The organism is Kineosporia sp. A_224 (genome assembly GCF_002198655.1).
GTDB lineage: Bacteria > Actinomycetota > Actinomycetes > Actinomycetales > Kineosporiaceae > R-H-3.
Genome location: NZ_MWLN01000099.1, coordinates 1 through 54,978 on the forward strand (window position 1 = coordinate 1; position 54,978 = coordinate 54,978).

54 protein-coding genes and 1 pseudogene (1 of these 55 only partly in view) are annotated in these 54,978 nt (G+C 74.7%); 23 read left to right on the plus strand and 32 right to left on the minus strand.

Annotated elements, in window-relative coordinates; genetic code table 11:
* Positions 1-341, minus strand: a 341-nt coding sequence (locus EDJALFJO_RS07875) for an endo-1,4-beta-xylanase (protein ID WP_143448372.1), incomplete at its 3' end; no start/stop codon positions are given.
* A 288-nt stretch (positions 342-629) separates the two neighbouring features.
* On the opposite strand from EDJALFJO_RS07875, the gene EDJALFJO_RS07880 reads away from it, so the two are divergent.
* From EDJALFJO_RS07880 to EDJALFJO_RS07890, 3 genes are all read left to right on the plus strand, one after another.
* On the plus strand, positions 630-1,733 hold the full coding sequence (locus EDJALFJO_RS07880; RefSeq protein WP_198950107.1) for a MerR family transcriptional regulator: 1,104 nt from the start codon (positions 630-632) through the stop codon (positions 1,731-1,733).
* Positions 1,734-1,796: 63 nt separating this feature from the next.
* Positions 1,797-2,093 (plus strand): DUF1905 domain-containing protein, encoded by a 297-nt coding sequence (locus tag EDJALFJO_RS07885; protein ID WP_088283916.1) that lies wholly within the window; start codon positions 1,797-1,799, stop codon positions 2,091-2,093.
* A gap of 44 nt (positions 2,094-2,137) precedes the next feature.
* Positions 2,138-2,788, plus strand: a complete 651-nt coding sequence (locus EDJALFJO_RS07890; protein ID WP_088283918.1) for a hypothetical protein — start codon at positions 2,138-2,140, stop codon at positions 2,786-2,788.
* Between the two features lie 101 nt (positions 2,789-2,889).
* Here the strand turns inward: EDJALFJO_RS07890 and EDJALFJO_RS07895 are convergent, their stop codons facing one another.
* The 3 genes from EDJALFJO_RS07895 to EDJALFJO_RS07905 are packed head-to-tail and all read right to left on the minus strand — an operon-like array spanning position 2,890 to position 7,487.
* Entirely contained in the window at positions 2,890-4,224 is a 1,335-nt protein-coding gene (locus EDJALFJO_RS07895) for a sensor histidine kinase (RefSeq protein WP_088283920.1), read from the minus strand.
* A complete protein-coding gene (locus EDJALFJO_RS07900; protein ID WP_088283922.1) occupies positions 4,221-5,744 on the minus strand; it encodes a HAMP domain-containing sensor histidine kinase in 1,524 nt (507 codons plus the stop codon). Before EDJALFJO_RS07900 ends, EDJALFJO_RS07895 begins: the two co-directional genes overlap by 4 nt.
* Positions 5,745-7,487, minus strand: a complete 1,743-nt coding sequence (locus EDJALFJO_RS07905) for a S8 family peptidase (RefSeq protein ID WP_158220335.1) — start codon at positions 7,485-7,487, stop codon at positions 5,745-5,747. It lies immediately after the preceding gene.
* Positions 7,488-7,645: 158 nt separating this feature from the next.
* Between EDJALFJO_RS07905 and EDJALFJO_RS07910 the strand changes: the two genes are divergently transcribed.
* Complete coding sequence (locus tag EDJALFJO_RS07910) at positions 7,646-8,284, plus strand: response regulator transcription factor (RefSeq protein ID WP_088283926.1); 639 nt, start codon at positions 7,646-7,648, stop codon at positions 8,282-8,284.
* A gap of 6 nt (positions 8,285-8,290) precedes the next feature.
* Here EDJALFJO_RS07910 and EDJALFJO_RS07915 read toward each other — a convergent pair whose 3' ends face one another.
* Together EDJALFJO_RS07915 and EDJALFJO_RS07920 are read right to left on the minus strand one after the other, a co-directional pair.
* Positions 8,291-8,944, minus strand: coding sequence for a GNAT family N-acetyltransferase (locus EDJALFJO_RS07915; protein WP_088283928.1), 654 nt, complete (start codon positions 8,942-8,944; stop codon positions 8,291-8,293).
* Entirely contained in the window at positions 8,941-9,516 is a 576-nt protein-coding gene (locus EDJALFJO_RS07920; protein ID WP_233149748.1) for a DUF664 domain-containing protein, read from the minus strand. Before EDJALFJO_RS07920 ends, EDJALFJO_RS07915 begins: the two co-directional genes overlap by 4 nt.
* A 55-nt stretch (positions 9,517-9,571) precedes the next feature.
* On the opposite strand from EDJALFJO_RS07920, the gene EDJALFJO_RS07925 reads away from it, so the two are divergent.
* Positions 9,572-10,534, plus strand: a complete 963-nt coding sequence (locus EDJALFJO_RS07925) for a YafY family protein (protein ID WP_088283930.1) — start codon at positions 9,572-9,574, stop codon at positions 10,532-10,534.
* Positions 10,535-10,600: 66 nt separating this feature from the next.
* On the opposite strand, the gene EDJALFJO_RS07930 is transcribed toward EDJALFJO_RS07925, so the two are convergent.
* Positions 10,601-11,065, minus strand: coding sequence for a hypothetical protein (locus EDJALFJO_RS07930; RefSeq protein WP_088283932.1), 465 nt, complete (start codon positions 11,063-11,065; stop codon positions 10,601-10,603).
* A 142-nt stretch (positions 11,066-11,207) separates the two neighbouring features.
* A complete protein-coding gene (locus EDJALFJO_RS07935; protein WP_143448373.1) occupies positions 11,208-11,462 on the minus strand; it encodes a hypothetical protein in 255 nt (84 codons plus the stop codon).
* A gap of 248 nt (positions 11,463-11,710) precedes the next feature.
* On the opposite strand from EDJALFJO_RS07935, the gene EDJALFJO_RS07940 reads away from it, so the two are divergent.
* From EDJALFJO_RS07940 to EDJALFJO_RS07950, 3 genes are read left to right on the plus strand one after another with little or no spacing between them, the layout of a single operon-like run.
* A complete protein-coding gene (locus EDJALFJO_RS07940; RefSeq protein ID WP_088283936.1) occupies positions 11,711-12,535 on the plus strand; it encodes an alpha/beta fold hydrolase in 825 nt (274 codons plus the stop codon).
* A gap of 32 nt (positions 12,536-12,567) precedes the next feature.
* On the plus strand, positions 12,568-13,227 hold the full coding sequence (locus tag EDJALFJO_RS07945; RefSeq protein ID WP_088283938.1) for a hypothetical protein: 660 nt from the start codon (positions 12,568-12,570) through the stop codon (positions 13,225-13,227).
* Between the two features lie 39 nt (positions 13,228-13,266).
* Complete coding sequence (locus EDJALFJO_RS07950; RefSeq protein ID WP_088284014.1) at positions 13,267-14,136, plus strand: class I SAM-dependent methyltransferase; 870 nt, start codon at positions 13,267-13,269, stop codon at positions 14,134-14,136.
* On the opposite strand, the gene EDJALFJO_RS07955 is transcribed toward EDJALFJO_RS07950, so the two are convergent.
* Positions 14,103-14,774 carry a TetR/AcrR family transcriptional regulator gene (locus EDJALFJO_RS07955; RefSeq protein WP_088283940.1) on the minus strand — a complete coding sequence of 224 codons (672 nt, stop codon included), beginning with the start codon at positions 14,772-14,774 and terminating at the stop codon, positions 14,103-14,105. The genes EDJALFJO_RS07950 and EDJALFJO_RS07955 overlap by 34 nt on opposite strands.
* 130 nt (positions 14,775-14,904) lie before the next feature.
* Here EDJALFJO_RS07955 and EDJALFJO_RS07960 point away from each other — a divergent pair, with 130 nt between their 5' ends.
* The 7 genes from EDJALFJO_RS07960 to EDJALFJO_RS07990 all read left to right on the plus strand — a co-directional run bounded on the left by EDJALFJO_RS07960 (position 14,905) and on the right by EDJALFJO_RS07990 (position 21,203).
* Positions 14,905-15,699, plus strand: a complete 795-nt coding sequence (locus EDJALFJO_RS07960) for an SDR family NAD(P)-dependent oxidoreductase (RefSeq protein WP_088283942.1) — start codon at positions 14,905-14,907, stop codon at positions 15,697-15,699.
* A gap of 53 nt (positions 15,700-15,752) precedes the next feature.
* Entirely contained in the window at positions 15,753-17,306 is a 1,554-nt protein-coding gene (locus EDJALFJO_RS07965) for a long-chain fatty acid--CoA ligase (RefSeq protein WP_088283944.1), read from the plus strand.
* Between the two features lie 213 nt (positions 17,307-17,519).
* Positions 17,520-17,705, plus strand: coding sequence for a hypothetical protein (locus tag EDJALFJO_RS07970; RefSeq protein ID WP_143448375.1), 186 nt, complete (start codon positions 17,520-17,522; stop codon positions 17,703-17,705).
* A 43-nt stretch (positions 17,706-17,748) separates the two neighbouring features.
* Positions 17,749-18,528 (plus strand): class I SAM-dependent methyltransferase, encoded by a 780-nt coding sequence (locus EDJALFJO_RS07975; protein WP_088283948.1) that lies wholly within the window; start codon positions 17,749-17,751, stop codon positions 18,526-18,528.
* 63 nt (positions 18,529-18,591) lie between these two features.
* Entirely contained in the window at positions 18,592-19,266 is a 675-nt protein-coding gene (locus EDJALFJO_RS07980) for a Type 1 glutamine amidotransferase-like domain-containing protein (RefSeq protein ID WP_088283950.1), read from the plus strand.
* A gap of 9 nt (positions 19,267-19,275) precedes the next feature.
* The gene (locus EDJALFJO_RS07985; RefSeq protein WP_088283952.1) at positions 19,276-19,791 is read left to right on the plus strand and encodes a GNAT family N-acetyltransferase; all 516 of its coding nucleotides are present in this window, start codon (positions 19,276-19,278) and stop codon (positions 19,789-19,791) included.
* A gap of 182 nt (positions 19,792-19,973) precedes the next feature.
* On the plus strand, positions 19,974-21,203 hold the full coding sequence (locus EDJALFJO_RS07990; RefSeq protein WP_088283954.1) for an NAD(P)/FAD-dependent oxidoreductase: 1,230 nt from the start codon (positions 19,974-19,976) through the stop codon (positions 21,201-21,203).
* A gap of 36 nt (positions 21,204-21,239) precedes the next feature.
* On the opposite strand, the gene EDJALFJO_RS07995 is transcribed toward EDJALFJO_RS07990, so the two are convergent.
* The 7 genes from EDJALFJO_RS07995 to EDJALFJO_RS08025 all read right to left on the minus strand — a co-directional run bounded on the left by EDJALFJO_RS07995 (position 21,240) and on the right by EDJALFJO_RS08025 (position 27,955).
* On the minus strand, positions 21,240-21,740 hold the full coding sequence (locus tag EDJALFJO_RS07995; RefSeq protein ID WP_198950109.1) for a hypothetical protein: 501 nt from the start codon (positions 21,738-21,740) through the stop codon (positions 21,240-21,242).
* A 37-nt stretch (positions 21,741-21,777) separates the two neighbouring features.
* Entirely contained in the window at positions 21,778-23,271 is a 1,494-nt protein-coding gene (locus tag EDJALFJO_RS08000; protein WP_198950110.1) for a hypothetical protein, read from the minus strand.
* Positions 23,268-24,317: a glycosyltransferase gene (locus EDJALFJO_RS08005; protein WP_088284020.1), complete on the minus strand. Its 1,050-nt coding sequence runs from the start codon at positions 24,315-24,317 to the stop codon at positions 23,268-23,270. The genes EDJALFJO_RS08000 and EDJALFJO_RS08005 overlap by 4 nt, the downstream gene beginning before the upstream one ends.
* A complete protein-coding gene (locus tag EDJALFJO_RS08010; RefSeq protein WP_198950111.1) occupies positions 24,314-25,579 on the minus strand; it encodes a glycosyltransferase in 1,266 nt (421 codons plus the stop codon). Before EDJALFJO_RS08010 ends, EDJALFJO_RS08005 begins: the two co-directional genes overlap by 4 nt.
* A 195-nt stretch (positions 25,580-25,774) precedes the next feature.
* Positions 25,775-26,860 carry a glycosyltransferase family 4 protein gene (locus EDJALFJO_RS08015; protein ID WP_088283956.1) on the minus strand — a complete coding sequence of 362 codons (1,086 nt, stop codon included), beginning with the start codon at positions 26,858-26,860 and terminating at the stop codon, positions 25,775-25,777.
* Complete coding sequence (locus EDJALFJO_RS08020; RefSeq protein ID WP_088283958.1) at positions 26,857-27,078, minus strand: hypothetical protein; 222 nt, start codon at positions 27,076-27,078, stop codon at positions 26,857-26,859. The genes EDJALFJO_RS08015 and EDJALFJO_RS08020 overlap by 4 nt, the downstream gene beginning before the upstream one ends.
* A gap of 1 nt (position 27,079) precedes the next feature.
* Entirely contained in the window at positions 27,080-27,955 is an 876-nt protein-coding gene (locus tag EDJALFJO_RS08025; RefSeq protein WP_088283960.1) for a slipin family protein, read from the minus strand.
* A 205-nt stretch (positions 27,956-28,160) separates the two neighbouring features.
* Here EDJALFJO_RS08025 and EDJALFJO_RS08030 point away from each other — a divergent pair, with 205 nt between their 5' ends.
* On the plus strand, positions 28,161-29,093 hold the full coding sequence (locus EDJALFJO_RS08030; protein WP_143448376.1) for an IS1595 family transposase: 933 nt from the start codon (positions 28,161-28,163) through the stop codon (positions 29,091-29,093).
* Here EDJALFJO_RS08030 and EDJALFJO_RS08035 read toward each other — a convergent pair.
* Positions 29,080-29,463, minus strand: a complete 384-nt coding sequence (locus EDJALFJO_RS08035) for a VOC family protein (RefSeq protein WP_088283964.1) — start codon at positions 29,461-29,463, stop codon at positions 29,080-29,082. The two genes, EDJALFJO_RS08030 and EDJALFJO_RS08035, sit on opposite strands and share 14 nt — an antisense overlap.
* A gap of 91 nt (positions 29,464-29,554) precedes the next feature.
* On the opposite strand from EDJALFJO_RS08035, the gene EDJALFJO_RS08040 reads away from it, so the two are divergent.
* The 3 genes from EDJALFJO_RS08040 (at position 29,555) to EDJALFJO_RS08050 (ending at position 33,626) form a co-directional block, all read left to right on the plus strand.
* Entirely contained in the window at positions 29,555-31,495 is a 1,941-nt protein-coding gene (locus tag EDJALFJO_RS08040) for an HNH endonuclease signature motif containing protein (protein ID WP_088283966.1), read from the plus strand.
* Between the two features lie 231 nt (positions 31,496-31,726).
* Positions 31,727-32,350, plus strand: coding sequence for a dihydrofolate reductase family protein (locus tag EDJALFJO_RS08045; RefSeq protein ID WP_088283968.1), 624 nt, complete (start codon positions 31,727-31,729; stop codon positions 32,348-32,350).
* A gap of 196 nt (positions 32,351-32,546) precedes the next feature.
* Entirely contained in the window at positions 32,547-33,626 is a 1,080-nt protein-coding gene (locus EDJALFJO_RS08050) for an IS110 family transposase (RefSeq protein WP_088283970.1), read from the plus strand.
* Between the two features lie 316 nt (positions 33,627-33,942).
* Here EDJALFJO_RS08050 and EDJALFJO_RS08055 read toward each other — a convergent pair whose 3' ends face one another.
* The 5 genes and pseudogenes from EDJALFJO_RS08055 to EDJALFJO_RS08075 form a co-directional block, all read right to left on the minus strand.
* On the minus strand, positions 33,943-35,424 hold the full coding sequence (locus EDJALFJO_RS08055; RefSeq protein ID WP_088283972.1) for an aldehyde dehydrogenase: 1,482 nt from the start codon (positions 35,422-35,424) through the stop codon (positions 33,943-33,945).
* A gap of 106 nt (positions 35,425-35,530) precedes the next feature.
* Positions 35,531-37,879, minus strand: coding sequence for a pyruvate dehydrogenase (locus EDJALFJO_RS08060; RefSeq protein ID WP_088283974.1), 2,349 nt, complete (start codon positions 37,877-37,879; stop codon positions 35,531-35,533).
* 342 nt (positions 37,880-38,221) lie between these two features.
* Entirely contained in the window at positions 38,222-38,710 is a 489-nt protein-coding gene (locus EDJALFJO_RS36315; protein WP_088283976.1) for an FtsX-like permease family protein, read from the minus strand.
* Positions 38,711-38,779: 69 nt separating this feature from the next.
* Positions 38,780-40,706 (minus strand): annotated as a pseudogene (locus EDJALFJO_RS36320) (ABC transporter permease); the annotation flags it as partial.
* An 11-nt stretch (positions 40,707-40,717) separates the two neighbouring features.
* Positions 40,718-41,416 carry an ABC transporter ATP-binding protein gene (locus EDJALFJO_RS08075; protein WP_088283980.1) on the minus strand — a complete coding sequence of 233 codons (699 nt, stop codon included), beginning with the start codon at positions 41,414-41,416 and terminating at the stop codon, positions 40,718-40,720.
* Between the two features lie 168 nt (positions 41,417-41,584).
* Between EDJALFJO_RS08075 and EDJALFJO_RS08080 the strand changes: the two genes are divergently transcribed.
* Positions 41,585-42,157: a TetR/AcrR family transcriptional regulator gene (locus EDJALFJO_RS08080; RefSeq protein WP_088283982.1), complete on the plus strand. Its 573-nt coding sequence runs from the start codon at positions 41,585-41,587 to the stop codon at positions 42,155-42,157.
* A gap of 58 nt (positions 42,158-42,215) precedes the next feature.
* On the opposite strand, the gene EDJALFJO_RS08085 is transcribed toward EDJALFJO_RS08080, so the two are convergent.
* The 3 genes from EDJALFJO_RS08085 to EDJALFJO_RS08095 form a co-directional block, all read right to left on the minus strand.
* On the minus strand, positions 42,216-42,941 hold the full coding sequence (locus EDJALFJO_RS08085; protein WP_088283984.1) for a GAF and ANTAR domain-containing protein: 726 nt from the start codon (positions 42,939-42,941) through the stop codon (positions 42,216-42,218).
* 52 nt (positions 42,942-42,993) lie between these two features.
* Positions 42,994-43,731, minus strand: coding sequence for a GAF and ANTAR domain-containing protein (locus EDJALFJO_RS08090; protein ID WP_143448377.1), 738 nt, complete (start codon positions 43,729-43,731; stop codon positions 42,994-42,996).
* A 117-nt stretch (positions 43,732-43,848) separates the two neighbouring features.
* Positions 43,849-44,922: an acyl-CoA desaturase gene (locus EDJALFJO_RS08095; protein ID WP_088283987.1), complete on the minus strand. Its 1,074-nt coding sequence runs from the start codon at positions 44,920-44,922 to the stop codon at positions 43,849-43,851.
* A 281-nt stretch (positions 44,923-45,203) separates the two neighbouring features.
* Between EDJALFJO_RS08095 and EDJALFJO_RS08100 the strand changes: the two genes are divergently transcribed.
* Positions 45,204-46,922 (plus strand): long-chain-fatty-acid--CoA ligase, encoded by a 1,719-nt coding sequence (locus EDJALFJO_RS08100; protein WP_088283989.1) that lies wholly within the window; start codon positions 45,204-45,206, stop codon positions 46,920-46,922.
* A 21-nt stretch (positions 46,923-46,943) separates the two neighbouring features.
* Here the strand turns inward: EDJALFJO_RS08100 and EDJALFJO_RS08105 are convergent, their stop codons facing one another.
* The 5 genes from EDJALFJO_RS08105 to EDJALFJO_RS08125 all read right to left on the minus strand — a co-directional run bounded on the left by EDJALFJO_RS08105 (position 46,944) and on the right by EDJALFJO_RS08125 (position 51,259).
* The gene (locus EDJALFJO_RS08105; protein ID WP_088283991.1) at positions 46,944-47,648 is read right to left on the minus strand and encodes a VIT family protein; all 705 of its coding nucleotides are present in this window, start codon (positions 47,646-47,648) and stop codon (positions 46,944-46,946) included.
* A 1-nt stretch (position 47,649) separates the two neighbouring features.
* On the minus strand, positions 47,650-48,702 hold the full coding sequence (locus EDJALFJO_RS08110; RefSeq protein WP_088283993.1) for an ornithine carbamoyltransferase subunit F: 1,053 nt from the start codon (positions 48,700-48,702) through the stop codon (positions 47,650-47,652).
* Positions 48,699-49,058: an STAS domain-containing protein gene (locus tag EDJALFJO_RS08115; protein WP_158220336.1), complete on the minus strand. Its 360-nt coding sequence runs from the start codon at positions 49,056-49,058 to the stop codon at positions 48,699-48,701. Before EDJALFJO_RS08115 ends, EDJALFJO_RS08110 begins: the two co-directional genes overlap by 4 nt.
* A gap of 205 nt (positions 49,059-49,263) precedes the next feature.
* Complete coding sequence (locus EDJALFJO_RS08120; protein WP_088284024.1) at positions 49,264-49,743, minus strand: response regulator transcription factor; 480 nt, start codon at positions 49,741-49,743, stop codon at positions 49,264-49,266.
* 43 nt (positions 49,744-49,786) lie between these two features.
* Complete coding sequence (locus EDJALFJO_RS08125) at positions 49,787-51,259, minus strand: GAF domain-containing protein (protein WP_143448378.1); 1,473 nt, start codon at positions 51,257-51,259, stop codon at positions 49,787-49,789.
* Positions 51,260-51,489: 230 nt separating this feature from the next.
* Between EDJALFJO_RS08125 and EDJALFJO_RS08130 the strand changes: the two genes are divergently transcribed.
* Positions 51,490-51,861 (plus strand): hypothetical protein, encoded by a 372-nt coding sequence (locus EDJALFJO_RS08130; RefSeq protein ID WP_088284000.1) that lies wholly within the window; start codon positions 51,490-51,492, stop codon positions 51,859-51,861.
* 25 nt (positions 51,862-51,886) lie between these two features.
* Here the strand turns inward: EDJALFJO_RS08130 and EDJALFJO_RS08135 are convergent, their stop codons facing one another.
* The gene (locus tag EDJALFJO_RS08135; RefSeq protein WP_143448379.1) at positions 51,887-52,126 is read right to left on the minus strand and encodes a hypothetical protein; all 240 of its coding nucleotides are present in this window, start codon (positions 52,124-52,126) and stop codon (positions 51,887-51,889) included.
* A gap of 196 nt (positions 52,127-52,322) precedes the next feature.
* Here EDJALFJO_RS08135 and EDJALFJO_RS08140 point away from each other — a divergent pair, with 196 nt between their 5' ends.
* Positions 52,323-54,926, plus strand: coding sequence for a cation-transporting P-type ATPase (locus EDJALFJO_RS08140; RefSeq protein WP_088284004.1), 2,604 nt, complete (start codon positions 52,323-52,325; stop codon positions 54,924-54,926).
* Here the strand turns inward: EDJALFJO_RS08140 and EDJALFJO_RS08145 are convergent.
* Positions 54,895-54,978, minus strand: partial view of a hypothetical protein gene (locus EDJALFJO_RS08145; protein ID WP_088284006.1) — the 3' portion only. 507 nt of this gene lie beyond the right edge of the window; 84 of the gene's 591 nt are visible here — the last part of the coding sequence; its start codon lies off the right edge, out of view — the gene reads right to left on this strand; its stop codon occupies positions 54,895-54,897. The genes EDJALFJO_RS08140 and EDJALFJO_RS08145 overlap by 32 nt on opposite strands.

Consider the following 54,978-nt stretch of genomic DNA (forward strand, 5'->3'; position numbering starts at 1 on the left):
GCCCAGTTCAGGACCCGGTCACCGTTGGTGTAGGTGAACTGGTTCTGGTTCGGCTCGGTGGCGTCCGTCTTCATCTCGTTCTCGGCCGTGATCATGGTGAACTCACGGTTCGCGATCGAGGTGTACGTGCCGTCGTTGAGCTTGCTCGCCGCGATGGCCGTCCCGAAGTACCGGCCTGTCTGCGCCGCGGAGGCCCCGAGGGTGGTCGCGGCGCTGGCGGGCAGCTGCACGGCCAGGAGGGTGGCGGCCGCGAGCGTGGCCACCGCCCCGGCCGTGACGGTCCTGGTGCGCCGCCTGCGGGTGGCACGCACCGCGTGCCCGTTCAACTCAGTCGTCGTCATGAGAACTGCTCCCTGCCTCGTCGAAGGGGGACGGCGGCGCCACTGCCGGCGCCGACGCGCGACCGGCCGCCTGTCGGTGGCGACGGACCGGGCGCTGCGCACGTCCGCGGGCCGGCGATCCGTGAGCGATAGGAGTGTTTCGCCGGAAAGCAGCTATGTCAATCGTTATCGATAACGTTATCGATGTTGTGACTGAGTCCTATGGCGACCTTTTTGTCCGTGGGGGTCGGGACCTGTCGGCGGTCCGCGGTTGACTCTCGACCAGGTCGAGACACGAGGGTCGGTCGGGTGGAGAGCACGTACGGGATCGGCGAGATGGCCCGGGCGACCGGGTTGTCGGTGGGCGCGCTGCGGTTCTACGACCGCGAGGGGCTGCTCGCCCCGGCGCACGTGGACCCGTGGTCCGGGTACCGGCGGTACGCGGACGAGCAGGTCGCCGTCGGGCGGCTCGTCGCCCGGCTGCGCCGGGTCGGGCTGCCGCTGGCCGACGTCGGCCGGGTGCTCGCGCACCCGCACGACCGGGCCGTCGTCGGCGCCGTGCTCGGTGCGCACCTGCACCGGCTCGAGACCGGCCTCGACCTGGCCCGGCGCGAGCTCTCCGCCGTCCTGGAGCAGCTCCGGGACGACCTCGACGACCAGGAGACCCCGATGACCAGCCAGACCAGCCCGAACGACCTGACCCTCACCCTGCCCGCCGCCGACCTCGCCACCGCCCTGCGCGGCGTCCGGTTCGCCGCCGGCACCGACCCGGCGCTCCCCGCGATCACGGGCGTCCTCCTCGACGTGGCGGGCGCGACCCTGCGGGTCGTCGCGACCGACCGCTACCGGCTCGCCGTGACGACGGTGCCGGTGGTCCGGCCGGACGGCGCGCAGGCCGGCCCGGCCGACGGTTCGGCGCTCGTGCCCGCCGCGTTCGCGGACGCCGTCGTCGCTGCCTGCCCGGCGGGCGCGGCCGACGCCCACGTCCTCCTCGGCCCCGACGTCGCCGTCACCGTCGCCGGCCGCACGCTGACGACCGCCGTCCTCGGCGCGCCGTACCCGCAGTGGGAGCGCCTCGTCCGGCCCGGCCGCACGACCGTCGTGACGCTCGACGCGACTGCGGTCCGCGACGGTGCCCGCGCCGCCCGCACGACGACCCGCCGCCGCGACGACGGGGCGACGTTCGAGACGTGCGCCTTCCAGGTGTCCGGCGACGGGCTCGTGTGGCTCGCCCCCGACGATGCCGCCCACGGCGTCGCGGTGAACCGCGAGTTCCTCATCGAGGCGGTCGAGGCCCTCGACGGCGACCAGCTCGTCCTCGGCGTCGACGACGCGCACACGCCGCTCGCGCTGACGAGCCCCGGCCGGCCGGGCGCCCTGAGCATCCTCATGCCGGTGCGGCACGACGGCTGACCGCGTGACGGCGTGGTGGACCATGGTGCGATGAGTCCGCGCCCGGCGCCGGGTCCCACCCGGATGGACCACACCTTCCGCGCCACCCTGGAGAAGTCCGCCGCCCCCGGCGGCCACACGTACGTCGTCATGCCGGGCTCGGCGGAGTTCTTCGGCACCCGCGGGCTCGTCAAGGTCTCCGGCACCGTCGACGGCGAGCCCTTCCGCAGCTCCTTCATGGCGCTCGGCGACGGGCGGCACAAGCTGCCCGTCGCCGCGCCGCTGCGGAAGGCGATCGGCAAGGAGGCCGGTGCCGAGGTCGTCGTCCGGCTCCTCGAGCGGCTCGACGGCAAGCCGGTGCCGGGGCTGGCGCAGCCGTAGGGCTGACCTGCAGCGGACAGCCGCTCCCCCGGTAGCCTCCGGCCGTGGTCTTCTCCCGGTGGCGCGAACCGAGCGCGCCCGCCGCCATGCTCGCGGCCGCCGCCGAACGCGGCTGGGTGCAGGTCGGTCCGCCGACGGTCGCCGGGCTGCAGCCGCCCACGCTCGCCAGGTTCGACGTCGAGGGCCTCGCCGGCACGCGCCCGACGCCCTGCGAGTACTGGGCCGCCGCCTCACCGGACGGCATGCTCGCCTCGCACCTCACGGTGTTCCGCGACGAGTCCGACACCCCGTCGTACGACATGGTCGCCTGGGACGACCCGACGACGGCCGCGGTGCTGCCGCACGTCGAGCTCTCGGTGCACGGGGGCGGGGTGCAGAACCACCGCCTCGGTGACCGGTTCGGGTCGCACGGCTCGACGAGGGTGCCGGTGGCCGCGCCCGGGTTCCGGCTCACGGTCCGCCGGGACTGCGCGGACGCCGCGGCCGCCCTCGCCGCGCACCCGGGCCTGCCGGAGCTCGCCGCGCTGCTCGGTACCGACCGCGGCGGCGCGCGGCTCGACACCCTCGACGGCCGCTGCGCGCTGTGGCGGGTCACCGCGGGGCCGCGCAAGGGCGCCGCGCGCTGGCAGGCCCTGCTCGACGCCGCCGCCCTCGCCCGGCGGGTCCTCGCCGAGAGCGCCGCGGCGCGGCGCTGATCGGACGACCATCGGGCCACTGGACCCCGAGTTACTAGCGCGTATGACCCAGTTGCTGGGTCATACGCGCTAGTAACTGCCGGCGTTGCGCGGCCCTGACCTCAGCCGGCCTTGCGGGCCTCGAGCGGCAGCCAGACGACGAGCCGGGTGCCGCGGCCGGGCTCGGAGGAGATGGTCAGCTCGCCCTGCTGCGCCCGGACCCGGTCCGCGAGCAGCGTGAGGCCGACGTGCCCGGCGGCCCGCTGCTTGACCAGGTCGCGCGAGGACATGCCCTGGCCGTCGTCCTCGATGAGCAGCGTCGCGACGCCGTCCCGGGCGGTGAGCGAGATCGTCGCGCGGGTCGCCGCGGCGTGCCGGGCGACGTTGCGGATCCCCTCCTGCGCCGCGCGGAACAGCAGCGCCCTGAGCTCGTGGTCCAGCGACACCGGGTCGATGTCGACGTCCACCCGGACCCCGCGGCCCTTGAGGTCGGCCGCGAGCTCGGGCAGCTCGCGGGCGAGGTCGATCGGCGGCGCGTCCCCGGGGTGCAGCTTGATGAGCATGGCCCGCAGCTGGGCGATGCTCGACCGCGAGGTCTCCGCGCCCTCGCGCAGCGTCGTCGCGAGCTCCTCCGTCGAGCGGCGGTGCACGCTGCTGGCGGTCGCGGCGAGGTCGAAAGCCATCCCGGCGAGGTCCTGGACGACGGTGTCGTGGAGGTCGGACGCGATCCGGCTCCGCTCGTCCTGCCGGGCGAGCTCGGCGCGGGCGAGCAGCTCGACGCGCTCCTCGGCCTCGGCCCGGGACCGGCGGCCCCACCACAGCGCCAGCGGCAGCTGGGCGAGCGCGAGCGCGAGCAGGGCGATGAGCATGACCGGCAGGTAGGACCACCAGATGGCGTGCGTGGCCGCCGCGACCCGGCCGCTCGTCTGGTAGGTCTCGGCGACGAGCCGGGTGCCGTCCGCGGCGACGACCGGCACGTACACCTCGAGGAGTTCGCCCTGGCCCTGCTCGAACGCGTGCTCGCCGGCGGTCGGGTCGGCGAACTCGGCGTCCGCGACGCCCGTACGCGCGACCTCGACGATGTCGGACGACGCCCCGGGCGCCGTCCCGATGAGCCGGTTCTCGTCGGACCAGACGATCCGCCCGTCGGGCGCCCACAGCTTGATCCGGACGATGACGTCCCCGAGAACGGCGCCCTCGGCCGCCTCCAGGCCGGCGAGCGCGACCGGGTCGCCGTCGAGCAGCGCCCGGCTCACGTGCGGCCGGATCGCGACGTCCGTGACGACCCGGGTCAGCTCGGTCGCGTCGCGCAGCGCCTCCTCGCGGGCGACCCGCTGGAGGACGAACAGGCCGGCCGTCGTGACGACGAGCAGGAGGGCGGAGGCCGAGATGACGAACTGGACGGCGGCCAGGGCACGTCCGGTGGGCCGGCCCCCGACGAAGCCGGGCAGCCTCATCGCGGGACCCGCACCCAGAAGGTGACACCCGCGCCGGGCCGGTTGACGATCCCCGCCGAACCGCCGTGCGCCTCGGCGACGGTCCGCACGAGTGCGAGCCCGAGGCCGCCGCCGTCGCGGCGCGCGTCCGCCCGGTAGAAGGGCTCGAAGATGATCTCCTCGTGGCCGGCCGGGACCCCGCCGCCCTCGTCGACGACCTCGAAGAGGATCGACCGGTCCTCCTCGACGGCGCGGAAGTTCACCGGGCGCGCCCCGGAGCCGTGGTCGGCGGTGTTCTGGAGCAGGCGCAGCAGCGCCTCCTCCATCCGGTCCTGGTCGAGCGCGGCGACGGTCGCGGTCGCCGGCGCGGCGGCGTGCAGCCGCTCGCCGAGGAACGGCTCGGCCTTCGTCGCGACGTTCGCGACGAGCTCGGCGAGCGGGACCTCCTTGCGGTCGACGTAGCCGGGCGTCTGGGAGCGCCCGATGTCGGCCATGTCGTCGAGGATCCGGCTCACGAGGCGCAGGTCGGCGCGGGTCTCCTCGCTGATCCCGGGGGCAGGGGCGGCGCCGTTGTGGCCGGCGCCGTTCTGCTGGCGGCGGTCGACGGCGCTCGAGATCGCCCCGATCGGGCGGCGCAGCCGGCCGGCGACGTCGGCCATGAGCTGGCGCTGCCGGTGGAGCGCGAGCTCGAGCTGGTCGAGCATGTGGTTGAGCGCGACGGCGAGCTCCGGCAGCCGGCCGCCGCCCTCGCCGACGGGGAGCCTGGCCTCGAAGGCGCGCTCGCGCGCGATCGCCTCGGCCCCCTTCATCATCTGCTCCATCTGGTTCGCCTCGATGGTGCTGCGCACCCAGTCCCGGTAGGCGAGGGAGAGCAGCACGATCGGCAGCGCGAGCAGGACGACGCCGTAAGGGCTGACGTTCCACAGCACTGCGGCGAGCAGCCCGACCGAGACGTTGCCGACCCACTGGATGTTCGTCAGCCGCCACGGCCCGAAGAGGACGCCGCGCAGCGGTTCGGCCTGGACGAGCGAGATGACGACCGCGACGAGCCCGACGTTGAGGACCGACGCCAGCGCCATCGCCGCCGCGGCGATCGCCCACGTCACCGGGTCGAGCGGGTCGCGCCCCGAGCCGCCCAGGCCGAAGACGGCCTCCGCGACGGTGAGCGCGACGGCGACCTGCCCGACGTTGAAGGCGATCTTGCGCAGCGGCCACCGCGCGGCCACCTGCCAGGCGGCGGTGCCGAGCACGGCACCGAGCGTCGGCACGCCCGGCACGGTGAGCAGCAGCGCCGTCGTCCACACGGCGTCGGAGAGCATGACGTGCTCGGTCTCGTCGCCGTGCGGGAGCTGGAACGTGAACCGGTCGGCGACGACGACCGCCGCGGCGACCACGACGAGGGCGAGGAGGTCCCCGGACGTCAGGTCACCGGCACGGCTCACCGCGAGGGCGACCGCGAGCACGCCGAGCACCGACACCGCGGCGATGAAGACGCGTGCGGCGGGCGGGATCCCGGTCGTCGGGGCGGAGGGTTCGGTCACCTACTGCCACATCCCCGTGCCCCAGTAGCGACCGCCCCAGTAGCGACCGCCCCAGTATCGGCCGTCCCAGCCGGCCTCGAGCCAGCCGGGGGCGCCGTAGTAGTCGGGCTCCCAGGTGAGCTGCGGGACCCGGCCGCCGGTCCAGGCCGGGGCCGGGGCGGAGCCGGCGATCTCCGCGGTCGCTGCCGACCACGGGCTCGCGGCCCAGGTCGCGGGGCTCCACGGCGTCGTCACCGCGGCCGCCGTCCACGGGGTGCCGAGCGCGTCGACCTCGCCGGTGAGCAGCGTCGGGACGCCGTCCCCGTCGACGTCGGCGTACACCGGGTGGGTGCCCCGGGTGGCCTGGAGCGGGCCGGTCCCGGTCGAGGCCACCGCTGCGGCGTTCGCCGCGGGGAGCGGCCCTGCGGACGTCGCGAGCGCGACGGCCTGCGCGGCGTCGACGAGGCCCGCACCGCCGCCAGCCGCACCGGCGAGGGTCCGGTCGGTGGTCGCGAGCAGGACGCCCTTGACCTGGTCCGGGGTGAGCGCCGGGTTCGCGGCGACCATCCGGGCGACGACGCCGGCGACGATCGCCGACGCCTGCGAGGTGCCCGCGCCGCGGAAGTAGTCGACGCCGACCCGGGCCGCGGGGCGGAAGGTGTCGATGGTGCTGCCGGGGGCGCGCAGGCCCACGAGGGCGACGCCGGGGGCGAGCAGGTCGGGCTTGTCCGCACCGTCCGCCGTCGGGCCGCGGCTGGAGAAGGCCGCGACGACGTCGTCCGCCGGCTGCGCCGTGCCCGCGATGTCGGCCGCGCCGACGGTGATGGCGAACGGGTCGTCACCGGGCTTGGTGATCGAAGACGCCGCGCCGGCGTTGCCCGCCGACATGACGACGACGATCCCGGCCCGCCAGGCCTGCTCGACGGCGGCGGCCAGCGGGTCGGAGCCCGTCGGCCCGGCCGCGTCGGTGCCGAAGGAGAGGTTGACGACGCGGATCCCGTACGTGTCGCGGTGCGCGACGACCCAGTGCAGACCGGCGACGATCGTCGAGACGTCGGTCGCGCCGTCCCAGCCGGCGACCTTGACCGACACGACGTCGGCCTGCTCGGCCGCGCCGCTGTACCGCTCGAGGGACAGCGCACCGTCACCGGCGACGAGGCCGATCATGTGCGTGCCGTGGCCGAAGTGGTCGAGGCCGTCGTGCTCGGCGGTGAGGTCGACCCGGGCGACGAGCCGCTCGCCCAGGTCCGCGGACGGCGTGACCCCGGTGTCGAGGACGGCGACGGTGACACCGCCGCCGCGGTTCTTGTTCGGCACCTGGTCCAGGCCGATGGCCTGCTGCCAGATCTCCGTCTCGGGGAGCGCGTCGAAGCACGAGGGGTCGGTCGCCGGGCAGGCGCTGACGCCGGTGACCGGGTCCTGCTCGAGCCGCTCGGTGCGGAGCACGAGCGGGGACTGCCGCACGGGGATCAGCGTGCCGGCGGGCAGCCGGGCCTCGAAGCCGCCCTGCGCGGGCAGCTGCTTCTTGACCCGGCCGCCGAGCGAGATGACGAGGTTCTCGGCGGCGTAGGAGGCCGGGTTCTTCTCGACGACGAGCACGCGGGACTCCGACGACGGGCCGAGGTCGGTGCTGCCCGAGGTGCCGGTGGCCGCGGACGCGGACAGCGCGGAGCCCGTCATGACGAGACCGGCGCACGAGAGCGCGGCCGCGCTCCTGCGCAGCAACGGTCGAACGGTGCTCCGGCCAGCGACGTTCGCCGTCATCCTGGCTCCTCGGGGGGTCTTGTTCCTGGCCTGACCTCGCAGGTTTGCACGCGAGGGGTGGGTGGCGCCCTTGGACATCAGTCCTACGACCTGCGCGGGGGGCATCGACGTCCCGTCGGCCCTGTCCCCCGCGGCCCCGGACCGGGAGACTGGCGCGCATGACGTCCGACGGCACGGTCCGGCTCCTGCTCTGCGACGACCACGCGGTCGTGCGCAAGGGCCTGACCCGGCTGCTGTCGGGCTACGAGGGCGTCGAGGTGGTCGGTGAGGCGGCGGACGGCGCCGAGGGCGTGGACGCTGCGGCGGCGCTCGCACCGGACGTCATCCTCATGGACCTCGTCATGCCGAACGTCGACGGCATCGAGGCCACCCGGCGGATCGTCGAGGCCGACCCCGGGGCCCGCGTGCTCGTGCTCACGAGCTTCTCGGACGGCGACCGGGTGCGGTCGGCGATCGAGGCCGGCGCGCTCGGCTACTGCCTCAAGGACGCCCAGCCCGACGAGCTGGTCCGGGCGATCCGCTCCGTCGCCCGCGGCGAGTCCCCGATCGACCCCCGGGCCGCGCGGTCGTTCATCGACCAGGACCGCGTCGAGAAGCCCGGCGCCTCGCTGACGCCGCGCGAGCGCGAGGTGCTCGAGCTGCTCGGGACCGGCATGACGAACCGGGCGATCGCCGTCCGGCTGGGCATCACCGAGGCGACGGTGAAGACCTACCTCACCGACATCTACCGCCAGATCGGTGCGTCCGACCGCACCCAGGCCGCGCTCTTCGTGAGCAAGAACGGCTTCCGGGCCTGACGCCGGTCAGTCCTCCGGTGGGGCCCCGCCCGCGCCGTCGGGCTCCGCCCGCAGGACGACGCGCCGCACGCTGGGCCGGCTCACCGCCGCGAACCCGGCCTCCTCGAAGACCTGGACCGCACCGACGTGCACCTCGCCCCAGGTGATCTCCCTGCCGGGCGGCGTGAGGATGCCGTACCCCTCGACGGCCCGGGCACCGCAGGCCCGGGCGTGCTCGAGCGCCGCCCGGGCGAGCGGGTAGGTGAGGCCGCGGCCGCGGTAGCCCTTGCGGACGACGAAGCACGTCACCGCCCAGACGCCGTCGTCGTCCTTGTCCTCCTGACGGCCGGCCCAGACCGTGCGGCGGCCGAGCAGGTTCGGGTACGCCGTCCGCGGCTCGACGGCGACCCACCCGACCGGCTCGTCGTCGAGGTAGGCGACGAGGCCGCTCGTCGACGGCGCGTCCGGGTCGTCGCAGCCGGTCTGGTCGCGCTGCGCGTCCCGGCGCTCGGGCAGCGTCGTGTCGCGCCACATCCAGCCGCGCACCTTGAAGCGCTGGCAGCGGCAGTGGCCGGCGTCCGTCGTCCCGAAGATCGCGTCGAGGTCGTCCCAGGAGGCCTCGTTCGCGGGGACGACGCGGAGCCGGTCGTCGTCGACGGGCCCGGTGTCGGGGGGCGTCACGGCTGGGGCGGGTCCTCTCCGACGAGCCCGTCGACCGCCTCGCGGAGCAGGTCCGCGTGGCCGACGTGCCGGGCGTACTCGTCGTGCAGGTCGGTGAGCAGCCGGCGCACGTTCGGCGTCCGGCCGTCGGCCGACGTCCAGGACAGCGGCCGGTCCAGGCCGCCGTCGGCGAGCACGGTCGCGAGCACCGCGCTCATCCGCTCGGTGGCACCCTGCCACAGCGCGTACAGGTCTTCCGGGGAGTCGTCGGCGGCCGACGTGAACGGCCACTGCGGGCCGAGGGCGTCCCGGTCGAGGCTGTCCCAGGGCTGCCCGGGCGACTCCCCGGTGATCCGGTGCCGGGAGAGGTCCTCGACGAGGGCCAGGTGCTTGAGCAGGCCGCCGAGGGTCAGGGTGGACGGCGGGCACGAACGGGCCAGGCCCGCGGCGTCGAGGCCGCCGGCCTTCCAGGCGAACTGGGCCCGGGAGCGCTCGAGGGCGAACAGGATCATCTCGACCTCGTCGGCCGCCATGTCCGGCTCGTGGATCGTCGTGCTCAGGCTGTTCGGGGACGTGCCCGTGGTCTCTGTCACGGGTCCGACGCTAGAAGGGATACCGGACGGTATGGTTCCGGATTAGGCTCGGACCATGGAATCTGAGGCCGCGAACCCGACATCACGGGCACTGCTGGCTCTCGAGCTCATCCAGAACACCCCGGGCATCACCGCGGACCGGCTCGCGGAGAAGCTGGGCGTCTCCGACCGGGCCCCCCGCCGCTACGTCGGGATCCTGCGCGAGGCGGGCATCCCGATCGACGCCTCGCGGGGGCGCTACGGCGGCTACCGGGTCGGTCGCGGGGTCCGGCTGCCGCCGCTGCTCTTCACCGCCGGCGAGGCGCTCGGCATCGTCATGGCGGTGCTCGACGGGCACCACGACGCGGGCGACCCCACCGACCCGGTGGGCAGCGCGCTGGGGAAGCTCATGCGGGCGATGCCCGGGCCGGTCGCCGCCCAGGCCGAGGCGGTCCGGCGGATCACCGCCGCTGCCCCCGACCGGGCGGCGGTCCGGCCGGACGCCGCGACGACGGGCACCCTCGTCCAGGCGTGCGAGGAGCAGCGCGTCGTCCGGATCACCTACCGGTCGGGCGCCGGCACCCAGTGGTCGACGGACGCCGACCCGTGGGCCGTCGTCGTCCGGCACGGCCGCTGGTACCTGCTGTGCCACGCGCACGCCTCGGACGCCGTCCGGGCCTACCGGGTCGACCGGGTGCGCGCCGTCGAGGTGCTGGAACGGTCGTTCGTTCCGCCTGCGGACCTCGACCCGGTACGCCTGCTCGAGGAGAACCTGGCCTCCGGGTGGGAGTACGAGGTCGAGGTCGTCATCGACGCGGCGTTCGCCGACGTCGTCGGCCGGCTGCCCCCGACGCTCGGCCGGCTCGAACCGGGCGACGAGGGCACGACGCGCCTCGTCGGCAGCACGAGCAACCCGGTCTGGTACGCCGAGCAGCTCGCGGTGCTGCCGGTGCCGTTCCACGTGGTGCGCGGCGCCGAGGTGGCCCGGGCCGCCCGCCAGATCGGGCTGCGCCTGCTCGCCGCGGCCGCCGCCCCGTGATCCCGGGTCGTCGACCCGGTCCGGGGTGCGGACCCGGGATCCGGTCGACGACCGCGGATCACACCGTCAGGCAACGACCCGCCGGTGCGGGTTCGCGAGGTTGAGCTCGGCCGACTCGTGGTGGCCGTCGGCCTCGGCGCGCGGGGCGGCGAGGCTGAGGTGCTCGCGGCGGCTCACCTCGGCGGCGAGGACGGCGCGCGCCGTCTCCTCGTCGGCGAAGACCGGGATCCGGAACACCAGGCCGGTGCGGACGAGCGCCGCGTGCACGATGCCACCGTCGCCGCCCGGCTCGCCGTCGACGACGACGAGGACCTTGCGGAGGAACTTGGCCCGCGAGCGGGCGACGACGAGCGCCTCCATGGCGGCGTCGGGGAACGCGGTGACGCCGCGGGCGTCGACGATCACCGGCGACGGCATGCGCTCGACGGCGCTCACGAGGGCGCGGCGCAGGGCCGGGACCTCGTCGGCGCCGACACCGCCGGTCATGGTGAAGAGGGCATCAGGGGAGCTGTCGAGCGGGGTGATGTTCACGGGGTGCCTCGTCTGCTGACGTGCGCGAGTCGTGCGAGCTGCGGCCGTGCCGCAGGGGACGTCGGCCGGTCGCACCCGACGGGTGCCGGCGACGGTCGTGGTCGAGGTCGTGGTCGTGGTGGGTGCGGTGCCCGGGGCCGCGCTAGGCGAAGGCGGGGACCGCCACGTTGCGATGGACGCCGTCCACGTCGTCGACCTCCTCGGCCGTGACGACGTACAGGCCGTCCACGGCCCACTCGCCCTCACCGCAGAACACGCGCTGGCCGACGGCCACGGTCGCGTGCCAGCGCAGGCCGTCCCGGGTGCCGCCGCGCAGCAGGAGCTGCCGCTCGTCGAGCTGGTACTGGGAGGTCGTCAGGTACTGGTGCCTCTGGCCGGGTGCTACCACGGGATCCACGTGGGACCACCTCTCGTCGCGCCACCGGCAGGTCGGGCCCACGGTTGGGAGCCCCGGACGCCGTGCAGCGCTACCTCCAGAGTACGCGTGCCCCTGCGCTTCGAGGGGCCCTGCGGGCGACGGGTTCGCGGCGGTCCGGTGACCGGCCGGCCGACGTCCGGGTTCGGCGGGGCGGAACGGTCGCCGACCGCCGTCCGGCGCGCCCCGAGACTGGGGCCGCCGGTGCACCCCTGCGCGAGAGGAACGCCATGCAGCCGAACCCAGAGATCGGCCGGTCCGTCGTGACCGGGAGGCTGCGGACGAACTACCACGACGTCGGCGACGGCCCGCCGCTCCTGCTGCTGCACGGCTCGGGCCCGGGGGTCAGCGCGTTCGCGAACTGGCGGCTGACGATCGCGCACCTGGCGCCGCGGTTCCGGATCCTCGCGCCGGACCTCGCGGGCTTCGGGTTCACCGAGGTGCCCGAGGACGTCGAGTACACCCGGCAGGCGTGGCTCGAGCAGATCGTCGCGTTCCTCGACGCGGTCGGGGTCGGGAGGGTCTCGGTCGTCGGCAACTCGTTCGGCGGCTCGATGGCCCTGGCGCTCGCGATCGCGCACCCCGAGCGGGTCGACCGGATCGTCCTCATGGGCAGCGTCGGGGTGCCCTTCGAGCTCACCGCCGGGCTCGACGCCGTCTGGGGCTACGAGCCGTCGGTCGAGACGATGAGCACCCTCATGCGCGAGACGTTCGCGTACGACCCGGCACTCGTCACCGACGACCTCGTCCGGATGCGCTACGAGGCGAGCATCCGCCCCGGCGTCCAGGAGAAGTTCGCCGCGATGTTCCCTGCCCCGCGGCAGCGCTGGGTCGACGCGATGGCGCACCCCGAGGCCGACGTCCGGGCCGTCCCGCACCCGACGCTGCTCGTCCACGGCCGCGACGACAAGGTCATCCCGCCGAGCACGTCGCTGACCCTGCACGCGTGGATCGACGACAGCCAGGTGCACCTGTTCGGCCGCTGCGGGCACTGGACCCAGATCGAGCACGCCGAGGCGTTCGGCCGGCTCGTCGCGGACTTCCTCACGGCCTGACCAGCCGTTGCGGGCCTGCGAGGATCACCCGCATGGCGACGTACCGCTGGCACGAGAGCGGCTTCATCACGCAGGTCGCGGCGCACCGCGGCGGCCGGGTGGACGGCGGCGCCGGCTCGGACTGGCGGCTCCACGGCGGCGGGGACGGCCTCCGCTGGGTCGTCACGCTGACCCCGGCGTCGGGCGAGGCCGGGCCGCGGATCGTCTGGCGGACGACGGACCTGAAGGCCGGGGACGACGACCGCCGCCAGCTCGTCGTCGGCCGGTCGAACCCCGGCGGGACGTCGTTCGGCGACCTCGAGGGCGGCCTCCTCGGGGCCGCGTTCGCCGCGGGGATGCTCGCGGTCGGCGGGCTGCTCCGGCACCGTCGCGGCGCGCAGGCCCCGCCCGGCGGGGCGTCGACGGCACCGACCGACGACCAGGCTCCGGAGAGCGTCCTCGGCGCCGGCTGGTCGGTCCTCGACCCGTCCGGCGTCCTGGACGCCGGCCTCGCACCGCTGTTCGGCACGTGGCCGGTCGCCTGGTGGGGGCCCGGTGACGAGCGCCCCGCCGGCATCGACCGGGTGTGGCTCACCCAGACCGGCCTCGAGGTCACCGCGAGCGAGTGGTGGTGCTCGGCGCCGGCCCTCGACCAGCTCGTCGGCCTCGGTGTCGAGGTCGCGCACCGGCTGCGCCGCGCGGGATTCGGCTGATCCGTACCGGATCGTCCCGCAAGGGTGCACCCTGTGCGGATGACCACCCCCAAGCCCGCGCCGCCGCGCACGCCGCCGCCCAGCCCCAGCGCCCGCGTCGCCGCCCTCTTCGACCGGGTGGCGCACACCTACGAGAGCGTCGGCGTCCCCTGGTTCGTGCCGATCGCGGAGGGCCTCGTCGCCGCGGTCGCACCGCAGCCGGGCGAGCACGTGGTCGACCTCGGGTGCGGGCGCGGGGCGGCGCTCGTCCCGCTCGCGACGGCGGTCGGGCCGGACGGCCGGGTCGTCGGCGCCGACCTGTCGCCACGGATGGTCGCGCTCGCGGCCGAGCGCGTGGCGGAGCTGGGCCTGACGAACGTCGAGCTGTCCGTCATGGACGCCTCGGCCCCCTCGCTCCCGGCCGGCGAGGCGGACGTCGTGGTCGCCTCGCTCGTCGTCTTCTTCCTGCCGCGGCCCGCCGAGGCCCTCGCCGCGTGGACGGCGCTGCTGCGACCGGGCGGCCGGCTCGGCATCTCGACCTTCGCCGGGCGGGACGACGCGTGGCGCCGTCTCGACGACCTCTTCACGCCGTACCTGCCGCCGATGATGCTCGACGCCCGCACGAGCGGGGAGTCCGGCCCGTTCGCGAGCGACGCCGGCGTCGAGGGGCTCCTCATCGGCGCGGGCCTCGACGGGGTGACGACGACGCACGCCGACGTCGTCGTCCGGTTCGCGGACGTCGACGCCTGGGTGACGTGGTCGCAGTCGCACGGCCAGCGGGCCATGTGGGACCAGGTCCCGGCGGACGCCGGGGCAGGGCTGCGCGAGCAGGCCGCGGCGATCCTGGACGGCGTCCGCACCGGTGACGGCGACGCGGCGCTGACCCAGCAGGTCCGCTACACGGTCGGCCGGGCTCCCGCGGCCGCCTGAACCGGACCGCCGAGGAACGTCGGCATGACGGCGTGGACCTGCGTCACGAGGGCGGCCAGGGTCTGCTCGGGGTCGTCGCCGTACGCCAGCAGCGCCTGCTGGAAGAGCCCGTCGAGCATCCCGTAGACGACCGCCGACGGGAGCGAGGGCGTCCGGCCGGCGAGCTCGGCGTACCGGCTGACGACCCGCCAGATCATGTCCTGGAGCGTCGCGTCGATCTGGGTGACGGCCTCGCGCAACGACGTCTCGAACATGCTCTGGGTGCGCAGGTCGTACCAGAGCCGGTGCATCGGGGCCTCGTCGCGGATCGTCTCCGCGAGCCGGTCGGCGAAGCGGTCGACGAGCTCGGCGGCCGACGTCGAGTCGGCGACGACGCCGTCGTACCGGGTCACGCACCGGGCCTTGTAGTACCGGACGCTGTAGACGACGAGCTCGAGCTTGTCCTGGAAGTAGTAGTGGACGACGCCGTGGCTGAACGGGGAGTTGTTCGCGATCTCCCGCAGGCTCGTCCGGGCGTACCCGAGGCTGCCGAGCGTCTGCAGCGCGGACTCGGCGAGCTGGGCCCGCCGCTCGTCGAACTTGTCGACGGGGCGCGCAGCGCGCCGCCGCGGCGCCTCGGTCGCTCCCACGCGGCTCATGCTAGGCGCCCGGACCGGGTCTGGACAGTCGTCAAGATTTCTCCGGACGAATGTCAAGAGACCTCTTGACCAGTGTCAGGGCGACAGGTGTGATGGGCGCCACCACCCGACCGAGAGCAACGGAGCTCCCATGACTGGTCTCGATCTCACCGGGCGCAGGGCGCTCGTCACCGGCGGCGCCCAGGGCCTCGGCGAGGGGATGGCCCGGGCCCTCGCCGCCGCGGGCGCCACCGTCGCCGTCGCCGACGTCCAGGACGACGCGGGCGCCAAGGTCGCCGAAGGCCTCGGCGAGGGCCACACGTTCGTCCACCTCGACGTCACGGACGACGCGAACTGGGAGTCCGCGGTCGCCGAGGCCGTGGCCCGGCTGGGCGGCCTCGACATCCTCGTCAACAACGCCGGGATCGAGATCACGAGCCTGCTCGTCGACCTGGACGCGGACGCCGCCCGCCGCCAGCTCGAGGTGAACCTGCTCGGCACGGCGCTCGGCATCAAGCACGCGTTCCGGGCGATGCGGCCCGGCGGCGCGGCCGGTGCCGGCGGCGTCGTCGTCAACGTCGCCTCGGTCGCCGCGACGATCGCCTTCCCCGGCATCTCGGTCTACTCGGCGACGAAGTCCGGCGTCGACCGGCTGACCCGGGTCGCGGCCATGGAGTCCGGCAAGCTCGGGTACGGCGTCCGGGTCAACTGCATCTGCCCGGGCCTCGTGCCGACGGCGATGGGTGCGGGCCTCGCGAACGACGTCGCCGAGATCGGCCTCTTCGCCTCCCCGCAGGAGGCCGTCACCGCGGTCGTCGGGCTCACGCCGTCCGGGCGTCTCGGCGAGGTCTCGGACATGGCGGACGCCGTCGTGTTCCTCGCGTCGGACGCCGCCCGGTTCGTCAACGGCGTCGGTCTCCCGGTCGACGGCGGGATGGGGATGTGACCTCGCCCGCGCGCAGGGCCCGGTCGTCACGGTCGGGGACCGAGGAGGACTGAGTGCGGCTCGTCGACTACCTCGACAAGGGGGCCGACCTCGGCCCGGAGCGGCCGTGCCTCACGACGGACGGCGAGTCCCGCTCGTACGCCGCGGTGCGGGAGCTCAGCTCCCGCATCGCGGCGGCCCTCGTGGCGCGCGGGGTCCGGCCCGGGGACCGCGTCGCGATCCTCTCCGCGAACGACCCGACGTCGTTCACGTGCGTCTTCGGGATCAGCCGCGCCGGCGCGGTCTGGTGCCCGGTGAACCCGCGCAACGAAGCGGCCGAGAACCGGGAGCTGCTCGACCTGTTCGGCTGCACCGTGCTGCTGTTCCAGCCGGCGTTCGCGCCGCTCGTGGCCGCGATCCGCGACGACCTGCCCGGGCTGTCCACGCTGGTGTGCCTGGACGCCGAGGCGCCGGACGCACTGTCGTCAGAGGCGCTGTCGTGGAACGACTTCCTCGCCCTCGGCGACGGCGTCGGCCCGGTCGACGAGCCGGCCCTCGACGACCTCGTCATGATCGTCGGGACCGGCGGGACGACGGGCCGCCCGAAGGGCGTCGAGCTCACCGGCCGGAACATCGAGACGATGACGGCGCTCACGCTCATGAGCTACCCGTTCGAGGGCCCGCCCGTGTACCTGGCGCTCGCGCCGCTGACCCATGCGGCCGGCGTCCTGTGCTTCCCCGTCACGGCGCTCGGCGGCGAGGTCGTCGTCATGCGCGCGCCGGACGTCGGCGGCTTCCTCGGGCTCGTCGAGACGCATGGCGTGACGCACACGTTCCTCCCCCCGACGCTGATCTACATGGTGCTTGCCCACGAGCGCCTCGACACGACCGACCTGTCGTCGCTGCAGTGCTTCTGGTACGGCGCGGCGCCGATGTCGGTCGCGCGGCTCGAGGAGGCGCTCACCCGGATCGGCCCGGTCATGGCCCAGCTCTTCGGCCAGACCGAGGCGCCGATGATGATCTCGACCATGGCGCCCCGCGACCACTTCCGCCCCGACGGCTCCGTCGCCCGCGAGCGCCTCGCCTCCGCCGGCCGCCCCACGCCGCTCGTGCGGGTCGCGATCATGGACCCGGACGGCGCACTGCTGCCTCGTGGCGCGACCGGCGAGATCGTCGTCCGCGGCTCGCTCGTCATGCGCGGCTACCACCGCGACCCGGCGGCGACCGCTGCGGCGTCGGCGCACGGCTGGCACCACACGGGCGACGTCGGCTACCTCGACGCCGACGACTACCTCTTCATCGTCGACCGGGCCAAGGACATGGTCATCACCGGCGGCTTCAACGTGTACTCGACCGAGGTCGAGCAGGCGCTCATGGCGCACCCCGCGGTGCAGGACTGCGCCGTCGTCGGGCTGCCCGACGAGAAGTGGGGCGAGCGGGTGACGGCCGTCGTCCAGCTGCGGCCGGGTTCCGAGGCCTCCCCCGACGACCTGCGGGCGTTCGCCCGCGAGCGGCTCGGCGGCGTCAAGGCGCCCAAGCAGGTCGAGGTCTGGCCGGACCTGCCGCGGTCCAAGGTCGGCAAGGTGCTCAAGACCGAGATCAAGGGCCGGTTGCTGCCCGGCGCATGACGCCGGACCGGCCGCCGTCCCACGGGGGCCGTCCGCCGAACACCCGACCCGCCGTCCGCCGAACGGCTGGGATCGAGCATCCTCGACAGGGTAAGAAGGACAGGACCGCAGCACCGTCGCCCCACCGCTGACAGGCTCGACGGCGAAGAACGGTCCGTGCGTAGAAGACGTCCAGGGCCCCGGGGTCGGCTCGTCACCCGAGGAGTGCCCGACATGCCCACCGGTTCCGACAGACCGCCGCGCCTGAGCTGTCCCGAGTGCGGTGCGCACGTCGAGCCGAGGACCGTCGTCGCGTTCGACCCGCGGCTGCGCGAGGTGACGATCGAGCGCGCCCGCTGCTGGGGGTGCGGCTGGGAGCGGACGACGGGACCCGAGCGGCGGCAGTCGGCGGAAGGCTAGACGTCTCCGGCCGGGCACGGGCCGGCGCGGCTACCCTCGCCGGGTGACAGGCTCCCGGCAACGACGCGCGTTCGCCCGGACGTACCAGCGGTCGTGGGCCCGGCTGTGCGCCGGCACCGTGGACACCGTCGTGGCCGACCTCGGGACGGCGGCGTCCGGACGGCTGCTGGACGCCGGGAGCGGGACCGGGACCCTGGCGCGGGCAGCCGCGGCGCGCGGGTGGGCCGTGACGGCCGTCGACCCGGACGAGCAGATGCTGAGCGTGGGGCGGCAGGTGTGCGACGGGCTGCAGGTCGACTGGGTCCGCTCGGCCCTGCCGCGGTCGGGGCTGGGGGACGGCGCCTTCGACGCCGTGGTCGCCAACTTCGTCGTCAACAACCTGCCCGACCCTCGTGCCGCCACCGAGGAGCTCACCCGGGTGGTCCGCCCGGGCGGTCTGGTCGCCCTCACCGCCTGGGTCAGCGAGCGCACGACGCACATCGCGTTGATCGAGGAGGCCTTCCGGCACGCGGGGCTGCCGGCGCCGAGGCGCAAGCGCCCGGCCGAGGTGGACTTCGAGCGCACTGTCGACGGCCTGGCGTCCCTGGCGCAGCGGTCCGGGCTGCACCCGCTCCGGTCCCGTGAGCTCACCTGGAGCTGGGCGATCTCCTGGGACGACCTGTGGCCGGGGATCGTCGCCGCGATGGCCCAGCCGTACCTGGACCTCGACGCGACGGCCCGCGACGACGTCCGGGAGGCGCTGCGGCGCCGGACGAGTGCGCTCGAGACCGGCGCCGTGGTCCATGTGCCCACCGTCGCGGCATACGTGCTGGCCCGGCGATGAGTTCCTCGTCGGTCAGGGGTCCAGACTGAGACACGTGCGGTCCGTCCGAGCCGGGAAGGCATCATGAAGCTCCTCCTCACCTCCGCGGGCGTGAAGAACGCCGGCATCCGCGACGCCCTCGTCGGCCTGCTGGGCAAGCCGATCGAGGAGTCGACGGCGCTCTGCATCCCCACCGCGCAGTACGGGCACCCGATGGTCGGACCCGGCGTCCGGCCCTGGCAGTTCATCAGCGGCACCTCCGACAACCCGATGGTCGACCTCGGCTGGGCGTCGGTCGGCGTCCTCGAGCTCACCGCTCTGCCGAGCATCGACGAGGAGCGCTGGGTGCCGCTCGTCCGGGAGACCGACGCGCTCCTCGTGGCCGGCGGCGACGCGCTCTACCTGTGCCACTGGATGCGGGAGTCCGGCCTCGCGGACCTGCTGCCGTCGCTGGACCGCACGGTCTGGGTCGGTCTGAGCGCCGGGAGCATGGTCATGACCCCGCGGATCGGCCAGGACTTCGTCCAGTGGACGCCGCCGACCGGCCCCGACGACACGACGCTGGGCCTCGTCGACTTCGCGATCTGCCCGCACCTGGCCCCGGACGGCATGCCGGGCAACTCCATGGCCGAGGCGCAGGAGTGGGCCGCGAGCATCCCGGGGCCGAAGTACGTCATCGACGACGAGACCGCCATCGAGGTGGTCGACGGCACGGTCCGGGTGGTCTCGGAAGGGCAGTGGACGCACCTGCCCGGGTAGGAGGACGACATGACGCGGGTGCGTCTGCGTGAGCTGGTCACCGAGGAGGACCGCGCCTCGGTGCTCGGGCTGCGCCTCGGTCCCGGTCAGGACCGGTACCTCGACACGATCGAGAGCATCTTCGTCGAGGCCGAGGAGGAGCGGCGCGCGATGCCGCGGCAGTGGGCCGTCCACGACGCGGAGTCCGGCGAGCTGGTCGGTTTCACGATGATCAGCGACAACATCCCCGAGCCGATCGACGACGACCTCGTCGGCCCCTACTTCCTCTGGAAGCTGTTCGTGGACAGGGACCACCAGCGCCGCGGGTACGGCGCGGGCACGATCGACGAGCTCGTCGCGTACCTCGCGACCCGACCGGGCGCCGACGTCCTCTGCACGAGCTGCGCCGACGGTCCCGGCTCGCCGCGCGCCTTCTACCTGCGGTACGGCTTCACCGATACCGGCCGCGTGATGTGGGGCGAGAACGTGCTTGCGCTCGAGCTGACCGACAGGGCAGACCCCGACTCGTCGGGCGAGGGTCCATGACCAGCAGGCCGCGAGTCCTTCGTGCGTACGACCCCGCCGCGGCCGGCCTGCTCACCGAGCTGCTGCTCGCCTTCCTCGCGCGGCTCCCCCGGGCCTGACCCGGGGCACGGCCGACTGGCCGGATCGGAGCGCGCGGCTAGCGTGACGACGTCCGCCCGGCAGCACGTCAGCAGGAGGCCCCCATGGCCGGTCCCATCGTCATCGTCGGGGCCGGCATGGCCGGTGCCAACGCCGCGAAGACGTTGCGCGAGGAGGGGTTCGACGGGCCGCTCACGCTCGTCGGCGACGAGCCGGAGGCGCCGTACGAGCGTCCGCCGCTGTCCAAGGGCTACCTCATGGGCAAGGACGAGCGCGACTCCGCCTTCGTCAACCCGCCTCAGTGGTACGCGGACGCCGGGGTGGAGCTCCGGCTCGCGACCCGGGTCGAGCGGATCGACCGGCAGGCGCACCGCGTCGTCCTCGTCGGCGGGCAGGAGCTGCCCTACGACAAGCTCCTGCTGACGACGGGCTCGGCGCCGCGGCCGCTGCCGGTCGACGGCGCCCACCTGGACGGCGTCCTCTCCCTGCGCACGCTGGCCGACAGCGACCGGCTCAAGGAGACGATCGCGGCGTCGTCCCGGATCGCCGTCGTCGGCGCCGGCTGGATCGGGCTGGAGACGACAGCGGCCGCCCGTGAGGCCGGCGTGGAGGTCACCGTCCTCGAGATGGCCGACCTGCCGCTGCTGCGCGTGCTCGGGCCGGAGGTGGCGCAGGTCTTCGCCGACCTGCACCGCGCGCACGGCGTCGACCTGCGGCTCGGGGTGTCGGTCGCGGAGCTCACCGGGGACGAGCACCACGTCACCGGTGTGCGGCTCGGCGACGGCACGCACGTCCCCGCGGACGCCGTCGTCGTCGGCGCGGGGATCACGCCGAACGTCCGGCTGGCGCAGGCGGCGGGCCTCGCCGTCGACAACGGCATCACGGCCGACGAGCACCTGCGCTCCTCCGACCCCGACGTCTTCGCCGCCGGCGACGTCGCGAACGCCTTCCACCCGGTGCTCGGCAAGCACATCCGCGTCGAGCACTGGGCGAACGCGCGGCACCAGCCGCGGACCGCCGCCCGCGCGATGCTCGGCCGCGACGAGGCCTACGACCGGATCCCGTACTTCTTCACCGACCAGTACGACCTGGGCATGGAGTACACCGGGTACGTCGAGCCGGGCGGCTACGACGAGGTGGTCTTCCGCGGCGAACGGGAGAGCGGCGAGTTCGTCGCCTTCTGGGTCGGCGGCGGCCGCGTCCTCGCCGGGATGAACGTCAACGTCTGGGACGTCGCCGACGCGATCGAGGCGCTGGTGCGGGACGGCGGCCCGGTCGACGTCACCGCGCTCGCCGACCCGGACCGGCCGCTGGACTCGCTGCTCGGGGGGTGACCCCGGGACGCTGCTCCGGACCGCTGCGCCCCCGGACTACTGCGCCGTGGTGCCCTCGCGGCCGTAGGCGTCCCCGAGCCGGACGATATCGGTGCGCCAGCCCGGCCACGCCGTCGACACCTCGAGCACGTCGCTGTCGACGACCGCCGTGATCCGGTGGACCACACCGGCCCGGACGAGCACCTGCTGCCCGGGCTCGAGGGTCAGCGACTCGAGCCGGCCCGGATCGGTCCCGTGCTCGACGACAACCCGGCCGGTGCGGACCGCGAGGGTCTCGTCCTTGACCTCGTGCCGCTGCAGCGAGAGCGCGGCGCCTGCCTTGATGTGCAGGGTCTTGCCGACGTAGCGGCCCTCGAGGACACCGAAGATCTCCTCGTGCCCCCAGGGCTTCTCGACCCGGACGACGTCCTCGACCCGGGTCAGGTCGAGCGGCTCGGCGGCCTTGCCGTCGGCCGGCGCATGGTGCGTGAAGGGCGAGGACAGCCCGGCGGTCCCCGGCTGCCCGGGGCGTGCGTTGCCGTTGCGACCTTCGGTCAAGAGCCTCTCCTGTCGTGGGGCGGACGGCGCCGGGCGGTCAGCCCGACACCAGCCGCTCGAGCAGCCGTGGGACGTCGACGACGCCGAACCGGATGCTCGTGTCGCTGCAGCCGTACGGCAGCAGCAGCTTCTGCTCGTGGATGAGCGCGCCGCACGAGTACACGACGTTCGGGACGTACCCGTCGCGCTCGGCGCCGCGCGGCTCGAGGAGCGGCTCGGTGAGCCGGCCGATGACCTTCGTCGGCTCGTCGAGGTCGAGGAGCAGGGCGCCCATCGCGTAGGCGCGCATCGGGCCGACGCCGTGCGTGAGCACGACCCAGCCGATCTCGGTCTCCAGCGGCGGGCCGCAGTTGCCGAGCTGGGTGAGCTCCCAGCGCTGCTCCGGGGTCTGCAGCCCGGCGACGTCGTCCCAGTGGTACCCGTCGGCCGAGCTCGCGACCGCGTTGTTCTCCCGGTCCCACCGGGACAGGGCCAGGTAGCGGCCCCCGACCTGCCGCGGGAAGAGTGCCATCCCCTTGTTCTCCGCGGCGACGCCGGTGAGCGGCGAGGAGCGGAACGTCCGGAAGTCGTCGGTGTCGAGCCGGCGCGACCCGACGTGCGACCCGTCGAACGCGGTGTACGTCGCGGCGTACGTCGCCGTGCCGTCGTCCGCGACGAGCCGGGTGAACCGCGCGTCCTCCATGCCGTGGCTCTCGCTGTCCGCCTCGGGGAAGAGCGTCCGCTCGCACACCTTCGACGCCGGGTCGAAGATCACCTCGTACGACGACGCGACGGTGCGGCGCAGCATCTCGATCGTCGCGTCGATGTCGATGCGGGTCAGTGCCTCCTGGCGCAGGGCGTGCGTGGCCGCGTCGAGCGCCGCGAGGTCGACGCCGTCCGGCAGGTTCGACAGGACGTAGTCGAGGGTCTCGGGGTCCGCGCCGTCGGCCTGCGCCTGGAGCCGCAGGCGTTCCCGACCCAGCGGTGCGTCCCGCCGGGCGCCCAGGCTGACGAACCGGGAGGCGTCCTCGAGCCGCAGCCCGCCCGGGCCCTCGGACGGCGCGAACGTCCCGGAGCGGAACACGATCGTCGACAGGTGCCCTTCGCTGACCGCCCGCGCGCTCATGACGAACCGCAGCCCGTCGGACGCCGCGCTCTGCACCGGGTGCGGCACGATCGACGGGTTGAACAGCGCGGCCGCCTCGACGGCGATCTCGCGCGTGAAGTAGGCGCCGATGAGCAGGCGCCGGTCGGCCGAGAGGTCGGCGACCTCCGGTACCCGGTGCGCGATCGCGGCGAAGTTGTTGCGCAGCACGGCATCGAGGTCGGTGTGCCGGCCCGCGTAGCCGGCGCGGACGTCGGCCAGCGTCGCGTCGACCTCGTCGTCGGACAGCAGGCTGCACCGCTCCACGAGCCCGGCCGCCCGAGAGCTGCCGGGGGCGCTGGGCTCCTGGCCGGGCAGGAACAGCGCCGCGGCGACCCGGCGCGGGTCGCGGGTCACCATGACACCGGTGCGGCGCAGCAGCGCCGTCTGGGTGGTGTGGGCGGTCACGACCGCACCGCCGCGAGCCGGGCCGAGTGCTGCAGGGTCGTGACGAGCGCGAGCGTCGACTCCGCGCCCTGGTTCTCGTTGCGGCCGTGGCGTTCCAGGCCGTCGCAGCAGCCGCCGGAGCCGACGTCGTAGAGCGACGTCCCGGCGTCGTTGCGGCCGAAGAACCACGCCGCGCAGAGGTCGACCGCGGCCGACCACCGCGCGTCGCCGGTGAGCTCGAACGCCCGGGCGCAGGCGTCGGCCAGGGTGGACGCCTCGATCGGCTGCTGGTCGAAGCCGGGCCGCTCCTCGCCGGTCGCCCAGCCCGCCGCCGGTGTCGGCGACAGGTGCTCGCCCGGGTGCTGCAGCGTGAGGAGCCAGTCGAGCATCTCGAGCCCGTCGTCGACGAGCTCGCTGTCGTTGAGGGTGTCGCCGGCGGCGAGGACGACGTCCGCGAGGACGGCGTTCGCGTACGTGAGGCGCTGCTCGGGCCACGGCCACTCCCGGTCGCCCCGGAACGGGCCGACCGCGGCGGCCGCGTCGTGCAGGAGCGCCCGCGCGACCTCGTCGCCCGGGTCCACCCGCATCATCTCGGCGGCGCCGAGGCCGGCGAAAGCCATCGAGCGCGGCCATGGTGAGCGCCGGACGGCGCTGCGCCTGAAGGCCGCGGCGGCCCGGTCCGCTCGGGTCAGGTCGCGGCTGCGCGCCGCGGCGGTGCCGAAGGCCCAGACGGCCCGGCCCCAGCAGTCCTCGACGGTGGCCGGTCCGTGCGGGGTCCCGTGGGCGTCGCGCCGGTTGACGACGGCGCCGTCGGGGGCCTGTGCGCTCTCGAGGAAGTCCAGGTAGACGTCGGCGAGGCCGGCCATCACCGCGGGCTCGAGGACGCGCCCCTGCGACCGGTCGGCCGCCGAGGGCTCGTCCCGGCAGACCGCGACGAGGGCGCGCGCGACGTCGTCCACGCAGTAGCCGTGCTCGACGCGCGGCAGCCGCAGCCGGGCGTGCTCGAAGATGCCCACCCCGTCGGTGAGCGCGAGGACGTGGCTGAAGAGAGGCTCGGTGCGGGTCATCCGGCAGCGACCCGGTCGCGGGTGCGCGGGGCCCGGTGCGAGGCGGGCCGGCCGGCCCACGCGCAGACGGCGAGGTACTCGGTCGCCACGGCCCGCCAGGTGAGCCCGGCCGCGAGGCCGTGCGCCTTCCGGGCCATGTCGGCCGCGAGGTCGGCGTCGGTGAGCACCTGGCGCAGCGCGTGCGCGATGCCGGCCGGGTCGGCCCGCTCGACGAGCAGCCCGGTGCCGTCGCCGAGCAGCTCGAGGGCGTGCGGGAAGCGGGTGGAGATCACCGGCTTGCCGGCGGCGACGGCCTCGGTGAGGACGCCCGAGGTGACCTGCTCGACCGAGTCGTACGGCAGCAGGACGACGTCGGCGCTGCGGACCAGCCCGTGGAGCGCCTGGGCGTCGAGGTACCGGTCGTCGAAGGCGACGGACGCCGAGACCCCGAGGTCCGCCGCGAGCGCGACGAGCTCGTCGCGGTAGCCCTCGCCGTCCGCGTGCGGCAGGCGCGGGTGGGTCCGGCCGGCGACGAGGTACACGGGCGCCGGGACGAGGTCCTCGAGGGCGGCCATCGCCCGGATCCCCCACTCGATGCCCTTGCCGCGGCCGAGCAGGCCCCACGTGAGGACGACGGGGGCGCCGCCGCCGAACGGCGTCGACGGCTGCGGTGCGCGCTGGACGACGAGGTCCTCGGCGGCACCGTGCGGGATGACGGCCACACGCGCCTGGGAGGCGCCGTAGGTGTGCACGGCGCGGTCGCGGGCGGTCCGGGTCATCGTCACGACGGCGGCGGACTCGCGGATGACCTGGCTGAGGATGCGGTGCTGGCGGGACGTCGGCCGGCTGAGCACCGTGTGCAGCACGGTGACGACCGGCACGTCGAGCCGGCGCAGCAGACCGAGGACGTGCTCGCCGTCCGGCCCGCCGAAGATGCCGTACTCGTGCTGGAGGATCACGACGTCGTAGCCGTTGAGGACGCGGGCCGTGGCGGCCGAGCCGGCCGGGTCGGTCGGCCACGGCGTGGTCGCCGGGTCGGTCACCCAGTTGCCGGCGACGCCCCGGATCCGCTTCTGGTCCGCACCGACGACGCGGACGACGTCGACGTCGGCACCGACGTCGTCGAACCCGCCGGCCAGGGCCTGCGCGAACGTCGCGAGGCCGCACTGGGTGGGCGGGAAGGTGCTGACCATGGCGACCCGCGGCCGGCGGCCCGAGGGTGCGGACGACACCCTGGCACCGGTGGCGTGGTCGCGGACGAGGTGGGACGTCGGACGGGTCATGCGAGCCTCCAGGCCCGGGGCAGGGCCTGCGCGGGCCCTGCGCGGCCCGCGAAGGGACCGCCATGATGCCGACTGCGGTTCACCGGGGGAGACCCGGGTGACGCGAGTGCGACCGGCGTCCCAGCAGGCACGTCAGGCGCGTGCTGCGCCCCGGGCCCGCTCGTCATGAGGAAGACCGCCGAGACCCGCAGGCTATCAGTCACGACGGGACGCCCCCGCTGATGTGACGTGCGGCATGCCCGGCGCGGACGGCGTCGCTGCGGTGCCGGGGAGGCCTTGCGTCCCAAGGATCTTCGCGTAGACCGCGAGGTAGTCGGTGACCATCCGGTCGGCGCCGAACCGGGCCGCGGCGCGGTCGCGGACCGCCTGCCGGTCGAGCCGGACGGCACGCTCGACGGCCGCGACCGCCGCCGCGGCGTCCGCCACGACGAACCCGGTGACCCCCTCGTCGACGACCTCGGGCATCGAGCCGCGTCGGTAGGCGACGACGGGGGTGCCGCACATCATCGCCTCGACGACCGAGAGCCCGAACGGCTCCTCGAAGTCGATCGGGTGCAGCAGCGCCGCGGCGGCGCCGAGGATGTCGGCGCGCTGCTGCGGGCCGACCGACCCCAGGTACCGGACGCGGTCGCCGTCGACGTACGGCTCGACCTCCTCGCGGAAGTACCTGTCGTCGTGGACGATCCCCGCGACGACGAGCCGGCGCCCGGCGGCGCGCGCGATCCGCACCGCCTCGCCCGTGCCCTTGTCGGGGTGGATCCGGCCGAGGACCACGAGGTCCTCGCCGCCGGCGGCGGCGAACGGGAGCAGGGTCTCGTCGACCCCGTGGTGCACGGTCGCCGCGTAGTCGAGGTCCGGGTGCCGGTCGGAGTCGGAGATCGAGACGAGCGCGGACCGGGACGCCCTGTAAGCGGGCAGGATCGCCGGCCCGCCGAAACCGTGCACCGTCGTGACGAGCGGCGCCGCGCACAGCCGCTCGAAGGCGAGCGGGAGCCAGTCGAGGTGGCTGTGCACGACGTCGAACTCCCGCGCCCGGCCGAAGGCGTGCGCCACGTGCAGCGCCTCCTGGACCCGGCCGTCGAGGGCCGGGTCCTGGGCGTAGCCGTGCGGCACGACGCCGTCGAGCGCGGCGCTCGTCAGGGAGTCGAGCGTCGCGAACAGCGTGACGTCGACCCCTTGTGCGACAAGGCCTTCCGCGAGCAGGCTCGCGACCTGCTCCCAGGGGCCGTAGTGCTCGGGCGGGCTGCGCCAGGCGACCGGCGCGAGCACCGCGACCCTCACGTGAAGGAGGCCGGGACGGCGACGTTCTCGAGCGTGCCGGTCTCGTCCGGGACCTGCTCGTCGGTGACGACGTACACGTGCGACGCCTGCCACGGCCCGGGGCCGACGACGACCCGGTGGCCGACGCCGATCACCCCGACCCAGCGTCGTCCGTCGAGGTCGCCGCCGCGCAGGACCAGGTGCCGGTCCTGGGTCTCGTACGTCCGCGGTGCCGTCACGTCAGGCCTTCCCCGCCGGGGCGGTGCGCCCGTTGTCGGCGGTGTCGCGGGCCAGGTCGGGGACGACGTCCGGGATCACGACACCGAGCGGCTCGACGGCGTCGGTCGTGAGCGGCGGCACCTCACTGGCCCGGTCGAAGAAGCGGAGCAGCTCGACCGGGAACGGCATGACGAGCGTGCTGTTCTTCTCGGCGGCGACGTCGACGACGGTCTGCAGCAGCCGGAGCTGGAGCGCACCGGGGGTGTCGCCCATCGCGCGGGCCGCCTGGGCGAGCTTGGTCGAGGCCTGGAACTCGCCGTCCGCCGCGATGACCCGGGCGCGACGCTCCCGCTCGGCCTCGGCCTGGCGGGACATCGAGCGCTTCATGCCCTCGGGCAGGGCGACATCCTTGACCTCGACGCGCTCGATGTGGAGCCCCCACGGGCCCTCGGTCGGGGCGTCGATGACGGCCTTGAGCTCGGCGTTGATGCCCTCGCGGTCCGACAGGAGGGTGTCGAGGTCGACGCGGCCGATCACCGCGCGCAGCGAGGTCTGCGAGACCTGCGAGACGGCCATCGGGTAGTTCTGGACGTTGATGATCGCCTTCACCGGGTCGATGACCCGGAAGTAGACGACGGCGTCCACGGTGAGGGTGACGTTGTCGCGCGTGATGGCGCCCTGCGCCGGGATGCCCATGACGACGGTCTGCATGGAGACCTTCGTGAGCTTGTCGGCGATCGGGACGATGAGCTGCAGGCCGGGTTCGCGCAGGCCGGGCTGCAGCTTGCCGAAGCGCAGGACCACCCCGCGCTCGTACTGCTGGACCATGCGCACGCTCGCTGCGAGAAGCAGCAGCGCGACCACGACAATGATGCCGAGAACGACGGGAACGACCATGACGAGTCCTCACGTCCGCGGGGCGGACGGTTCGCGACGCACGGGGGAGCGGCCGCAGCTGCGGCGCCTCCGTCACCGAGGTCCTGAGTGACACCTTCACCCTACGCCCCGGGTGCGAACCGGGGCCGGGGCCTGTCGCCCGGGCCGCTGCGCCGGCGTCGAACAGCAGTCCCGGTGGTCGGTTGCCTGCAGTACGGTGATCGACATGGTCTCGGAGCCGGTCGCCGGGGTCGACCACCCGTCGACGGCCGCGCAGCTGCGTCAGTGGTTCCCGGACGACGACGCGTGCATCGAGTACCTGGCGCGGCTGCGCTGGCCCGACGGGTTCGTCTGCCCGGCGTGCTCGGGTCGCGAGTACTGGCGGACCGGGGCCGGGCTGTGGATGTGCGCCGCCTGCTCGCGCAAGACGTCGGTGACGTCCGGGACGCTGTTCCACCGCTCGCGGTCGCCGCTGACGACGTGGTTCGACGCGATCTGGTTCGTCACCTCCTCGAAGGAGGGGATGACGGCCGCAGCGCTCCAGCAGCACCTCGGTCTCGCGTCGTACGAGACCGCGTGGTCGTGGCTGCACCTGATGCGCCGCGCGATGGTCCTTCCGGACGGTGAGCTCCTCGGCGGTACCGGCGTCGAGCAGGTCGAGGTCGGTGAGGCGTTCCTCGGCGGGGTGACCCGCGACCTGCCCGGCGCGACGACGCTCGAGGTGCCGGTGATGATCGCCGTCGAACGGCTCGGGCCGCGGCGGCTCGGCCGGGTGCGGCTGGAGACCACCCGTCACCCGGGCACGCTCGAGGCGCTGCACTTCGCGGCCCGCGTCGCCGAGCCGGGCGCGACGGTCGCGACCGACGGCTCGCCGAAGTTCCGCCGGCTCGCGCTCATGGGGTTCGAGCAGACGTGCGTCCCCGGGTTCGAGGAGCCGGCTGCCGGCCGCATCCTTCCGGGGCCGCGGCAGGTCGCCCTGCAGCTCAACCGCTGGATGATCGCGGGGATGCGGTACGGCGTCCGCGAACGGCACCTGCAGGGCTACCTCGACGAGTTCATGTTCCGGTCCGGCCGACGGACGGCGGTCTCGAGGGGACTGCTCTTCTTCCGGCTCATGGAGCAGGCCGTGAACGGCGGGCGGCGTCCTAGGGAGCGGTAGGCGCGTCGCGCCGTCCGCCGAGCACGCAGAACTCGTTGCCCTCCGGGTCGGCGAGGACGACCCAGGACGCGTCGCCCTGGCCGACGTCGACGGGCCGGGCGCCGAGGTCGAGCAGGCGACGGACCTCGTGCGCCTGATCGGCGTCCGTCGGGGTGAGGTCGACGTGGAGCCGGTTCTTGAGGGTCTTGGGCTCGGGGACGTGCGCGAAGGTCAGCGTCGGTGCTGCGCCTCCGTGCGGCGCCGGGGCGCCGATCGTGACGACGCCGCCGTCGTCCTCCTGGATCTCGTAGCCGAGCACCGCGCACCAGAACCGGGCCAGGCGGCGGGGGTCGGCGCAGTCGACCGCGAGGTCGGTGAACCTGCTGGTCATCGCGTGCCTCCTCGTACGAGCTGCTGACTTCAGTCACTGTAGATTCGAACATACGTTCGACAAATGATCAGGATCGCGATAGTCTCGGATCATGGTCGAGCGGGTGTCGCAGTGCGCGGTCGGAGTCGGTGACGCCGGCCTCGCCGAGCTGCCGGTGGACCCGTTCGGTGAGGAGATCCGCTGGACCGCAGCGGATCTGCTGGAGTGCCCGGTTGGGGGCGAGGAGCTGCAGCGCGTCCTGGCCGCTGAGCGGGCGGCCCGGTTGGTCGACGACTGGTGGGCGGATCCTGGTGCGGCGCGGCGGGACTGGGATGCCGACCTCGCCCGGTTGTCCGCGCTGGTCGTTGCCGATGATCGGCGGGACGTGGTCGAGCGGCGGGCCGTCCTCGACGGTGCGCCGGGTCTCGGGTCGTTCGCGGCGGCGCTGGAGGTCCTCGACGGGGCGGCGGCGTGGACGCCGGAGCAGGCCGCTGTGGAGGGGTTCGTCGACGAGCTGGAAGACGGTGCGATCTCGGGGTTCGCGGCGGCGCGGCGGGTGGAGAACCATGCGCTGTGGCTGCAGGTCGCTCTTGCGGCGAAGGTCGTCCGGGCGTTCACCGGGCGTACCCCGTCGTTGCCGCGCCGGACCCGGTCAGGGCGGCTGCTGACGGACGACCAGGACGCCCTGGTCGACGGGTCGGTCGCGCTCGAGCTCGCGGTCGCGGCCGGGATCACCCAGGGCAGGGCCGCCGCCCTGGTCGACGCCGCGACCGCGCTCGTCATCGACCAGCGGTTGCCGCTGACGGCGCAGGTCCTGGAGCAGGGCCGGCTCGACTGGCCGCGGTTGCGGATGGTCGTGTCCCGGACCCGGGCGCTGACCGTCGACGCCGCGCAGGCCGTCGAGCGGCTGGTGTACGCGACACCCGCGGTGCTGGACGGGGGCACTCGCCGGTTCGACACCGCGCTGACTGCCGCGGTCCTGGCGGTGGATGCGGACGCGGAGGCCAAGCGCCGCAAGCGGCTGCGCAGGGGCCGCCGGGTGAGCATCCAGACCACCGACGACGGTGCCGCCCTGTTCACCGCGGTCGGGCCGGGTGAGGCGGTCACCGCCGCGTACAACGGCCTGGACGCCGCCGCCCGTTACCTCAGGCAACACGGCGACCCACGGACCCTGGACCAGCTCCGCCACGACCTGTTCGTCACCGGCTGCACCAGCGGCTACCTCCCGGTCCCCGCTGACATCCTGCCGGTCCCGCCCGGGTGCGTCCCCGACGGCTCGACCACTGCGGCGCCCGGCTCGGTGGTCACCGGCCAGACCGGCCAGACCGGCCAGACCGGCCAGACCAGCGCGACCGGCGCGACCAGCAACGCGGCCGCCGGCGCGGCCGCCATCGACACCACGGCCAGTGCCGGAAGCACCGACGAGCAGACAGTGCCCGAGTGGTTCACCACCACCTGGCCCGACGTCCAGGTCGCCGTCAACGTCACCGTCTCCGCCGAGACCCTGATGGGCCTGGTCAACGACCCCGGCACGCTCCAGGGGTACGGGCCGATCCCGGCGGATGCGATCCGCGACCTCGCGAAGAACGGTGTGTTCCGGTGTCTGGTCGTCGATGGCGAGCACGGCACGGTGCTGGGGGTCGGGAAGAACACGTTCACGCCCGGGTACGTCGCGAGCGAACGGTTGAAGCTGCTCATCGAGCACGCGTTCCCGACGTGCACCGCGCCGCACTGCGAGAAGCCCTCGTGGCGCTGCGATCTCGATCATGCGACGCCCTACGCACAGGGCGGAGCCACATGCTCATGCACCGTGAGACCGCTCTGCAGACCGTGCCATCGACTCAAGACCGCCGGACTCCTCGTGCCGGAACAACGCCACGACCCCGCCGACCCACCCGGCACCACCACCTGGACCACCCGCACCGGACGCGCCTACACCGCACTCCCCCACACGCCGCTGCCGCACGCCCTGATGCCGCACGCTGTGGTGCCGGCCGCCGGCGTCGGTCGACCGCGGTCGGCTCGTTCGGTCGAGGACCCACCTCCGTTCTAGGCCGACTCCGCTCCGGGTCTGCTTGCGGCCGGGCCCGCCGGTGCCGGGACCGCGGTTCCTGATCTGCGCGTTCCTGATCTGCGCGTTCCTGATCTGCGCGTTCCCGATCAGCGCGTTCCCGACCTGCTTCCCTCCGGGTCGCGGAGTCCCTGCGTCGGTGTCGATGAGTCTGCCGTCATCTGTAAGTCTCAGCCGGGCACGGACATCGCCATCCACGAAGGAGCCGGGGACATGGGACACATCGACATCGAGCTTTTCGCCACCCTCGACCTCGTCGGGCAGGCGCCGGGCGGTCCCGACGAGGACCCGGACGGGTTCGCGTTCGGTGGCTGGCAGGCGCCACTCATGAACGATCTGTCGGGCGCGCAGGTCGCGGCCGCGTACGAGGGCACGGACGCGCTCCTGCTCGGCCGCCGGACCTACGACATCTTCGCCGCGTACTGGCCGCACCAGAGCGGCGCGGAGGACTCGATCGCCGCGCTCTTCAACAGGGTCCCGAAGTACGTGGCGTCCCGCGGCACGGCCGACCTGTCGTGGGCGGGGTCCTCGCAGCTCGGAGCGGACCTGCCGGCGGCCGTCCGCGAGATCCGGGACCGGCACGAGCAGGTCAAGGTCGTGGGCAGCCTCGACCTCGTGCAGACCCTGCTGCGTGAGCAGCTGTTCGACCGGCTCGACCTCTGGCTGCATCCCATCGTGCTCGGCGTCGGCAAGAAGGTGTTCGACGGCGGCGCGGTGCCGACGAACGTCAAGCTCCTCGACGCGCCGGTGGCGAGCCGGAACGGCGTCGTGCTGCTCCGCTACGGCCGCGCCGAGGGCACTCCCGCCACCGGCGACATGACCGCGCCCGAGCGCTGATCGGCACGACGACCAGCTCGGCGATCGGCACGAGGACCAGCTCTCACGAGACCCTCGGCGGAAGGGATGCGCTCAGACCGTATGGGGTGACCGCCGTGTAGGTGGCGGTTGCGGGCCGGGGCCTCGCTCACGCAACTTCGTGGGTTGCCGGGCAGTGGTCGCTGCCCGGCCTATCCGACATGCGTGGGAGGCCCCGGTGTTCATCGAGCGTACGAGTGTTGGCCTGGACGTGCACGCACGATCGATCTCGGCCGCCGCGATCGACGGCTTGACCGGTGAGCTCGTCAAGGAACGACTGGTCCCGGTCCCGGACCTGGTCCTGGAGTGGTTGGCCCGCCGACCCGGCCCGGTCGCAGTGGTCTACGAGGCCGGCCCGACCGGGTACGGGCTGGCCCGCACGATCCGCGCCGCGGGGATCCGTTGCGAGGTCGCCGCGCCCTCGAAGGTCCGGCGGGCGGCCGGGGACCGGGTGAAGACCGATGCCCGGGACGCGCTGCTGCTGGCCCGACTGCTGCGGATGGACGAGATCACCCCGGTACGGGTCCCGACGGTCACCGAGGAAGCAGCCCGGGACCTGGTCCGGGCCCGCGAGGACACCCGGGTCGACCTGCTGCGGGCCCGGCACCGGGTCTCCAAGCTGCTGCTTCGCCATGGGCACGTCTACTACGGCGGGAACGCCTGGACCGGCAAGCACGACCGGTGGCTGCGCAGCATCCGCTTCGACCAGCCCGCAACCCGGGCCGCGTACGAGGCCGACCTGGAAGCCGTCGGGTTCGCCGTCGCCCGCCGCGACCGGCTCGAGCAGATGATCGGGCAACTGGCCGCCGACAGCGAGTTCACCCCGGTCGTGCAACGCATCTGCTGCCTGCGCGGGGTTTCCACCCTGACCGGGTTCGCTCTCGCGGTCGAGGTCGGCGACTGGACCAGGTTCACCGGCGCCAGCATCGGCGCCTACCTCGGGCTGGTCCCCACCGAACACTCCAGCGGCGGATCCCGCCGCCAGGGCGGCATCACCAAGACCGGCAACAGCCACGCCCGCAGGCTGCTCATCGAGGCCGCCTGGCACCACAAGGCCCGCTACGTCGCCGGCGCCACCATGCGCCGACGCTGGGACGACGCCCCACCCGCCGCCCGCGCCCGGGGCCACGAAGGAAACCAGCGGCTGCATCACCGCTGGACCCAGCTCGCGGCCCGGAGCAAGCCCCACACCGTCGCCAACACCGCCATCGCCAGGGAGCTCGCCGGCTGGTGCTGGTCCCTGGCCACCCTCACCTGACAGACCGGCACACCACAAGATCCCGAGTCGCCACGGCAACGGCTGCGCGCAACGCGAGGAGCACACCCGCGCTTGGGCTGTGAGCACCCCACCCGGCACCCACCGGGCAGGGCACGCTCGACCTCAGACCCGCGAACCAGCTCCCGCCGAACACCGCCCTGCGGTAACCAACCCGCGAATATCAGCATCGACCGCGCCGTCGACACGACACGCTGCGCACGCCGAACCCACCGACACGGGCCACAGAAAGCGAGGCGCCGCCGGACAACCACCCGGCGGCGCCTCGCCATGCCACTTGACAAGCCAGACCTACATATCAGCCCAGCTGGAACGGGTCGCGCGTACCGCCGGTGAGCTCGACGAACACCGATTTCGCCTCGAGGTACTCGTCGACCGCCGTCACACCGTTCTCCCGGCCGATGCCCGACAGGCCGTAGCCGCCGAAGGGCATGTTCGGCGCGACGACCCGGTAGGCGTTGACCCAGACCGTGCCGGCGCGCAGCCCGGCGGCGACCCGGTGGGCGCGGTGCACGTCCTTGGTCCAGACCGCACCGGCGAGGCCGTACGGGGTGTCGTTGGCGAGCGCCAGCGCCTGTGCCTCGTCGGTGAAGGTGTACGCGGCGAGCACCGGGCCGAACACCTCCTCGCGCACCACCGTCGCGCCGGGATCTGCGACGACGACCGTCGGGCGGACGAACAGGCCGCCGAGGTCGGCGTCCGGCCCGCCGCCGCAGGCGATCGTCGCGCCCTCGGAGCGGGCACCGTCGAGGTAGCCGAGGACCTTCTCGTACTGCGGGCGGTTCGCGACCGGGCCCATCTCGGTCTCCGGCTGCGTCGGGTCGCCGAGCCGGATCGACTCGGCGCGGGCGACGACCTTCTCGAGGAGCGCGTCCTTGACGCTCTCGTGGACGACGAGCCGGGACCCGGCCATGCAGGTCTGGCCGGTCGCGGCGAAGACGCCCGCGACGAGGCCGTTCGCGGCGGCGTCGAGGTCGGCGTCGGGGAACACCACCTGGGCGCTCTTTCCCCCGAGCTCGAGCGTCACCCGGTTGACGTTCGCGACGGCGGCCTGCGCGACCTTGACCCCGGTCGCCGTCGACCCTGTGAACGCGACCTTGTCGACGCCCCGGTGCGCCGCGAGCGCCTCACCCGTCGAGCGGTCCCAGCCGGTGACGACGTTGAGCACACCCGCAGGAAGCCCCGCCTCGTGGAGCACCTGGGCGAACGCCACCGTCGACGCCGGCGAGTGCTCGGACGGCTTGACGACGCACGTGCACCCCGCGGCGAGCAACGGTGCGAGCTTCCACGTGAGGAGCATGAGCGGGGAGTTCCACGGCGTGATCGCCGCGACGACCCCGACCGGCTCGCGCACCGTGTACCCGAAGTAGGCCGGGTTGACCGGCGGCACGGTCCGGCCCTCGAGCTTGTCGGCGAGCCCGGCGAAGTACGAGTACCAGGTGCCGAGGCTCCGCAGCTGGCCGAGCATCTCGCGCAGGAGCTTGCCCGAGTCGCGCACCTCGAGCAGCGCGAGCCGCTCGGCGTTCGCGGTGATCGCGTCGCCGAGCCCGCGCAGCACCGCGGCCCGGTCGAAGCCCGTCATCCGGCCCCACGGGCCCTCGAACGCCGCACGCGCCGACGCGACCGCGCGGTCGACGTCCGCCGGGCCGCCGTCCGCGAGCACCGCCCATGGCCGGCCCGCGTACGGGTCGAGGGACTCGAACGTCCGGCCCGACGCGGCGTCCACGACCTCGCCGTCGATGAACAGTCCGAACCGTTCGAGCGGGGTGTCGGCGGACATGCGGGCTCCTCGTCGTCGAGTCGTCGCGGTTGCGGCGGAACGCTAGCGGCAGAACGGATGCAGCGGAACGGGTGCGGCAGAACGGGTGCATCGGAAGGGACGGCGCTCAGCGCCCGAGCAGGTCGAGCGCCGCCTCGGCGACGGAGACTGCGTCGATCCCGTGCAGCCGGTACGCGTCCTGGACGCTGCTCGACCGGCCGAAGTCGGTGACGCCGAGGCAGCGGATCCGGTCTCCGCGCACCCCGGCGAGGAATGCCAGCGTGTGCGGGTGCCCGTCGAGCACCGTGACGAGCGGCGCCGGGTGCGCGGCCGGCAGCAGAAGGTCGCAGACCGCCGACCCGGTGCCCGCCGCGCGGCTGCCCCGCTGCTGGAACGACCGGAAGACGAGATCGGCGCTCGTGAGGCAGACGACCCCGGCCGTGACACCGGCGGTCGCCAGGGTGTCCGCGGCGGCGAGCACCTCGGGCGTGACCGCGCCGACGCCGACGAGCGTGACGTCGTCCGCCGCCGGGTCGTGCGCACTCAGCCGGTAGCCGCCGGCGACCGCCTGCCGGCGCCGCCGTTCGAGGAGCGCCGGGTCGTCGGGCAGCCGGGCGAGCGCCGGGTCGACCGGCCGGGTCGAGAGCCGGAAGTACGCCGACGTCCCGCCCGGGACGCCGACCCGCGACATCGCGTGGAGGAAGCACCACTCGAGGTCCTGCCCGAACGCGGGCTCCCAGGCGACGCAGCCCGGCTGCTCGAGCCCGATCGACGGCGTCGTGATGCTCTGGTGCGCGCCGCCCTCCGGGGCGAGCGTCACGCCGGACGGCGTCCCCACGAGGATCGACTGGCCGCCCGCGTAGATCCCGAACGACCACGGTTCGAGGGCGCGCGAGACGAACGGGTCGTAGAGCGTCGCGACGGGGATGAGCCGCTCGCCCCAGCGCGACCACGTCGCCCCGAGCTCACCGAGCAGCCCGACGAGGTTGACCTCCGCGATGCCGAGCTCGATGTGCTGCCCGGTCGGCACCTCCGCCCAACGCAGCACCCGCTCCGCGTCGTCCGCGAACCAGTCCCGCCGCTCGCGCACGGCCCAGACACCGGTCTTGTTGATCCAGCCGCCGAGGTTCGTCGAGGACGCGACGTCCGGGCTGCACGTGACGACCCGGGCCGCGGTCGCCGGGGCGTCCCGGACGAGGTCCGCGAGCAGCCGCCCGAGCGTGGCCTGGGTGGAGAGCACCGAGCGGTGCGGCCGCCCGAGCGAGGTCGGCACGTCGACGTGCCCGGACGGCGTCACCGGCTCCCGGCGCAGCGCCCGGCCGCGCGCGGCGCACAGGAGCGCGTCCGGGCTGCCCGGCGGGAAGGGCGCGAACGGGTCGTCGGCCGCGGCGCCGCAGGCGTCGGCCAGGGCGCTGAGCTGCGCCTCGTTGAGGAGCACCGAGTGGTTGTTCGGGTGGCCCTCGGTCGGCAGCCCGCGGCCCTTGACCGTGTAGGCGAAGACGACGGTGGGCCGGTGGGTGTCGACCTCGCGGAAGGTGTCGACGAGCAGCCCGAGGTCGTGGCCCCCGAGGTCGCGGACGGCGGACGCGAGGTGCGCGGGCGACAGCGACCCGAGCAGCGCGCGCAGGTCCGCCGACCCGCCGCCGGCGAGCAGCCGCTCGACGACCTCGGAGGTGTCGACCCGCAGGATCCGCTGGTACTCCTCGTTGGGCATCGCCTCCAACCGGCGCCGCAGCTCCGCTCCGCCCGGCTTCTCGAAGAGCGCGCTGACGACCCGGCCCCACTTGAGCGTGACGACCTGCCAGCCGGCGGCCGCGAACATCCCCTGCAGCCGCTCGATCTGGATGTCGGGGACGACCCGGTCGAGCGACTGGCGGTTGAGGTCGACGACCCAGAGCAGCTCGCCGAGGCTCGCGACGGCCGGGTCGGCGACGGCCTCCCAGATCGCGCCCTCGTCGAGCTCGGCGTCCCCGAGCAGGCTGACGAACCGCCCGGCCTCCGGCGCCGTCGGCACGTGCGAGCGGACGTAGCGGTGCGCCATCGCCGCCCACAGCGCCGCCGTCGCCCCGATCCCGACCGACCCCGTCGAGAAGTCGACGGTGCCCGGGTCCTTCGTGCGGCTCGGGTACGACTGCAGGCCCTTCGCGGTGCGCAGCGTCGGGAGCCAGGAGGCGTCGAGATCGCCGAGGAGGTGGTTCACCGCGTGCAGGACGGGTGAGGCGTGCGGCTTCACCGAGACCCGGTCGAACCGGGTCAGCTCCGAGAACCAGAGCGCGACCATGATGTCGACCATCGACGCGGACGACGCCTGGTGGCCGCCGACCTTGACCCCGGTCGGGTCCTTGCGCCGGTTCGCGGCGTCGACGATCGCGGTCGCGAGCCAGAGCACCCGCCGGGAGATGCGGCGGAGCAGGTCGACGTCCACGGTCTGCCCGCCGGACCGGTCAGCGAGCCGGTCAGGGTCGGTCTGCGTCATCGGCGTCCTCGCTCCCCGGGCAGGTGTGCCTTCCGCGGAGCAGTTTGCACCGCCGTCCCAGGAGAGCGCGGATCGTGGCCCGCGGCGATCGCAGAACGAGACGCGTCACGGGGTGTGGAGCGCGATGACGCCCTGCACGGTGACGTGGGCGAGCAGGCCCAGGGCGGCGACGACGGCGAGCGCGAGGAGCACCTTGAGGGCAGGGCGGAGCATGGCGGGTCCTTCCGGAGAGGGTCGGGGACGGCGGTGCAGGAGGGTCACCGATGCAGGAGGGTCACCGGTGCAGGAGGGTCACCGGTGCAGGAGGGTCACCGGTGCAGGAGGGTCACAGGTGCAGGAGGGTCACAGGTGCGCGAGGCTGTCGCGGATCGTGAGCCGCGAGGCGCGGGACGCCGCGGCCCAGCCGGCCGCCGCGGCGCCGACGAGCGCGAGCGCCGCCCAGGTCGCGACCCCCGGCGCCGACACGGTGAACGGCAGCGGCAGGTCGAAGGTCAGCTCGCCGACGAGGCGCTGCACGCTGCGCGAGACCGGCAGCGCGGCGACCGCGCCGAGCGCTCCGCCGAGGAGCCCGATGGCGAGGCTCTCGGTGAGGACGAGGCGCCGGATCGTGCCCGGCCCGGCGCCGAGCGTCTGCAGGACGCCGTACTCCCGCGTCCGCTCCGTCACCGAGATCGTCATCGCGGACGCCAGCCCGAGCACCCCGACGACCGCCATGAGCAGGGCCAGCGCGACGAGGGTGTCCACGAAGATCACGACGTGCTCGTCGACGGCGCTGCGCAGCTCGCGGCTCAGGGTCGTCGAGTCCGTGCGGTACCCCGCGGCGGCGAGCACGTCGTGATCTTCGTGGACACCCTCGTCGCGCTGGCCCTGCTCATGGCGGTCGTCGGGGTGCTCGGGCTNCGGCCGAGGCCCCGCCGTCCGAGGCCCCGCCGGCCGAGGCCCCGCCGTCCGCGGTGTAGACCGTCGCCGGCCCGCCGACCTCGGCGACGATCCCGACGACCGTCCAGGTGCTCGCCCGGCCCTCGACGGCGACCCGCACGTCGGACCCGACCGCCGGGTCCCCGAGCCGGGCGGCGGCGCCCTGGTTGAGCACGACGCCCCGGGTGTCCCCGGCCGCGAGCCAGCGGCCGTCGAGCACCTCGAAGCCCACGGCCCGGGTGTCGGGCGGCAGCGCCGTGACGACGAACCGGCCGTGACCGCCGTCCGGGTAGGTCCGCGACACCTCGACCCGGCCGTCGGCGGTGGCCGGGGTCGCAGCCACGGTGCGGACGGTCTCGGCGAGCGTGACCCCGTCCGTGCCCGCGGCGACGACCCGGACGGCGTCCGCCGGGGCGGGCCGCGCCAGCCGCAGCTCGGCGGTGTACGCGCGGCGGGCGAGCCCCTGGTCGACCCAGGCCTGCCAGGCGGCGGCCGTGTTGAGCCCGGTGCCGAAGAGCGCGCCGCCGGTGGCGAGGAGCGCCAGGGTGAGCGCGAGCCGGGTCCGGCGACGGAGCATGTTGCGCAGCGCGAGGTCCGTCCGGCCGCCGAGGCGGATCCGGGCGACCCAGCGGTCCGAGCGCCGGGTCCCGGCCCGGTCGTCGGCACCGTGGTCGTCGATCGCCGACCGCACCGACATCCGGGCCGCGCGCGTCAGGGGGACGAGCGCCACGAGGACCGGGACGACGAGACCGGCGATCGCGAGCGCGACGAAGACCCGGGCCGGGACGGCGCGGGACACGACGTCGATGTTGAGCAGGCCCGCGACGAGGCCGACGAGCCCCTGCCCGATGACGAGGGCCGGGCCGACGGCGAGCAGCGTCGCGACGACGGACAGCCCGACCGGGGCCGCCAGGTACATCCGCAGCACCTGACCGTTCGTCGCGCCGACCGTCTTGAGCGCACCGATCTGCCGGGTCTGGCCGGCGAGCATCCCGCCGAGGGTCGTCGCGACGAGCACCGCGGCGAGCACGAGCGTCGCGACCGCGAAGCCGAGGAACAGCCCGGTGATCGTGTCGGTCTGGTTCTGGTGCGGGTGCCGGTACGGCGGGACGTCGACCGCGTGCACGGTCCGGCCCTGCGCGCCGAACCAGCGCACGAGGTCCGCGGCCACCGCCTCGACCTGCACCGGGTCGCGGACGACGCGGCCGGACGCCGGGTCGCCGACGACGACCTTGAGCAGGTCCGGCGTCGACCGGTGGCCGAGCGCGGCCGCCGTCGCCGGCGTGACGTAGGCGTACCCGGTGCGTTCCTGCGCCGCCGGGGCGAGCGCGGCGTCGTAGACGGTGCCCTCGACGCGGAGCGTGACGAGGGCGCCGTCGGCGCCGGCCACCTCGAGCCGCCCGCCGGGGCGCACCCCGAGGACCGGCTGCGCCGCGCGCTCGACGAGCGCCGACCCGGCCGGGGCGGGCCAGCGGCCGGCGTCGAGCCGGAACCGGGAGATCCGCAGCGGGTCGTCGTCCGGGACGACGAACAGCAGCATCCGCCGCCACCCGCCGTCCACCCGGGCCCGGGTCTCGATCGTCTCCCGCACCGTCGCGTCGAGGACGCCCGGGCGCGTGCGCACCTCGCGCAGCAGCGCGGCGTCCACGCCGCCGTCGACGTCGACCGTCGCGGAGGCCGGCGCCGTCGACGCGTACGCCGCAGCCGCCTCGCGCATGACGACGGTCCGGGCGACGAGCATGGCGCCGACCCCGGTCAGCGCGACCGTCACCGCCACGACCATGAGCCCGACCCGGCCACGGGTGACCCACAGGTCGCGGAGCGTCTTGATGGTCCGCGGGCGCGCTGCCAGCAGCCGCGTCGCCGGCAGTCGCGTCGCCGGCAGTCGCGTCGCCTGCAGGCCCTTCATCAGCGGCGGCTTCACCGCCGGACCCGCCCGTCCGCGAGGACGACGCGACGGTCGACGACCGCCGACACGTCGCGCTCGTGGGTGACCATGACGACCGCCCGGCCCGCCGCGGCGAGCCCCGCGAAGACCCGGAGGACGTCGTCCGCGGTCGCCGAGTCGAGGTTGCCGGTCGGCTCGTCGGCGAGCAGCACCGGCGGGTCGTTCGCGAGCGCCCGGGCGATCGCCGCGCGCTGCTGCTGGCCGCCCGAGAGCGCGGCCGGCAGCTTGTCGGCCTGGTCGGCGATGCCGAGGCGGTCGAGCAGGTCCAGCGCGGTCGCGCGGCGGCGGCGCCGGGGGACGGTGTCGCACAGGTCCATCGGGAGCATGACGTTCTCGGCGACCGTCAGCGTCGGCAGCAGCTGGAAGAACTGGAACACCAGTCCCACGCTCCGCCCGCGCCACGCGGCCAGGCGGCGTTCGGGCAGCGCGTGGACCGCCGTCCCGGCGACCCGGACCTCGCCCGACGTGACCTGGTCGATCCCGGCGAGCAGGTTGAGCAGCGTCGTCTTGCCGCTGCCGGAGCGCCCGACGACCCCGACGAACTCGCCGCCGCGGACCTGGAGGTCGACGTCGGCCAGTGCGGTGAAGTCACCGGCCGGCGTCCCGTAGACCTTGCACGCCCCGCGGACGTCGACGAGCGGTTCGTCCCGGGGGACCGTTTCGACGGACATGGCACCGCACCCTTTCCCGAACAATCTGTTCAGGAACGGATACTGTGTTCAGGACACCGAGAGCGTCAACAACCACATCACCGCGCCCTGTCCGGTTCCGGACACCCCTGTCGGAACCGGCCACGAACTCCCCCACGAACTCCCCCACGAACTCCCCGGAGGTCACCCGTGCCGGACGTCGCCGCCGACCGCCGCGTGCGCCGGACGCGCGCCGCGATCCAGCGGGCCCTGCTCACGCTCATGGCCGAGAAGGGCTACGAGGCGGTCACCGCGACCGACATCATCGAGCGCGCGGACATCGGCCGGTCGACCTTCTACACGCACTTCTCGGACAAGCAGCACGTGCTCTACGACAGCCTCGACGACCTCGGGGACTTCCTCCGCGACCAGCGGCCCGGCCACGACGGGGTCCTCGGCTTCGGGCTCGCCCTCTTCGAGCACGTCGACGAGCAGCGGGACCTGGTCCGGGTGCTGCTCGGACGGCGCGGCGGTCACGTCGTCCAGGACCGGGTCGCCCATCTGCTCGCGGAGCTCGTCCGGGAGGACCTCGCACCTCTGGCGGCGGCCGCCCCCGACGTCCCGCTCGACCTGGTCGTCACCGGCGTCGTCGGCACCTACCTCGCACTGCTGCGGACCTGGGCCGACAGCGGCACGACGTGGACCCCGGCCGAGATGGACGACGCCGCGCGCCGGCTGCTCGCGCCCGGGCTCGCGGCCCTGCTCGCGCCCGTCACTGCGTGAGCCCCGTCACCGCGTGAGCCTGGTCAGCGCATGAGCCCGGTCAGCGCATGAGCCCCGGTCAGCGCATGAGCCCCGGCAGCGTGTGCGGCTCGGTGACGACGACCCGGGCGAGGTCGACGAGCTTGCGGTTGTGGGTGCGCGCGGAGGTGCGGAGCAGCTCGAAGGCCGCGTCGACGCCGATCCCGTGGGTGCGGGCCAGGGCTCCCTTGGCCTGCTCGATGACGACCCGGCTGTTGAGCGCGTGCTGGAGCTGCTCGGTGAGCACCTCGCCGTGCCGGATCGTCTTCTCCTGGAGCAGGCCGATCGTCGCGACGTCCGCGAGGGCCTGGACGATCTTCACGTCCCCCGGCTCGAGCGACCCGGCGTCGGTGCCGAAGAGGTTGAGCGCCCCGATGACCGTCGAGCGCAGCCGCAGCGGCAGCGCGTGCACCGACCGGAACCCGGACGCCGCGGCCCGCGGCGCGAAGGTCGGCCACCGGCTCTCGGCGTGCGCGAGGTCGGCGTTGACGACCGGGGTGCCGAGCGTGAACGCGTCGAGGCACGGGCCCTCGTTGTGCTGGATCTGGAACAGCTCGAGGAGCCGGGTCTCTTCGTCGGACGCCGCCATGAACTGCAGCCGGCCGCGGCCGTCGTCGAGGAGCAGGCCGACCGCGGGCACGGCGACGAGCTCGGACGTCCGGGTCGTGATCATCTGGAGGAACTCGATGACGTCGAAGTCGTCCACGAGGGTGTCGGCGACCTCCACGAACACCTCGGCGAGCCGTGCCGGTGCAACCGTGGCCATCAGGGCCTCCCTCTGTCATCGATGCTAGGTGCGGGAACGTCCTTGTACCCGGTCATGCGGTGTCCGGTTCGAGCCGGAGCCGGCCCTCGACGACGTCGCGGGCGACGTCCAGGAGGGGCCGGTCCGCGGCGTAGGCGTGCCCGCGCAGGCGGGCGAGCGCGTCGACGAGGGAGACCCCGAGGTCGACCATCGTCATGCCCTGCGCCTGGTAGACGACGTAGTGGCCGTCGACGACACCGTCGAGGCCGCCCGGCTCCGCGGCGGCGCTCACGGCGCCCTGCGCGTCGAGCAGCGCCTCCACGGTGACGTCAGCGAAGGCCAGCGCGAGCCCGGTCGCGGGCGCCGAGAGCTCACCGGCCTCGGCGCGGTAGACGTCGAGGGCACCGAGGCGGGCGGCCCCGACCTGCAGCGGGAACGAGAACACCGCCTGGACGCCGGACGCGAGGGCGGCGGCCGTGTACGCGGGCCAGCGGGTCGAGGCGACGGCACCGAGGTCCGGGACGAGCACCGGCCGGTGCTCGTGGAACGCGTCGACGCACGGCCCCTCGCCGAGGGTGAACTGCAGGGTGCCGAGGGAGTCGGTGAGCGTGTCGGAGGCCTTCGCGACGGCGAGCACGCCGGTGTCGGTCATGAGGCTCACCCCGACCCCGGTCGCCGGCAGCGCGGTCACGGCCGCGGAGCACATCCGGCCCAGCCAGGTGCGCACGTCGGCGGCGACGTCCCCCGCCGGGGCGACCCGGGGGAGCAGGTCGCGGACGACGGCCAGGTCGTCCTGGTGGCTCTCACCCACGCGACTGACCCGCAGCAGAGCGACAGCCGCGCATGACCGCCCCCGACCGCTCCGGTCCTGCTGTCGACGGGCCGACCGGACGGGGGCCGCGTCGTCCTGGGGACGAGCACACCGAGGCTACCGCAGCGACAGCAGCGGGCACCGGAACGGGTCGGCGTCCCGGTGGCCGACGGCGTCGAGGTAGCGGGCGACCCGCACGTACGCCTGCAGCAGGGTCGTCTCCTCGTAGCGCACGTCGTGCCGGCGGCAGTGCGCCTGCACCAGCCCCCGGGCCCGGGCCAGCGCCGGGCGCGGCATGCTCGGGAAGAGGTGGTGCTCGACCTGGTGCTGCAGGCCACCGAGGAAGAACCCGACGACCCGGCCGCCGCTGACGTTGCGCGAGACGAGCACCTGGCGCCGCAGGAAGTCGGGCCGGGCGTCGGCCGGGACGATCGGCATCCCGATGTGGTTGGGCGCGAACGCGCCGCCGAGCAGGGTGCCGAAGACCCCGACCTGGACGGCGAGGAAGACAGCCGCGCGTCCCGGCGGCAGGAGCAGGAACAGCGCCGCGACGTAGCCGCCGAGCCGGACGGCGAGCATGGCCGCCTCGAGCGCCCGCTGCCGCATCGGCGCCGGGCTCACGACCCGGGCGACGCTCTGGACGTGCAGGTTCACGCCCTCCAGCGGCAGGACGGCGAAGAACCACCAGCCCTGCCGGCGGGTGACGGCGGCGGCCCACCCGGTGCGGGTGGCGGCCGTCGCCGGGGTCAGCGCGACCGGCCCGGGACCGATGTCCGGGTCCCGGCCCTCCTGGTTCGGGCCGGAGTGGTGGCGGTTGTGCTTGTGCTGCCACCAGCCGTAGCTGAGGCCGGCGAAGACCCCGGACACGATGCGGGCGGCCCACTCGTTCCAGCGCGCGGACGCGAAGACCTGCCGGTGCGCGGCGTCGTGCCCGAGGAAGCCGAACTGCGCGCACACGAGGGCGAGCGCCGGGGCGAGCAGGACGACGAACCACGAGTCCCGCAGCAGGACGACGCCCGTGCAGACCGCGACGAACGCGAGGACCGCGACGGTGAAGGCGGACCAGTAGAAGCCGTACCGGCGGCGCTGCAGCCCGGCGGCGCGCACCGCCCGGGCCAGGTCGGCGTAGGTGCTCACGTAGGCGTCAGCCGGGCGCGACCGCGCCTGCTGGACGGGCTCGGTGGTCGACATGCCTCTCCTCGGGTCCGGCGTCGCGTCGGCGCCACCGGGGTCCGGGGTGACGCGTTCGAGGCTACGGGGCGGCCCGCCCGGCGCCAACCGGCGGCGGTCACGACCGCTCGGGTCCGGCCGCGGCCGGTGACGAAAGCCGCTGCGCGCACCCGCGCGCCCGGACGTAGGCTCGACGGGACGGTCATCCTGCGTCCCGGCCGACCGGGGTGACCGGCCGACCGCGACGAGTCCCGCCGCAGGCGCACGACGAGCGCGCCCGACGGGCGGGGAGAGAAGCCGACATGGAGCACGCGAACCCGTTCGACGGCCGGCCCTGGGTGGCGAGCTACGCGGCCGGTGTCCCCGCCGACGTCGAGGACCCGGGCGAGACCCTGCCGCAGATGCTCATGACGAGCGCGGACCGCTGGGGCGGCCGCACGGCGCTGGACTTCTTCGGTGCGACGACGTCCTACGCCGACCTCGCGGACACCGTCCTGCGAGGGGCCGAGGCGTTGCGCCGGCTCGGGATCGGGCCGGGCGACCGGGTCGCGCTCATGCTGCCGAACTGCCCGCAGCACGTCGTCGCCTTCTACGCCGTCCTGCGCCTCGGCGCGGTCGTCGTCGAGCACAACCCGCTCTACACGGCCGACGAGCTGCAGCACCAGCTCGCCGACTCCGGCGCGACGACGGCGATCTGCTGGGACCTCAAGGCACCCACCCTCGTCGCCCTGCAGGGCCGCACAGCGCTCGAGCGGATCGTGGCCGTCGACCTGACGACGGCGCTGCCGTGGCGCAGCCGGCGCGCGCTGCGCCTGCCCCTGCGCCGCTCGCGCGAGGCGCGGGCGGCGATGACCGGACCGGTGCCGGCCGGCGTGGAGCGCTGGGAGCACCTCGTCGCCGCCGCCGGCCCGCTCGACCCGGGCCACCCGCAGCCCGGCCCCGACGACACCGCGCTCCTGCAGTACACGACCGGCACGACCGGGCTGCCCAAGGGCGCCGTCCTCAGCCACCGGAACCTGCGCGTCAACGCGGCCCAGGGCCGGGCCTGGATGCCGGGGCTGCGCGACGGCGAGGAGACCGTCTACGCCGTCCTGCCGCTGTTCCACGCGTACGGGCTCACGCTCTGCCTCACCTTCGCGATGAGCATCGGCGCGACCCTCGTGCTCTTCCCGCGGTTCGACGTCCCCCAGGTGCTCGCCGCGATGCGCCGCCGGCCCGCGACGTTCCTGCCCGCCGTCCCGCCGATCTACCGCCGCGTCGCGGAGGCCGCCGCCGAGCAGGGCGTCGACCTCACGTCGATCCGGTGGGCGATCTCGGGGGCGATGGCACTGCCGCCGGACGTCGTCGCGCTCTGGGAGCAGGCCACCGGCGGGCTGCTCGTCGAGGGCTACGGGATGACCGAGACCTCCCCGGTCGCGCTCGGGAACCCGGCCGCGCCGACCCGCCGCCCCGGCACCGTCGGGGTGCCGTTCCCCTCGACCCGGATCCGCGTCGTCGACCCGGACGACGCGACGACGGACCGCCCCGCGGGCGCCGCCGGCGAGCTGCTCATCCACGGGCCGCAGGTGTTCGGCGGCTACTGGAACCGGCCCGAGGAGTCGGCGGCCGTGCTGCTGCCCGGCGGCTGGCTGCGCACCGGGGACGTCGTCGTCGTCGACGAGGACGGGTTCGTCACGGTCGTCGACCGGATCAAGGAGCTCATCGTCACCGGCGGGTTCAAGGTGCACCCCTCCGAGGTCGAGGCGGTGCTGCGCGATGTCGCCGGCGTCGCCGACGTGGCCGTCGTCGGCGTCCGCGGGCCCGAGGGCGAGGAGGTCGTGGCGGCCGTCGTCACCGAGCCCGGTGCCGTCGTCGACGTCGCCGAGGCCCGGGCCGCCGCCCGCCGGCACCTCGCGGCGTACAAGGTGCCGCGCCGGGTGGTGCTCGTCGACGAGCTGCCCCGTTCCCAGCTCGGCAAGGTGCTGCGGCGCGTCGTCCGGGAGCGGGTCGAGGCCTCGGAGAAGGCCGCCGCCGGGCAGTGACTCCCGGACCGGCCGGGCCGCTCAGGTGAGCGCGCCGACCCCGAGCCCGACGCCGTAGGTGACCGCCATCGCGAGCGCCCCGACGCCGACGTTGCGCAGGACGGCGGGCCCGCGCCGCGCGCCGCCGAGCCGCGCGCTCACCGACCCGGTGACCGCGAGGGCGACCGCGACCGCGAGGAAGCACGCGACCACCCGCCACGACGGGCCGACGAGGAGCATCACCGCGAGCGGCAGCGACGCCCCGCTCGCGAACGCACCCATCGAGACCCAGGCCGCCTGGCCGGCGTTGCTCAGGTCCGTCGGGTCGATCCCGAGCTCCGCGGACGCGTGGGCGGTCAGCGCGTCGTGCTCGGTGAGCTCCCGGGCGACCTGGCTCGCCGTGGCCTCGCTGAGGCCCTTGCCGCGGTAGATCCCGGACAGCTCGGCCAGCTCCTCCTCGGGCAGCGTCGCCAGCTCGGTGCGCTCCTTCGCGAGCAGCGCGCGCTCGGTGTCGCGCTGCGCGCTCACCGACACGTACTCGCCGCCCGCCATGGACAGCGCCCCGGCGACCAGCCCCGCGACCCCGGCGACGAGGATCGCCTGCCGGTCCGTCGTGGCGCCCGCGACACCGGTGACGAGGCCGGCCGTCGAGACGATGCCGTCGTTGGCGCCGAGGACGCCCGCCCGCAGCCGGTTGAGCCGGCCCGACGCGCCCCCGGCGTGCGGTTCACCGCGGTGCGCCGCCACGTCAGCCCGCCAGCCCGGCCAGCAGGACCGCCTTGGTCACGTGCATCCGGTTCGCGACCTGCTCGAAGACGAGGGACCGGTCGGCGAACACCGAGGGGCTCACCTCGGCGCCGTCGAGGTCGAGCTCCTCGTGCACCCGGCGGCCGAGGGCGCTGTCCGTGCCGTGCACCGCGGGCAGCGCGTGCATGAACGCGGTGCCCGGCTTGCCGGAGAGGTCGAGCAGCTCGTCGGTGACGCGGTACGGCAGCAGCCTGGGCAGCCGCAGCGCCCAGACCTGGGTGGACTCGCCGAGGTCGACCCAGCCGTGGCCGTAGACGAAGTCGGCACCGCGCACCGCCGTCCGCGGGTCGGTCGTCACGGTGAGCCGGGCCCCGCTGGCGGCCGCGAGCCCGCGGGCCTCGGCGAGGACGTCGTCCGGCGGCTCGAGCCCTTCGGGCGCCGCGATCCGCACGTCCATGCCGAGCAGCGCGCCGGTGACGAGCAGGGAGCGGGCGACGCTGCGCCGGCCGTCGCCGACGTGGCACACGGTGATGCTCCCGACCGGCACGTCCGGTGCGACCGTGGTCATCGTCAGGACGTCGGCGAGCACCTGGACGGGCTGCCACAGGTCGCTGCGGCCGTTCCACACCGGGACGCCTGCGGAGTCGGCGAGCTGCTCGGCGGCGCCGTGGTCGTGGCCGTGGAAGGCGATGCCGTCGAAGATCCGGCCCAGCGCCCGGGCGCTGTCCTGGACGCTCTCCCGGGTGCCGAGCCGGGCCCGCTCGGGGCCGAGGTAGGTGACGTGGGCGCCCTGGTCGTGCGCGGCGACCTCGAAGGCGACGCGGATCCCGGTGGACGCGCGCTCGAAGAGCAGGGCGATCGTCCGGCCCGCGAGGAGCGGGACCTCCGAGCGGGTCTGCTTCGCCGCGCGCAGGGTCCGGGCGCGCTCGACGAGGCTGAGGGCGGCGGACCGGTCGAGGTCGAGGTCCCGGAGCAACGAGCCCGGGTGGCGAAGGGGCGCTGTGGCGGTCCCACCGGTGGACCGGGACCCGCGGTGCAGGGTGGGGCCGTTCATGCGGTGCCTGCTTCCGTGCCGGGGTCACCGGCGGTGCGGTGCTGCGGGAGGAGCGTGACCGCCGGGACGTCGTCCAGGTAGGCGAACGCGTCGGTGAGGCCCGTGAGGCTGAGCAGGCGCCGGACCTGCGGGGGCGGGTTGACCAGCCAGAACCGGTCCGTGAGCCGGCGGCGGGCCGCGACGAGCGGCCGCAGCCCGGCGCAGTCGAGGAAGGTCACGGCACCGAGGTCGAGTACCAGGTGCCGGACGGGCTGCTCGTCGGTGGCCGCCGCGAGGAGCGCGTCGTCGAGCTCGGCCGCGGTCGCGATGTCGATGTCGCCGCTGGCCCGCACGAGCGACCACTCACCGGGCGACACCTGGGCAGAGGCGACCGGGGGGTGCCGGGTCCGGGGTGGCCCGGTCGGGAACGACGGGGTCGGGATCGCTGGTGCCATGAGGGCCTCGGAACCGCACGTCGGGGAAGTCGGACGTGCGCTGCCGGGGTCCTGGGCGGCGCGAAGAACGGGACGGCGACGGCGGCCGGGAACAGGTCGTCGTCACGTGGTGCCCGCAGCGATCACGCTACGCCTGCTTCGTCCTCACGTCACTGGGTCGGACGGACCTGAGGGGAGTGACCTTCCCTGCGCCGGAGCGCCCGGGGAACTGACGGGGCGAGCACAGCACCGCGTGGAGCAGCGCGTCAGGGCGGACGTTCTTGCTGACGACGGCCACGGCCCCGGCGTCCAGGGCGGCCCGCTGCTCGGTCGTCGTCATGGCCGCGGCGTGGACGACGACCCGCACGCCCGGCCGGTCGGCGGCGAGCCGGCGGCACAGGTCGACGCCGAGACCGTCGGGCAGCCGGTCGTCGAGGACCGCGACGTCCGGGTCGGTGCCGACGACGGCGTCGTACCCGCGGGCGACCCCGGACACCGCGGCGAGCACGTCGATCCCGGCCGCGCGCATCGCCGCGACGAGCTGCTCACGGACGATCGCGTCGTCCTCGACGAGCACGACGCTGCGGGCGTGGGCCGCCGCCAGCGGGTCGACCCGGGATGGTTGCATCGGGGCCACGATCCTCGCCCCGGCGGCCTGTGGGGCGGGACCATCATCCGGGGCCGCCGTCCGCAGTGCCCTCCTCGGCGCCTGCCACGGCGCCACCGAGGGGTGCCGTCCAGTGCAGCGTCGCACCGCCGGAGACGTTGCGGCACAGGGAGGACGCCCCGCCCAGCGCGGCGGCCCGGTCCGCCATGTTCGTCAGCCCGTGCCCGCCGGACGTCGTCGCGGCGCGGCGGTGCTGCGGCGGGCCGGTCCCGTCGTCGGCGACCGTGAGGTCGACCCGGTCGGCCCGGCAGGTCACGGTGACCTCGACGCTGCGGGCGCAGGCGTGCCGCGCGACGTTCGCCAGGGCCTCGCGCAGGACGCCGAGGAGGTGCTCGGGGACGGTCGAGCCGACGGGCAGCGCGACCGTGACGTCGACCGTGACCCCGGGCGTGAAGCCGAGGTGCGCCGCCGCCTCCTCGACGACCTGGGCGACCCGGGCGGGCAGGCTCCAGACGACCGCGGGGTCCTCGTCGAGGCCGTAGATGAGGGTGCGCAGGTCGCGGACGGCGGCGTCGAGGTCGTCGAGGTGCGCGGCCAGCCGGCGGTGCCCGTCGGGGTCGGTGATGTACCGGCCCAGCCCGTGGACGGCCATCCCGCTGCCGACGAGGCGGCCGATGACGTGGTCGTGCATGTCGCGGGCGATCCGGTGGTGCTCGGCGACGAGCCGGACCCGTTCGCGGTCGTCCCGGGCCCGGGCCCGGCCGACCGCGAGCGCGACCTGCTCGCTGAAGCGGTCGATCGTCTCCTGCTCGTGGGCGTCGAACGCCGGTCGGCCCGGGTGCCGGCGCACGACGACCAGGTCCCCGCCGTCGGCGTCCCGGGCCAGGTGCACGTCGTCGGCGTCGACGAGGAGCCGGCCCTCGGCGAGCACCATCCGCAGCACCTCGTCCGAGGCCGCCTCCGAGAGCAGCGCCGTCGTGATCCGGGTGCTCGCCTGCTCCCGGCGCCGGGCGCGGGTCGTCTCGTCGTGGAGCCGGGCGTGGTCGACCGCGACGGCGGCGTTGGCGGCGAGCGCCACGAGGAGGTCCTCGTCCTCGGCGGTGAACGGGCCGCCGCCGCGCTTGTCGGTGAGGTAGATGTTGCCGAAGACCTCGTCCCGCACCCGGATCGGGACGCCGATGAACGAGCGCATCGGCGGGTGGTGCGCCGGGAACCCCCGCGAGGCGGAGTGCCGGCCGAGGTCGTGCAGGCGCAGCGGGCGCGGGTCGTCGATGAGCAGCCCGAGGATGCCGTGGCCGCGCGGGAGGTCCCCGAGCCGGGCCGCGGCGTCCGCGTCGAGGCCGACGTGGAGGAACTGCGCCAGCCGGCCGTCGTCCCCGAGGACGCCGAGCGCGGCGTAGGTCGAGTCGAGCAGGTCGCGCGCGGACTCGACGATCTGGGAGAGCACCTCGCGCAGGGTGAGGTTCTCGGTGACGGCGAGGTTGGCCGCGACGAGGCCGCGGAGCCTGCGTCCGGCGTCCGGTCCGTCGTCCGACATGACCACCCCACCGAACGAGCGCCGGCGCCGTGGACCGGCCCGGTCGTGGCCGGGTCCGGGGCCAGAGCGCCCACGGTACGCCACCGGGCCCGGCGTCCCGCCGCGTCGCCGTCGCGCAGGGGGTTCAATGGGTGCAGCGGGTCGGGACCCTCCCGGCCCCGGTGCTTCGTCCGGACCTCGCGGGGCGCACCAGCGGGAGCCCTGCTCCCGCGTGCGAAAGGTCGACGGACATGCTCGCCTTCCTCGGACTCCTCGTCCTGCTGCTCGCCGCGCTCGTCATCGGGGCGGGCGTCAGCGGCAACGGCGGCAGCTCACGCCCGCTCGGCAGCGACTTCGACATCGCCGGGCTGCACCTCACCGGCCTGTCGGTCGGGGAGCTGTTCCTCTACGGCGCCGTCACCGGAGCGGTCGCGGTCGTCGGGCTGAGCATGGTGCTGGGCACCCTCTCCCGCCGCGTCGCCGCGCACCGCTCCCGCTCGCTGCTGCGGGTGTCCCACCGCGAGACGGCCGTCCTGCGCGACGACCGCGACCGGCTCTCGGCGCAGCTCCAGGAGCGGGCCGTCCCGGCGGCGGACCTGACGGCCGAGCTCGGCGCCGACTAGTGGTTGCTGCGGGTGGCGTCGGCGGTCACGGCTCCTGGACGACGTCCGGGACAGCGGTCGCGACGGCCTCACCGGCGTCCGTGAGGGCCTGCCCGGCCGCGTCGCCCGCGCCGGCCAGGTCGGGCAGGACCCCTGTCACGGCGTCCACGGCGTCCACGGCCTCCGCAGGGATCTCGGGGACGGCGGGCAGCTCGGGGAGCTCAGGGAGCTCGATGCCGAGGGCATCCTTCGCGCTGGTCACTGCATTCCTGAGGACGTCCCACACGGGGAGCTCCTTCGTCGAGGAGTGCGACGGCGGTGGTCCCGCCCCGCGACTCCGTCCCAGTCTCGCGCCGCGTCGCCCGGCGGGCGCCGGGCCGGGCCCGGGGAATCGACCGCGGCCGGACCGTGCGCCGGCGTCGATGTCCTGAAACGTGCCGATGGTCCCGGTCCGCGGCGAAGTCGCACCCGACGCTGGAGGTATGGCTGCATCCACGGACGAGCTCACCCGGACCGGCCTGACGAGCACCGAGGCGGCCCGGCTCCTCGGGGAGCACGGGCCGAACGAGGTCACCGTCCGGCGGCCCGTCCCCCTGCTCACCCGCGTCGTCACGCAGCTGCGCGACCCGCTCATCCTCGTCCTGCTCGCCGCCGTCGTCCTGACCCTCGTGACCGGCGACTACCCGGACGCGATCATCATCGGGTTCGTCGTCGTGGCCAACAGCACCGTCGGCGTCGCCCAGGAGCTGCGGGCGGAGAGCGCCGTCGCGGCCCTGGCGGCCCTCGCCGCACCGACCGCGCGGGTGCACCGCGACGGGCAGGTCCGCACCGTCCCGGCGGTCGACCTCGTGCCCGGCGACGTCGTCGACCTCACCCAGGGCGACATCGTGCCCGCGGACGCCGTGCTCGTGGAGTCGGCGGCGCTGCTCGTCGACGAGGCCGCGCTCACCGGGGAGTCGGTGCCGGTGGAGAAGTCCGCCGAGGGGGCGCAGGGGACCACCGCGGGCACCAGGGTCAGCGCCGGCACCGTCGTGGTCCGCGGCCGGGCCGTCGCCCGGGTCACCGCGACCGGTGCGGCCAGCGCGACCGGCCGGATCGCGAGCATGCTCGACACCGGCCCGGGCCGGACGCCGCTGCAACGGCGGCTGGCCGGGCTCGGCCGGGTCCTCGCCGGGGTCGCCGGCGCGCTGTGCGTCGTCGTCGCCGCCCTGGGGCTCTGGCGCGGGCAACCGCTCGAGCTCATGGTCGTCACGGCGATCAGCCTCGTCGTCGCGGCCGTGCCGGAGTCGCTGCCCGCCGTCGTCACGCTGTCGCTGGCCCTCGGGGCGCGCCGGATGGCGGCCCGCGGGGCGATCGTCCGCCGGCTCGCCGCCGTGGAGACCCTCGGGTCGGTGACCGTCGTCGCCACCGACAAGACCGGCACCCTCACCGAGGGGCAGATGGTCGTCGAACGGCTGTGGACGCCGTCCGGCGAGGCCCGCGTGACCGGCCTCGGGTACGGCCCCGACGGCGAGGTCGTCCTCGAGTCGGGCAGCGGGCCGTTCGTCGACCTGCTCGCGGCCGCGGCGCTGTGCAACGACGCCGCGCTCGAGCCGCCGACCGGGGACGCACCGCACTGGACGGCGGTCGGTGACCCGACCGAGGCGGCCCTGCTCACCGCCGCGTCGAAGACCGGCCCGGACGCCGTCCCGGCCGTCGACGCCCGGGGTGCGGCCCGGGTCGCCGAGGCCCCGTTCGACAGCCTGCGCCGCCGGATGAGCACCCTGCACCGGCTGCCCGACGGCCGCTACCTGCTGACCTGCAAGGGCGCGCCGGAGGTGCTCCTCGCCGGCGACCGGCTCGACGACCCGACCGGGGTCACGCCGTCGGCGGTCGCCCGGGCCGCGGCCTTCGCCGACGACGGCTACCGCGTGCTCGCCGTCGCCCGGAAGGCGCTCGCCGCCGCACCCCCCGACCTGGCCGCCCAGGAGAACGGCCTGGAGCTCCTCGGCCTCGTCGCGATCTCCGACCCGCCCCGCCCCGCGGCCGCCGACGCGATCGCCGCGTGCCGCGCGGCGGGCATCTCGACCGTCCTCATCACCGGCGACCACGCCGCGACAGCCTCGGCGCTCGCCGGGCGGCTCGGGCTCCTGGCGCCCGGCGAGGCGGTCGTCACCGGCGACCGGCTGCTGCCGGGCCCGGACGGGCCCGGCGCGAGCCCGGTGGGCGTCCACGTCTTCGCCCGCACGACGCCCGAGCAGAAGCTCGACATCATCCAGGCGCTGCGCGACGACGGGCAGGTCGTCGCGATGATCGGGGACGGCGTCAACGACGCGCCCGCGCTGCGCCGGGCCGACATCGGGGTCGCCATGGGCGGGCGCGGCACCGAGGTGGCCCGCCAGGCGGCCGACCTCGTCCTCGCCGACGACGACCTGGCCACCGTCGCGTCGGCGGTCGAGGAGGGCCGCCGGGTCTACGCGAACGTCCGGCGCTTCCTGCTCTACGGCCTCGCCGGGGGAACGGCCGAGATCGTCGTCATGCTCGTGGGGCCCCTGCTCGGCATGGCGCTGCCGCTGCTCCCGGCGCAGATCCTCTGGGTCAACCTCGTCACCCACGGGCTGCCCGGCGTCGCGCTCGGGGCCGAGCCCGTCGCCGAGGGCACGATGACCCGTGCCCCGCGCCCGCCTGACCAGAGCGTCCTCGGAGCGGGTCTCTGGCAACGGATCCTGCAGCTCGCGACCGTCGTCGCCGCGACCTCGCTCGCGGTCGGCTGGTGGGCGCACGCGCACGACCTGCCCTGGCAGAGCATGCTCTTCGTCGCCCTCGGCGCCACCCAGCTCGGGTCGGCGCTCGGCGTCCGCGCGCGGCCCCGGAGCTGGCAGAACCCGGCCCTGCTGTGGGCCACGGCGGCGGCCTTCGGGCTCCAGGTCGTCGCGGTCTACCTGCCGGTGCTGCAGACGCTGCTCGGGACGACGGCCCTCAGCGCCGGCCAGCTCGCCGCCGTGTCCGCGACCGCGGGCATCGGCTACGTCGCGGCCCGGCTGCAGACCGCCCTGGCCACCCGCCCGCCGCAGGTCACGGCAGGTACTGCTCGGCCAGGCCGATGACCTTGCCGCCCCGGACGCTCACCTGGAACAGCCGGCTGCTCACGTCGCCGTA

What these genes read in the sequence shown, in the direction of transcription:
- EDJALFJO_RS08130 (WP_088284000.1), top strand. Translation starts at nt 51,490, where the DNA reads ATGCTCGCCTTCCTCGGACTCCTCGTCCTGCTGCTCGCCGCGCTCGTC.
- EDJALFJO_RS07970 (WP_143448375.1), top strand. Translation starts at nt 17,520, where the DNA reads ATGCCCACCGGTTCCGACAGACCGCCGCGCCTGAGCTGTCCCGAGTGC.
- EDJALFJO_RS07980 (WP_088283950.1), top strand. Translation starts at nt 18,592, where the DNA reads ATGAAGCTCCTCCTCACCTCCGCGGGCGTGAAGAACGCCGGCATCCGC.
- EDJALFJO_RS08030 (WP_143448376.1), top strand. Translation starts at nt 28,161, where the DNA reads ATGGTCTCGGAGCCGGTCGCCGGGGTCGACCACCCGTCGACGGCCGCG.
- EDJALFJO_RS07940 (WP_088283936.1), top strand. Translation starts at nt 11,711, where the DNA reads ATGCAGCCGAACCCAGAGATCGGCCGGTCCGTCGTGACCGGGAGGCTG.
- EDJALFJO_RS07950 (WP_088284014.1), top strand. Translation starts at nt 13,267, where the DNA reads ATGACCACCCCCAAGCCCGCGCCGCCGCGCACGCCGCCGCCCAGCCCC.
- EDJALFJO_RS08110 (WP_088283993.1), bottom strand. Translation starts at nt 48,702, where the DNA reads ATGAACGGCCCCACCCTGCACCGCGGGTCCCGGTCCACCGGTGGGACC.
- EDJALFJO_RS08055 (WP_088283972.1), bottom strand. Translation starts at nt 35,424, where the DNA reads ATGTCCGCCGACACCCCGCTCGAACGGTTCGGACTGTTCATCGACGGC.
- EDJALFJO_RS08035 (WP_088283964.1), bottom strand. Translation starts at nt 29,463, where the DNA reads ATGACCAGCAGGTTCACCGACCTCGCGGTCGACTGCGCCGACCCCCGC.
- EDJALFJO_RS07895 (WP_088283920.1), bottom strand. Translation starts at nt 4,224, where the DNA reads ATGAGGCTGCCCGGCTTCGTCGGGGGCCGGCCCACCGGACGTGCCCTG.
- EDJALFJO_RS08045 (WP_088283968.1), top strand. Translation starts at nt 31,727, where the DNA reads ATGGGACACATCGACATCGAGCTTTTCGCCACCCTCGACCTCGTCGGG.
- EDJALFJO_RS08060 (WP_088283974.1), bottom strand. Translation starts at nt 37,879, where the DNA reads ATGACGCAGACCGACCCTGACCGGCTCGCTGACCGGTCCGGCGGGCAG.
- EDJALFJO_RS07925 (WP_088283930.1), top strand. Translation starts at nt 9,572, where the DNA reads ATGGAATCTGAGGCCGCGAACCCGACATCACGGGCACTGCTGGCTCTC.
- EDJALFJO_RS08125 (WP_143448378.1), bottom strand. Translation starts at nt 51,259, where the DNA reads ATGTCGGACGACGGACCGGACGCCGGACGCAGGCTCCGCGGCCTCGTC.
- EDJALFJO_RS07910 (WP_088283926.1), top strand. Translation starts at nt 7,646, where the DNA reads ATGACGTCCGACGGCACGGTCCGGCTCCTGCTCTGCGACGACCACGCG.
- EDJALFJO_RS08025 (WP_088283960.1), bottom strand. Translation starts at nt 27,955, where the DNA reads ATGGTCGTTCCCGTCGTTCTCGGCATCATTGTCGTGGTCGCGCTGCTG.
- EDJALFJO_RS08095 (WP_088283987.1), bottom strand. Translation starts at nt 44,922, where the DNA reads ATGTCGACCACCGAGCCCGTCCAGCAGGCGCGGTCGCGCCCGGCTGAC.
- EDJALFJO_RS08085 (WP_088283984.1), bottom strand. Translation starts at nt 42,941, where the DNA reads ATGGCCACGGTTGCACCGGCACGGCTCGCCGAGGTGTTCGTGGAGGTC.
- EDJALFJO_RS08005 (WP_088284020.1), bottom strand. Translation starts at nt 24,317, where the DNA reads ATGACCCGCACCGAGCCTCTCTTCAGCCACGTCCTCGCGCTCACCGAC.
- EDJALFJO_RS08120 (WP_088284024.1), bottom strand. Translation starts at nt 49,743, where the DNA reads ATGCAACCATCCCGGGTCGACCCGCTGGCGGCGGCCCACGCCCGCAGC.
- EDJALFJO_RS07885 (WP_088283916.1), top strand. Translation starts at nt 1,797, where the DNA reads ATGGACCACACCTTCCGCGCCACCCTGGAGAAGTCCGCCGCCCCCGGC.
- EDJALFJO_RS08100 (WP_088283989.1), top strand. Translation starts at nt 45,204, where the DNA reads ATGGAGCACGCGAACCCGTTCGACGGCCGGCCCTGGGTGGCGAGCTAC.
- EDJALFJO_RS07955 (WP_088283940.1), bottom strand. Translation starts at nt 14,774, where the DNA reads ATGAGCCGCGTGGGAGCGACCGAGGCGCCGCGGCGGCGCGCTGCGCGC.
- EDJALFJO_RS07945 (WP_088283938.1), top strand. Translation starts at nt 12,568, where the DNA reads ATGGCGACGTACCGCTGGCACGAGAGCGGCTTCATCACGCAGGTCGCG.
- EDJALFJO_RS08040 (WP_088283966.1), top strand. Translation starts at nt 29,555, where the DNA reads ATGGTCGAGCGGGTGTCGCAGTGCGCGGTCGGAGTCGGTGACGCCGGC.
- EDJALFJO_RS08140 (WP_088284004.1), top strand. Translation starts at nt 52,323, where the DNA reads ATGGCTGCATCCACGGACGAGCTCACCCGGACCGGCCTGACGAGCACC.
- EDJALFJO_RS07960 (WP_088283942.1), top strand. Translation starts at nt 14,905, where the DNA reads ATGACTGGTCTCGATCTCACCGGGCGCAGGGCGCTCGTCACCGGCGGC.
- EDJALFJO_RS07985 (WP_088283952.1), top strand. Translation starts at nt 19,276, where the DNA reads ATGACGCGGGTGCGTCTGCGTGAGCTGGTCACCGAGGAGGACCGCGCC.
- EDJALFJO_RS08075 (WP_088283980.1), bottom strand. Translation starts at nt 41,416, where the DNA reads ATGTCCGTCGAAACGGTCCCCCGGGACGAACCGCTCGTCGACGTCCGC.
- EDJALFJO_RS07905 (WP_158220335.1), bottom strand. Translation starts at nt 7,487, where the DNA reads ATGACGGCGAACGTCGCTGGCCGGAGCACCGTTCGACCGTTGCTGCGC.
- EDJALFJO_RS07990 (WP_088283954.1), top strand. Translation starts at nt 19,974, where the DNA reads ATGGCCGGTCCCATCGTCATCGTCGGGGCCGGCATGGCCGGTGCCAAC.
- EDJALFJO_RS08010 (WP_198950111.1), bottom strand. Translation starts at nt 25,579, where the DNA reads ATGACCCGTCCGACGTCCCACCTCGTCCGCGACCACGCCACCGGTGCC.